Origin of the sequence: Mesobacterium pallidum (assembly GCF_019966535.1) — a bacterium.
Taxonomy (GTDB): Bacteria; Pseudomonadota; Alphaproteobacteria; order Rhodobacterales; family Rhodobacteraceae; genus Mesobacterium; species Mesobacterium pallidum.
This window is the reverse complement of sequence record NZ_JAIMID010000006.1, coordinates 1-54581: the sequence shown is the minus strand read 5'-3', so window position 1 is coordinate 54581 and position 54581 is coordinate 1. Positions and strand designations below refer to the sequence as shown.

Below are 54581 nucleotides of genomic sequence, written 5' to 3'. Positions count from 1 at the left end.
CGACGTGGACGCGATGCGCGCCAACGGGCTCGCTTTGGGCGGCACGATGGAGAACGCGGTGGTGGTCGAGGGCGACAAGGTCCTCAGCCCCGGCGGTCTGCGCCACCGGGACGAGGCCGTGCGCCACAAGATGCTCGACGCGCTGGGGGATCTCGCGCTGGCGGGCGGGCCGATCCTGGGCCGCTACACCGGCCATCGCGCCGGCCACGCGATCACCAACAAGCTGCTGCGCAAGCTTTTCGCCACGCCGGGCGCCTTCCGCATCCGCACCTGCGACGCCGAAACCGCGGCGCTGCTGCCGGGCGTGGGCGTGCGGCTTGATGAAATGCCCGCCGTCGCGTGACCCCGCGCGGCGTGTCGCGGCGCGAAATCCTCAGCCGATCAAAAACGCGCCAAGACCATTTTGCCCCCGGATTTTCTATGCTAGACCCAAGCCGACAATCGGGGCCGGGTAAGGCCCCGGGCAGGAACTCAGAGGGTGGTCAGGCATGAGAGGGGGCGTTTCCCGGGCGAAGTGGGTCGGCGCTGTGGCCCTCGTGGCAGTGCTCTCGGCTTGTGGCGGCTCTGGCGGCAGCGAATCCAGGGGCTTCGGTCGCGGCAACATCCCGATCGAGAATTTCACGCCCGAGCAGATCTTCGAGCGCGGCGAATTCGAGATGGAGCGCCGTCGCTACGAGGACGCGGCCTTCTATTTCTCGGAAATCGAGCGGCTTTATCCCTATTCCGACTGGGCCAAGCGGGCGCTGATCATGCAGGCCTATGCCTTCCATTCGGACGAGGATTACGAGAATTCGCGGTCGTCGGCGCAGCGTTACATCGACTTCTACCCGACGGGTGAGGACGCGGCCTATGCGCAGTACCTGCTGGCGCTCAGCTACTACGACCAGATCGACGAGGTCGGGCGCGACCAGGGGCTGACCTTCCAGGCGCTGCAATCGCTGCGCACGGTGATCGAGCTTTATCCCGACAGCGAATATGCCCGTTCGGCGATCTTGAAATTCGACCTCGCCTTCGACCACCTCGCGGCGAAGGAAATGGAGATCGGGCGCTTCTACCTCAAGCGCAAGCAGTACCCGGCCGCGATCAACCGCTTCCGCGTCGTGGTCGAGGATTTCCAGACCACCAGCCACACCGCCGAGGCGCTGCACCGGCTGGTGGAGAGCTACCTGTCGCTGGGCTTCACCGACGAGGCACAGACCGCCGGCGCCATCCTTGGCCACAACTACCGGTCGACCGAGTGGTACGAGGACAGCTACGCGCTGCTGACCGGCCAGGGGCTCGAGATGAAGCCGCAGGGCGAGAACTGGCTGGCCCGGATCTACCGCCAGGTCATCAAGGGGGAATGGCTGTAACCGACGGTGGGGTCAAACCCCACCCTACATCATGTGGTGGGGTTCCCTGGAATTCCGCTGTATATGGTGTAGATCCGTTGCTGCCCTGAGTCGCCCCGATGCTGCGCCATCTCGACATCCGTGACATGCTGATCATCGACCGGCTGGAGCTTGCCTTCCAGCCGGGTCTGAACGTGCTGACCGGCGAGACCGGGGCCGGCAAGTCGATCCTGCTGGATTCGCTCGGGTTTGTCCTTGGTTGGCGCGGCCGGGCCGAGCTGGTGCGCCAAGGCGCCGAGCAGGGCGAGGTGGTGGCCGAGTTCGACCTGCCCGACGGCCATGCCGCCCATGCGATCCTCGAAGAGGCCGGGCTGCCGGGCGGGGAGGAGCTGCTGCTGCGCCGGGTCAACACGACTTCGGGGCGCAAGACCGCCTGGGTCAACGACACCCGCGTCAGCGGCGAGGTGCTGCGCGCGCTCGGCGACACGCTGGTCGAGCTGCATGGCCAGCACGACGACCGGGGCCTTTTGAACCCGCGCGGTCACCGGGCCATGCTGGACGATTACGCCGGGCTCGGGGCCGAGCGGGCCGAGACGGCCAGGGCCTGGGCGCATGTCGCCAGCACTCGCAAACGGCTGGACGAGGTCGAAGCCGCACTGGCCGAGCTGACCAAGGAAGAGGATTTCCTGCGCCATGCGGTGGCCGAGCTGGACAAGCTGGATCCGCAGCAGGGCGAGGAGGAAGTGCTCGACACCCGCCGTCGGATGATGCAGGGGGCCGAGCGCATCCGCGAGGACATCGCCCGCGCCGCGCAGGCGCTGGGGCTCGAAGGGGCCGAGGGCGCGATGGGCGACGCGATGCGCTGGCTCGAAGGCGCCGCCGATGCCGCCGAGGGCGCGCTGGAAGAGCCGCTGGCCGCCTTGAACCGCGCGCTGGTCGAGCTGGGCGAGGCGACGCAGGGCGTCGAGGCCTGCCTCGACAGCCTCCGGTACGACCCGCTCGAGCTGGAAGAGGCCGAGGAGCGGCTGTTTGCGATCCGGGGTCTTGCGCGCAAGCACCAGGTGGCGCCCGATGATCTTGGCGATCTCGCCGGCACGCTGCGCCGCCGGCTCGAGACGCTGGATTCCGGTGATGCAGAGGTGGTCAGCCTGCGCAAGGCACTTGCGGCGGCCGAGGCCGAGTACGATGCCGCCGCTGCCGCGCTGACCGATGCGCGACGGGATGCCGCCGGGCGGCTCGACGCGGCGGTGATGGCGGAACTCGCGCCGCTCAAGATGGAGCGCGCGATCTTCACCACAGAGATCACCGAGGGCCCCGCCGGGCCCGAGGGGCGGGACGCGGTGCAGTTCACCGTGGCGACCAACCCCGGCGCGCCCTCGGGCCCGCTGGCCAAGATCGCCTCGGGCGGGGAGCTCAGCCGTTTCCTGCTGGCGCTCAAGGTCTGCCTGTCGGATCCGCAGGGCGGCGCGACCATGATCTTCGACGAGATCGACCGCGGGGTCGGCGGCGCCACGGCGGATGCCGTGGGGCGGCGCCTTGCCGCGCTGGCCGAGACGGGGCAGGTGCTGGTGGTGACGCATTCGCCGCAGGTGGCGGCGCTGGGGGCGCATCACTGGCGGGTGGAAAAGCGCGTGGCGGACGGGGCGACCCTGTCGACCGTGACCGCGCTTCCGGACGATCATCGCGTGGACGAGATCGCGCGCATGATCTCGGGCGACCGCATCACGCCCGAGGCGCGGGCGGCGGCGCAGGCCCTGCTGGGCGCGGTCGGCTAACGGCCCAGCCGCGCGGCGATGAACCGCCCGGCGGCCTGCAGCGCATGGCGCGCCTCGGGGATCGGGGCGGCGACCCAGACATGGAACATCTGGTCATAGCGGCGCAGGTCGATTTCGGGCAGTCGGGCGGCGAGGCGCAGCGCGTCGGAATAGAGCACGTCGCGCGTGCCGGCAAAGACCTGGATCGGCGGCAGGTCGGTCATGGCGCCGAAGAGGGGGCTGATCCAGGGATGATCCGCCCCGCGCGACCCGGCCCAGGCGCGCCCGGCCTGGCGCAGGCTCTCGATCGACAACATGGCATCGCGCCGCGCCAGTTTCGGCTGGTCTTCGCCGCCGACCGTCGCGTCGAGCCAGGGAGAGAACAGCACCAGCCCCGCCGCCGGCGCGCGCCCGGCGTCGCGCAGGTGCTGCGCCCAGGCCAGGGCCAGCCCGGCCCCGGCGGAATCGCCGGCCAGGATCACGCCATGCGCGCCGACCTCGCCAGTCGCGGCCTCCCAAGCGGTGGCAATGGCGGCCAGGCCCTGTTCCACCGTCGCCTCGGGCGCAAGCGGGTAGAGCGGGACCAACACCTCGACCCCGGTCTGGCGGCACAGCTCGCTCAGGATGATCCATTGCGCGGGGATCAGGTTGAACATGTAGCCGCCGCCGTGAATGTAGATCAGCCGTCCGGTTGACACGTGGTCCCTGGGCCTGAGGCGGAACATGCGAGTCTTGCCAAGGGTCTCTTCGGTCACCGCGAAATCGCGCCGCACCCGCGGCGGCGCCGACGCAGGCCCGCGCGCGCGGTCGCGGCGCAGGCGCAGGCGTGCCGGCAGGCGTATGGCAAAGATCAGCGGGATCAGCACCCGCGACAGGATCATGCCGAGGGCCGAGCAGGGCTCAAGCTCGGGAATCGCGGCCCGCGCGCCCCGGGGCGGGGCACGGTGAGGCGTATCCTGTGGGTGGGCCTTGGTCATGATGCGGGTATCGCATCCAGAAATTGACGGATCATGAAACCGTGATCGCGGCACGCATCTCTCGGGAGGTCAGCCCCCGGTGTGCGACATGTGGCGCGACACCTGGCCCGCGACCGTCTGCCGCGAATAGTCGAAATCGTGCCCCTTGGGCTTGAGCGCGATGGCGGCGCGGATGGCCTGTTCCAACGCCGCGTCATCCTCGGGGTGGTTGCGCAGGGCCGCGCGCAGGTCGGCGCGGTCTTCCTGGCCGAGGCACATGTAGATCTCGCCGGTGCAGGTGATCCGCACCCGGTTGCAGCTTTCGCAGAAATTGTGGCTGAGCGGGGTGATGAAGCCGATCTTCTGCCCCGTCTCCTCAAGCTTCACGTAGCGCGCGGGCCCGCCTGTGCGCTCGGGGATGTCGGTGACGGTGTAATGTTGCGCCAGCTGGGCGCGCACGTCCTCGACCGACCAGAACTGTCCGATGCGGTCGGTCTCGCCCATGTCGCCCATGGGCATCACCTCGATCCAGGTCATGTCCATGTCGCGTTCCGCGCACCATTCGGTCAGGCGCTGCAACTCGTCCTCGTTGAAGCCCTTGAGTGCCACGGCGTTGATCTTGACCCGCAGGCCCGCCGCCTGCGCCGCGTCGATGCCCTTGAGCACCTGCGGCAGGCGCCCCCAGCGGGTGACGCGGGCGAACTTGTCCTCGTCCAGCGTGTCGAGCGAGATGTTGACCCGTCGCACGCCCGCATCCGCGAGGTCGCCGGCAAAGCGCGCCAGCTGGCTGCCGTTGGTGGTGAGCGTCAGCTCTTCCAGCGCGCCACTGTCGAGATGCCGCGACATCGACCGGAAAAAGGTCATGATGTCCCGCCGCACCAGCGGCTCGCCGCCCGTGATGCGCAGCTTGCGCACGCCCAGGCCGACAAAGGTGGAACACATGCGGTCCAGCTCCTCGAGCGTCAGCAGCTCCTTTTTCGGCAGGAACGACATGTTCTCGGCCATGCAATAAGTGCAGCGGAAATCACAGCGGTCCGTGACGGAGACACGGAGGTAGGTGATCGCTCGGGCGAAGGGGTCGATGAGAGGCGCGTTCATGGAGAAGAAACTAGGTCCGCGGACCCTTGCCCGCAAGGGAGACTTTCGGTGGACGCAGGCACGGGCGCGCCCTAGCTTGTGCGCAGATGCACGGCGGGCCGGGCCCGCGCAGCGATTTGGGGTCGCAGAAGGGACTGAAGAATGACCGGATTTGCATGGACGCGGGGCATGGTGCCACTGGCCGCGCTGGCGCTGCTGGCGGCCTGTACCGAGGCGGCGATGGACGCGCCCCCGGTGGACGAACCCGAAGCCGAGGCATCCGCGCAGGTTGCCGAGCCCGTCGCCGTGGCCCCGCCGCCGCCGCGCACCGCCCGCACCGAGGAACAATACGACACCACCACCGCCGAGCAGCGCGCCGCCGCCGCCAGCGCCGCGCCCGAGGCGGGCGAGCGCAAGCTGGGCGAGACCATCGCCTCGCTCGGGGATCCGACTCAGCCCGGGTTCTGGATCAAGACGCCGCTGGTCAGCGTGGCCGGCAAGGGCCGGGTGGTCTTTCCCGCCACCGGCAAAAGCGCCGAGGTCGACCTGATCCCGATCGACGGCGAACCCGGCGCCGGCAGCCGGCTGTCGCTGGCCGCCATGCGCCTGATCGAGGCGCCGCTGACCGATCTGCCGACGATCGAGGTCTACGGGTCCTGATCAAGGCAAGGGTAGGCGGGTGCCACGGGGCCATTGCCGCCGGGGTTCCCCTTGTGTCCGCCATGGATTTGGTGCATCCCGGAGCCCGGTGGCCCGGCATGCCACCTGAGGAAGGAATGAGAGAGATGGCTGACGGGATGAGCGACATGACCGCCAAACCCACCGAGGAGATTTCGGTTCGCGAGATGTTCGGGATCGACACGGACATGGTGGTCAAGGGCTTTGCCGAGGCCACGGACCGGGTTCCGGACATCGATTCGACCTACAAGTTCGACCCGGACACGACGCTGGCGATCCTTGCGGGCTTTCGCAACAACCGCCGCGTGATGATCCAGGGCTACCACGGCACCGGCAAGTCGACCCATATCGAACAGGTCGCCGCGCGGCTGAACTGGCCTGCGGTACGCGTCAACCTCGACAGCCACATCAGCCGGATCGACCTGATCGGCAAGGACGCGATCAAGCTGCGCGACGGCAAGCAGGTGACCGAGTTCCACGAGGGCATCCTGCCCTGGGCGCTGCGCAACCCGGTCGCCATCGTCTTCGACGAATACGACGCCGGCCGCGCGGACGTGATGTTCGTGATCCAGCGCGTGCTGGAACATGACGGCAAGCTGACCCTGCTTGACCAGAACGAGATCATCACCCCGCACCCGTTCTTCCGCCTCTTCGCCACGGCCAACACCGTCGGCCTTGGCGACACCACGGGCCTTTACCACGGCACCCAGCAGATCAACCAGGCCCAGATGGACCGCTGGTCGCTGGTCGCGACGCTGAACTACCTCAGCCATGATGCCGAGGTGGCGATCGTTCTGTCGAAGAACCCGCATTACAACACCGAAAAGGGCCGCAAGCAGGTCAGCCAGATGGTGCACCTGGCCGACCTGACCCGGACCGCCTTCATGAACGGCGACCTGTCGACCGTCATGTCGCCGCGGACCGTGATCACCTGGGCCCAGAACGCCGAGATCTTCCGCAACCTGGGCTACGCCTTCCGCGTGACCTTCCTCAACAAGTGCGACGAGCTCGAGCGCCAGACAGTGGCAGAGTTCTACCAGCGCTGCTTTGACGAGGAACTGCCCGAAAGCGCGGCAAGCCTGAGCCTCGGGTAGAGATGCTGGCCGCGCTGATCCTTCTGGGGGCAAGCGCGGCACAGGACTCATTGATGCAAGAAAACGCAAAGCCCGGGCTCTCCGGGCTTTCGCTTTGCTGGGGGCGTTACGAGGCCGCCGCCGCGCGGGGCGATGCCGCCTGGGCCGAGGCGGCGGCGATGCTTGCGACCGAGATCGACCGCCGGCTTGACGCGACCCCCGAGGCCATGCGCCTGGTCGAGGTCAACCGCGCCGCCGGTCGCGCGCGGATCGACACGCTCACCTACCGCGCCCTGGCCGAGGCCGGGACGATGTCCGGGCTGCGCGCGCTCACGTCCTTTACCGACGCGATGGACGATTGCGCCCGGCTGCTCGCGGCCGAGGGGCTGGCACCGCCGCGCTAGCGCAAAGGAAAAGGGGCCCCGCACCACGCGAGGCCCCTGACCAGGTCACCGGGGAGGAGAACCCGGGGAAATGGCTTACTTGGCGTCCTTGGTCAGGCTGACCCAGAAGAACAGCTCGTCCAGCATCGCCTTGACCGACGGGTCCAGCGCCGCGTCGAAGTCACTCAGCGGCTTTTGCTGGCCGCCCAGGGGGTGGGTTTCCATGAAGATGTTGCCGCCGATGTGCACGGCGTCACCGACGTTGACCATGCGAAGCTCGGTGGTGATGCCGCGCAGATGCTCGATCGCGCGGGCCGCGCCGACGCCGCCATAACCGACGGCCGCTGCGGGCTTATGCACCCATTCCTTGAACGCCTGGTCCAGGGCGTTCTTCAGCGCGCCCGAGATCGAGTGGTTGTATTCCGCCGTCACGAAGACATAGCCGTCATACTTGGCCAGCTCTTCCTGCCAGGCGACGGCCTTGGGGTCAGACGAGGGCATCCAGCGGTTCGACGCCATCTCGTCGAACAGCGGCAGGTCGAATTCGGCGAGGTCGAGGATGGTGGCGTTCATGCGGCCGTCGGCGGCAATCTTGGCGGTGATCCAGTCGGCCGGGACCTTGCCCCAGCGGCTGGCGCGAGTGGTGCTGATGATGACGGCGATATTGGGGGTGGTCATTGGGGCCTCCGATGGGCGATTGTTTGCGTCTGCAGCATATCTCGGCCCTCGGAGGCGATTACACAAGATTGCACGGATGTGAGAAATCGCATCCATGATGTGCGCTCTTGCGCAGATAAAGGCGGACCCTCCCCGGGCCGATGGCGTTTGGGGACGCGACTCGGGGAGGGCCTGGCACCGCGGGTCGAGGCCGCGCTGCCCGGGACATCAGGCGAAGATGAAATCGCCTGAATTCAGTTGGCCAAGGGCCACGTCCTCGATCAGGACGCTGTCGCCATTGCCAAGGTCCAGCACCACGTCCTGCCCCTGCTGGGACAGGGCACCCTGCACGGCTGCAAAGTCGGTGAGCCCGGTGCTGGCCGCCAGCTCGATCCAGTCGCGGGCCTCGAGGTCGGCGATCACCTCGGCGCCGCAGCCGGCGGCAAAGACAAAGGTGTCGCGGCCGCCACCGCCCGCCATCCAGTCATCGCCCGCGCCGGCGTCGATCCGGTCATTGCCGCGCCCGCCCCAGATGGTGTCCGCGCCCGCGCCGCCCTCGACCGTGTCATGGCCGTTGCCCGCGTCGATGATGTCGGCGCCCTCGCGCGTGCCGATCCAGTCGTTGCCGGCCCCGCCCAGCACCACGTCGTCGCCGGTGCCGAGCATCACGATATCGTCGCCGCTGCCCGCATCGACCGCGTTGTTGCCGCCGAAGCTGACGACCAGGTCGGCGCCGCCCCGGGTGACGAAGATGTCGTCGCCGCCGGTGTCGAAGATCACCTCGCTGCCCTTGCCGCCGCGAATGCCGTGCTGGTCGTAGATCGTGGTGGTGCCGTTCGCGCTGACGCCGATCGAGATGGTCGAATAATAGGTCGCCCCGGGGAACTGCGCCGAGACGTCGTGGACCAGATCGCCATAGCCGATCGAGGCAAAACCCTGTTCGAGATAGAGATCCGTCGCGCTGGCGGTGTAGCCGAGGGCGGCCGCATTGGCGATCGGGCCTTCGTCGATCATGCCGTTTGCGTCGTAGATGACGGATTGGACAGGAGAGGTGGCCGGGTTGAAGTTGGTGGCCAGGAACACGCCGGGATCGGGCATCTTTGGTAATCCATTATAAAACAATGCGTTGACCCAAGATGGTACTTGGTGGCCGGACCCTAGCATCGGTCCTGCGACGGCCCAATTGCGGGAACCCGCGTGCGGATTTCCGCATGTGGCGGAGTCAGCGCAGCGAAAAAAGTTTTCAAAACGAGTAATTGATTGGCAAATTTTGGACGGTAAAGTCCATATCATGTGCGGTTTGAAAACTTTTGCGGTGACAATGATCCTGGCCGTTTCGGGCCTAGGCTCCGCGCTGCGGGCCGAGGATCTGACGATCTCTTTCGCGACTTGCACCGGGCGGTTCTCGGCCGCGATGGAGCATGGTTGGCTGATGGGGGCCGCGTCGGACCGGCTCGAGGCGGAACGCGCCGCCATGATCCACCTGCTCGAGGCGGTGACGCCCGCGGGCCTGGCGCCCGAGGCCGGCCATGCCCTGCTGCACCGCCGGATCGAGGCCAAGTTCGCCCATGCGCGCCTGCTGCAAAGGGGCACGTTCAGCACAGACCCGGCCGAGGCGCGCCGCGCCCTGCGGCTGGCCGAAATCCACCTGTCGTCCTGCCGGTCGCTGCTGCTGGGCTAGGCACGATTCCCGTTGGTCATTGCCGGGCCGATGGCCTAGATTGCGCCCAAGACCAGAAGACGGCGAGAGACATGGCGCAATCCGACAACCCCGCAGATCCGTTCAAGAAGGCCCTGGCCGAGGCGACCAAGGTCATGGCCCATGACCCGGATCTCAACATCTCGTATACCGTGGACCCGTCGGGCCTGTCGGGCGACAACATGCGCCTGCCGCAGGTCAGCCGCCGGATGACCCGCGACGAGGTGCTGGTGGCGCGCGGCACGGCCGATGCGCTGGCGCTGCACCGGCGCTACCATGACGAGGGCACACATGCCCGTTACGCCCCCTCGGGCGACATGGCGCGCGAGCTTTACGAGGCGATGGAGGTCGCGCGCTGCGAGGCGATGGGCGCCCGCGACATGCCTGGCACCGCGCAGAACATCGACGCAAAGATCGGCGCCGAGGCGACCCGCCGCGGCTACGAGCAGGTGACCAGTTCCGACGCGGCGCCGCTGTCGGTGGCCGCCGGCTACCTGATCCGCCACCTCGCCACGGGGCGCGACATGCCCAAGGGCGCGCAGAACGTGATGGAGCTGTGGCGCGGCTTCATCGAGGACCAGGCCGGTGGCACGCTCGAGGGGCTGCAGGACCGGCTGGCCAACCAGTCGGATTTTGCCAAGTTCGCCCGGCAGATCATCACCGACCTTGGCTACGGCGACCAGCTGGGCGACGACCCGGACGAGCTGGACGACCAATCCGACGAAGAGGCGGCGGACGAGCAGCAGGACGACGAAGAGCCGGATTCCACCGGCGAGGACGACAGCCAGGAGGAAGATTCCGAGGCCTCGCCCGAGCAGAGCCAGGACGAGACCGACGATTCCTCGCAGGCCCAGGTCAGCATGGACGACCTCGCCGACCAGGAGATGGGTGACGAGGCCGAGCTGCCCGAGGGCGAGGCCCCGCTCGAACCGCCCGCGCCGCAGCCGATCAGCGATGCCGACCCGAATTACACCGTGTTCGACACCCAGTTCGACGAGGAAATCGGCGCCGAAGAACTCGCCGACCCGGTCGAGCTTGAACGCCTGCGCGCCTATCTCGACCAGCAGCTTGAACCGCTCAAGGGCGCCGTGTCGCGGCTGGCCAACAAGCTGCAACGTCGGCTTCAGGCGCAACAGAACCGCTCTTGGGAGTTCGACCGCGAGGAGGGCATCCTCGACGCCGGGCGCCTGGCCCGTGTCGTGGCCAACCCCACCACGCCGCTGTCGTTCAAGGTCGAGAAGGACACCGAGTTCCGCGACACCGTGGTGACGCTGCTGCTGGACAACTCCGGCTCGATGCGCGGCCGCCCGATCTCGATCGCGGCGATCTGCGCGGATGTGCTGGCGCGGACGCTGGAACGCTGCTCGGTCAAGGTCGAGATCCTCGGCTTCACCACCCGCGCCTGGAAGGGCGGCCAGAGCCGCGAGAAATGGCTGAACGAGGGCCGGCCGCAGCAGCCCGGCCGCCTCAATGACCTGCGCCACATCATCTACAAGGGCGCCGACAGCCCGATGCGCCGGGCCCGGCCGAACCTCGGCCTGATGATGAAAGAAGGCCTGTTGAAAGAGAACATCGACGGCGAGGCCCTTGAATGGGCGCACCGCCGGATGGTGAACCGCCCCGAGGCGCGCAAGATCCTGATGGTGATCTCGGATGGCGCGCCGGTGGACGATTCGACGCTTTCGGTGAACCCGGCCAACTACCTTGAAAAGCACCTGCGCGACGTGATCGCCATGGTCGAAAAGAAGAAGCTGGTCGAGCTGATCGCCATCGGCATCGGCCACGACGTGACGCGCTACTACCAGCACGCGGTGACCATCACCGACGTCGAACAGCTGGCCGGCGCGATCACCGAACAGCTTGCCGCGCTCTTCGACAGCGACCCGCGCGCCCGCGCCCGCGTCATGGGGATCAGGCGCGCCAGCTGACCGCGCGGGATCCAATAAAGCGCGCCCGCGCGCTCTATTTCGCCAGGCGGCCAGGCGACGCTCCTCGCGGGCGGCGGCGCGGGCTGAACGCGGCGGAGGCCTCCGGCGGGAGTATTTGCGGAATAATGAAAGAAGGGGCACCGATCCGCTCTTCATTGTGCCTATAAACTCCGGGGGGGCTGGCCCCCCATCCGCCCGGTTGCATCTTGGCCCCAACCCGTATCTTCTGCGCCGCAAGAGCACAGAGGAGCCGGGCATGTTCCAGACTTTCGAGGAAACCGCAGATCCCACCAAGGGGCCGGAACGGCTGGCGGCGCTGCGGGCCGAGATGGCGACCGAGGGGCTGCAGGGCTACCTCGTGCCGCGCGCCGATGCGCACCAGGGCGAATACGTGGCCGACTGCGATGCGCGGCTGGCCTGGCTGACCGGCTTCACCGGATCGGCCGGGTTCTGCGCCGTGCTGCCGGGGATCGCCGGGGTTTTCGTCGACGGGCGGTACCGGGTGCAGGTCAAGGCGCAGACCGCGGATGTCTACACGCCCGTGGACTGGCCCGAGGTGCGGCTGGCCGGTTGGCTCAAGGATCACGCCAAGGCGGGTGACCGGATCGGTTTTGATCCCTGGCTGCACACAGTGGCCGAGATAGCGGGCTTGGAGAAGGCCCTCGCGAACGGCCCGCAGATGGTCACGCTCGACGAGAACCTCGTCGACCGGATCTGGGAGGGTCGCCCCGCACGCCCCGCGGAGCCGGTCGAGGATTACCCGGCCGAGTTGGCGGGTCTGACCTCGGGTGAGAAACGCGCGCTTTGTGCCGGGATGCTGGCCGAGGCGGGGGAGGGCGCGGCCGTGCTGACCCTGCCTGACAGCATCAACTGGCTGCTCAACATCCGCGGCGCGGACATCCCGCGCAACCCGATCGCCCAGTGTTTCGCGATCCTGCATGCGGATGGGCGGGTCGACCTGTTCCTCGATCCGGCCCGCGTGGCGCATCTTGGCCCGGACCCGGCGATCACCTCCCATCCCCGCGACGCCTTCGCCGAGGCGCTGGCCGCGCTGACGGGCAAGGTGCGGATCGACCCGGCCTCCTGCCCGCAGGCGGTCAAGCTGGCGCTGACCGGCGCCGAGGTGACCGAGGGGCAGGACCCCTGCCTCATGCCCAAGGCAAAGAAGACCCCGGCCGAGATCGCCGCCACCACCGAGGCGCATCTGCGCGACGGTGCGGCCATGTGCGAATTCCTGAGCTGGCTCGATGCGCAGGACCCGGGCACCCTGACCGAGATCGACGTGGTCACCGCGCTGGAAGGCTGCCGCCGCGCCACCAATGCGCTGCGCGACATCTCCTTCGACACGATCTGCGGATCGGGCCCGAACGGCGCGATCATGCATTACCGAGTGACGGAGAAGACCAACCGGCAGCTCAACAGCGGCGAGATCATGGTGGTCGATTCCGGCGGGCAGTATATCGACGGCACCACCGACATCACCCGCACCGTGGCGCTCGGCGCCCCGGGCGAGGAGGAGCGGGTGAACTTCACCCGCGTGTTGCAGGGCATGATCGGCATCTCGCGCCTGCGCTGGCCCAAGGGTCTGTCCGGGCGCGAGCTCGAGATGATCGCGCGGCTGCCGCTGTGGCAGGCCGGGCTGGATTTCGCCCATGGCACCGGCCATGGGGTCGGCGTGTACCTCTCGGTGCACGAGGGGCCCGTGCGCCTGAGCCGCGCCAGCGAGGTGCCGTTCGAGCCGGGGATGATCCTGTCGAACGAGCCGGGCTTCTACAAGGAAGGCGCCTATGGCATCCGGATCGAGAACCTGGTCGTCGTGCAGCCCGCGCCCGAGCTGCCGGGGCAGATGATCGAGGGCATGATGGTCTTTGACACGCTGACCTGGGTGCCCATCGACCGCCGCCTCATCGTGGCCGAGATGCTCACCCCGGCCGAACGCGACTGGCTGAATGCTTATCATGCGAAGGTCTGCGACAAGATTGAGCCGCGACTTTCGGAAACCGCCCGTCTATGGTTGCGCGAAGTTTGCGCCCCGCTGTAATCGCGGGAGAGACGTGGGCAAAATACGCGTGGCCCCGAGGGCCCGCGTCAGAGGGAGACGCAACGAATGAACCAGAGAATCCATATCCACGCGGCGAAAGGCACCTGGACGGTTCGGGCCGGTGGCGCCGTGTTGGTGGAATCCTCGAAGGCGCTGGAATTGCACGAGGCGGACATGCCCTTCGTGGTCTATTTCCCGCGCGAGGACATTGCCATGGCCTTCCTGGAAAAGACCGGTACCGCCTCGCATTGCCCGTTCAAGGGCGACGCGAGCTATTATTCGATCGTGACAAAAAGCACGACCATTCCCGATGCGGCCTGGAGCTATGAAAGCCCGAAAGCGGGGCTCGAGCAAATTGCCGGGCACCTGGCTTTCTACGCCACGGACCAGGTCACGGTAGAGCGGATCTGACGCTACAGAAACCCGAATGGACCGATTGGAAAAGGCCGGCGTTTCGCCGGCCTTTCTGCGTCATGTCCCGTTCCGGATCGGTCCCGAATGCACTGTGGTCATGCGCCGGCGTCGCTGGCAGGCGCCGGACCGCGCAAGGAAAGGTTTGCGCGGGGCGGCTAGTCGAGGCCCGCACCCGACCCAGTTCAGCCGATTTCCATGCTCTCGGGGGCGACGCCGCGCTTGACGGCGGCCTTGAACCATTCCGGCTGGCGGCCACGCCCGGTCCAGGTGTTGCTGGCATCCTGGGGGTCGCGGTACTTGGGCAGCGACTGGCTGCGGCTCTTGGCCTTGCCTTTGCCTTCGACGAGCTCGGTGAGCGAAAAGCCCATCGCTTTCGCCTCGGCCTCGAGCTTTGCGCGGGCTTCCTGGCGCTTGCGCTCCACAAAGCCGGCAATGGCGGCATCGACGTCCTTGCGCAATTGCTTGAGCGCGTCGAGGTCCATTTTTTCAAGTTCGATAGTCGACATTTTTTTTTGACCTTTTTTTTTCTGCGGGGCGAACTCTTGTTCACGCGTTAACAAAATACCTGGAAAGCAGAGCGAGCCTTGAAGATTTTCCGGATTCTAAACGCTTGTCTTATTTCCTTCGCATAACGATTCCGCAAGATCAAAAAGAAATTGTTAAAGCAACTCATTAGGCAGGTGTTCGCCGTCTCGATATATATCCAAACGCGAATATTGCCAGTTAACGTAGTGGACCGCCGCCAATTCCGAGTATTCCCCAAGCAGGGAATTCTTTATCCTGGAACATCAGGAATGCTCTTCCTCGGCAATTGCTGCAAGTGCACGGTTGTAGGCTTTCAGGGCATCGACCTGGAACAGGACGCCCTTGAGGACGGGCTCGCGCGCCTCGCCTTCGAGTGTCACGACCGGAATGAACGGCGCGCCCGACCTGTCAAAGATGGGCATGGCGGCCTCGAGCGTGGAATTCAGGTCGATATAGACGCCGTTCTCAAGCAGGTCGCGGCAGCGCGCCTCGTCCGGCATCCTGTCGTCGCCCATGCGGCACATCACGCCCGAGCAGCGGAACATGCCGAGCAAATAGGCCTGCGGGCCGGCGGCCAGGTGGATGTTGCGCCGTTCCAATTGCGTGAGAAAGAAACTCCGGTCCACGAGGCGCGAGGAAATGGCCGTGGACAGTGACACCGACACCATCACGGCAAGGCCCGTCTGCCAGTCGCCGGTCAGCTCGAAGACGATCATCGTGGTCGAGATCGGTGCGCCCAGCACGGCGGCCGCCACAGCACCCATCCCCGCCAGGGCATAAAGCGTGTGCGAGCCCGAGACCTCGGGGAAGATCCCCGTGGCGATCAGCCCGAAGGTCAGCCCGGTGAGCGCGCCGACCATGAGCGAAGGCGAGAAGATGCCGCCGCCCATCCGCCCGCCAAAGGTGATGGCGACCGCGATCACCTTGAGCACGGCAAAGACCAGCGCCTCGTGCAGCACCAGCTTGCCGGTCAGCGCGGCCGAGGTCGTCTCGTATCCGACGCCGATGATATGCGGGAAGAAGATCGCCAGCGCGCCCAGCATCAGCCCGGTCACGGCGGGGCGCAGGAAACGCGGCAGGGACAGGTGCGCCTGCACCCGGTTGCCCAGATCCTCGGACCAGAAGATCGCGCGCATCATGATCACGGCGACCAGCCCCGAGACCATGCCGAGGATCAGGTAGGCGGGCAGCTCGACGTAGAATTCCAGCGCCGAGGTGCCGGGCAGGGTGAACTCGGTCACGTCTCCGAACGCCAGCCGGTTGATCACCGTCCCGGCGGCGCTGGCCACCACGATGGGGGCAAAGGCGTGCAGGGCGAAATGGCGCAGGATCACCTCGAGCGCGAAAAGCGACCCGGCGATCGGCGCGTTGAAACTGGCCGAGACGGCAGCGGCCACGGCGCAGCCCAAGAGGTCGCGGCCGGTCATGCCATTGGCGCGGATCAGGGTGCTGACCCAGCTCGAGATCATGCCGGCGATATGCACCACCGGCCCCTCGCGCCCCGAAGAGCCGCCCGTCGCCAGCGTGATCATCGACGCGGCAGCCGAGGCGAGACCGGCGCGTTTTTCCACCCGCCCGTCGTTCAGTGCCGCGCCCTCGATCACGTCGGCCACGCTGCGCACCCGCCCATCAGGGGTAAAGCGATGCAGGATCAGCCCGGTCACCAGCCCGCCCAGCATCGGCACCACCAGCAGCCAGTACCAGGGGATCTGCAGCGCAAAGGAATGCAGCCGGTTCACGTCATCGGTGCCATAGGCAAAGGCCTGCAGCGCCTCGAGGCCCTTGCGGAACCCCAGCGCGGCGAACCCGGCCGCCGTGCCCACAGCGAGGGCGATGAACCAGAATTGGACCTGCCCGGGCCCCTTTTGCCGCAGCAATTGCCAGCCCCGCGTGGTCATGCCGGCCATCTCGGCCAGCTGCTGGCGGATCAGCGAAGGGTGGCTCTTGGGCGCCAATTCTGCGACTCCCCGGAAATTGCGACTTTCCCGATGCCGGACCGGGCGTTAAGACGGGCCGGATTTTCAGCCGAGGCCGTGATGAGCATTGAAACCGCGCTGGGCGCGCTCCAGTCCCTCTTAGGCGATGGCCTGACCCTGTCCAAGTCCGAACGCGACCTGCATGGCGGGTCCGAGAGCTACTTTCCCGACACGCCGCCCGATGCGGTGGCCTTTCCGCGCAACACGGACGAGGTGGCAGCGCTGCTGCGCATCTGCAACGAACAGGATTGCCCGGTGATCGGCTGGGGCGCCGGCAGCTCGCTGGAAGGCCACGCGCTGGCGCTGCGCGGCGGGGTGGTGGTGGATTTCCGGCACATGAACAAGGTGCTCGAGATCCGCCCAGAGGACATGAGCGTCACGGTCCAGCCGGGCCTCACGCGCGAAGAGCTGAATATCGCCCTGCGCGACACCGGCCTCTTTTTCCCGGTCGATCCGGGCGCCAATGCCTCGCTCGGCGGGATGGCGGCGACCCGGGCCAGCGGCACCACGACCGTGCGCTACGGCACCATGCGCGACAATGTCATGGCGCTCGAGGCGGTGCTGGCCGACGGCCGCGTGATCCGCACCGGCAGCCGCGCGCGCAAGTCGGCGGCGGGCTATGACCTGACGGGGCTCATGGTCGGCTCCGAGGGCACGCTGGGCCTGATCACCGAGCTGACGCTGCGCCTGCAGGGCCAGCCCGAGGCGATCAGCGCGGCCGTCTGCGCTTTTGACGACATCGCCGGCGCGGTGGCGGCGGTGATCGACACGATCCAGATGGGCCTGCCCATGGCGCGGATCGAGTTCCTCGACGCCGCCAGCGTGCGCGCCGTCAACGCCTATGCCGGGATGACGCTGCCCGAGACTCCGCACCTGCTGCTCGAATTCCACGGCAGCCCGGAAGGGGTCAAGGAACAGGCCGCGCTCTTTGGCGAGGTGATCGCGGATCACGGCGGCAAGGGGTTCGAATGGGCGACAAGGACCGAGGACCGCACCGCGCTCTGGACCATGCGCCACAACGCCTATTACGCGGTGCTCGCCTCGCGCCCCGGCGCGCGCGGCGTGGTGACTGACATCTGCGTGCCAATCTCGCGCCTCGCCGAAGCGGTCGAGGCGGTGTCGGCCGACATCGCCGAAAGCGGCCTGCCGGGCCCGATCCTCGGCCATGTGGGTGACGGCAATTTCCACGCCATCCTGCTGATCGACCCCGACAGCCCTGCGGATCTCGAGACCGCCAAGGCGTTGTCGCACCGCATGGTCGAACGCGCGCTTGACCTTGGCGGCACGGCCACGGGCGAGCATGGCGTGGGCATGGGCAAGCTCGACTACATGGCGCGTGAGCATGGCGCGGGCTGGGATGTCATGGGCCAGCTCAAGGCCGCGCTCGACCCGAACAACATCCTCAACCCGGGCAAGGTGGTTCCGCAGGGCTGACACGCTCCGCCCTGCCTTTCATCTTTCTCCAAATATGCCTCCCCGGCCCGCCACGTGTGCAAGGCCGGGCTACCGTTGCGCCCCCCTGCTTTCACTTTTCCGAAAATACTCTCGCCAACGGCGTCTTTAACGCCGCCCCAAGGCATGCGCGCCAAAGGCGCGCATACATCTTGCCCGGAATGAGAGGCGCTGCCCCTCAAACTCCCCGGAGTTTATCGGCACAATGAAGGGCGGATCGGTCCGCGTCTGCCCGGTGCGCGGGCGCTCCATCCCCTTGCGCCGTGCTGCACAGGGGTTTCCCCTTCCGCCGCCGCCGCCCGGGTCCTATATTGACCGACAACGCAAGGCTTTCGGAGACAGCGCAGGCATGGCACGGCCCGTCGTCGGCATCATCGGCAACCATCACCTCATCAACGACACCTACGCCACCCATGCCGGCGGCGTGATGAATTCCGAGGCGGTCGCGGGGGTGTCGAACTGCCTGCCGCTGCTGATTCCGGCCGATCCCCGCTACGTGTCGGTCGCCGAGTTGATGGAGACCTGCGATGGCTTCCTGCTGACCGGCGGGCGGCCCAACGTTCACCCCACCGAGTACGGCGAAGAGGAAACGCCGGCCCATGGCGCCTTTGACCGCGCCCGCGACGCGATCACCCTGCCGCTGGTGCGGGCCTGCGTCGACAGCGGCCAGCCCTTCCTGGCCATCTGCCGTGGCTTCCAGGAGGTCGCGGTGGCCATGGGCTCGACCCTGCACCCGGAGATCCGCGACCTGCCGGGCCGGATGAACCACCGCATGCCGCCCGATGGCACGATCGAGGAAAAGTTCGCCCTGCGCCACGTTGTGACGCTGACCGAGGGCGGGCCGTTCCATCGGCTGATGGGATCGACCGAGGTGATGACCAACACGCTGCACGGCCAGGGCGTGACCCGGGCCGGCACGCGGTTTGTCATCGACGGTCACGCGCCCGACGGCACGCCCGAGGCGGCCTATGTCAAGGACGCGCCCGGCTTTACGCTGTCGGTCCAGTGGCACCCCGAGTTCAACGCCGCCAACGACCCGGTCTCGCGGCCGCTCTTCGAGGCCTTTGGCGATGCCTGCCGCGCCTGGGCCGAGGGGCGCCAGCCCGCGCGGCTGATGCGCGCCTGACCGCGCCGCTGCGCCGCATGGCGGCCTGCCGGTCTGGACAACCTCGCCGCGCCGCCGCACAACATGGCCGAACCAGATAGGGAGAGCGCCATGGACATCGCCGCACTGGCCGAGGGGATCGCCGCGGGCAACCGCCGGGCGCTGGCGCGGGGGATCACCCTGATCGAAAGCGGCCGGGCCGATCACCGGGTCCAGGCGACCGAGCTGCTGGAACACCTCAAGGACGGCCCCGAGGCGATCCGCATTGGCCTCTCGGGCACGCCCGGCGTCGGCAAGTCCACCCTGATCGAGGCCTTCGGCGGCATGCTGACGGGGCAGGGGCTGCGCGTGGCCGTGCTGGCGGTCGACCCGTCCTCGGCCCGCTCGGGCGGGTCGATCCTGGGCGACAAGACCCGGATGGAGACCCTCAGCCGCGATCCCAACGCCTTCATCCGCCCCTCGCCCAGCCAGGCGCAGATGGGCGGCGTCGCGCGGCGGTCGCGCGAGGCGGTCGCGCTCTGCGAGGCGGCGGGGTTCGACGTGGTGCTGATCGAGACCGTGGGCGTCGGACAGTCCGAGACCGTCGTGGCCGAGATGTCGGACCTTTTCGTGCTGCTGTTGGCCCCGGCCGGCGGGGACGAGCTGCAGGGGGTCAAGCGCGGGATCATGGAGATCGCGGACATCATCCTTGTCAACAAGGCCGATGGCGAGCTGAAGTCCGCCGCCACCCGCACCTGCGCCGATTACGCCGGCGCGCTGCGCCTGCTGCGCAAGCGCAAGCAGGATCCCGAGGGCTTTCCCAAGGCGATGACTGTCTCGGCGGTGGAACAACGCGGGCTCGACACCGCCTGGGCCGAGATGCAGGCGCTGGTCGCCTGGCGCCGCGAGCACGGCCATTACGACGCCCGCCGGGCCGAGCAGGCGCGCTACTGGTTCGAGGAGGAGGTGCGCCAGGCGCTGCTGTCGCGCCTGACCCGCGAGCCGGTCAAGGGCGTCATGGCCCGCCTCGGGGCGCAGGTCGCGCAGGGCGAGACCACGCCCGCCGCCGCCGCGGCCGAGCTGGTGAACGACGTGCTGGGCGGGACAGGGCAGGGGTAAACGGGGATCGATTCGACCGGGCAACCGGACGCCCCGCCCTGTTCGGCGCAGATTCCCGCAATAACCCTGCACGGCAAGGGGACGAGGCCCTTGACGCCTGCGGGCGTTCCGCCTAAGAGCACCCAACGAGATTCCGGGCGCTGCTGCCGGCGGCGCCTTTATCACTTTGGCGAAAGCACCCTTTCGCCGGAACCAGACGAGGATGGACCCATGTCGCGCGTTTGCGAACTGACCGGAAAAGGGCCGATGACTGGCAATAACGTCAGCCACGCCAACAACAAGACTCGGCGTCGTTTTCTGCCGAACCTGAACGACACGACGCTGCAATCCGAAACCCTGGGCCGCGGCATCAAGCTGCGCATTTCGGCCCATGCCCTGCGGTCGGTCGACCACCGCGGCGGCCTGGACAAGTTCCTGGCCAAGGCAAAGGACTCGGAGCTGTCGGCCAACGCGCTGAAGGTCAAGAAAGAAATCATGAAGGCGCAGGCCGCGTCGGCCTGATCGCTTTTCGATCCGACGGATAGACGGCCCCGCAAGGTTTCGCCCTTGCGGGGCCGCTTCCGTTTGTCACGCTTGGCAATCGCGACGGCGCATGCCACATGACCGGCGATGCTTCGCATGATGCGCATAAGCCTGGGCCTCGTGATGGCCGCGATCGTCGCGCTGACCGCGCAGACGGCGGCCATGGCGCGCGGCCAGGCGCCGGCGACGGATCGCATCGTGCTATGCATCGGGCTGGGGACCGCCACCGTCTACCTCGATGAAGACGGAGCGCCCACGGGCGCGCCGCATATCTGCCCCGACGCCCTGCTGGGCTTTGCCGACGCGCTGCTGCCGCAGCCCCTGCCGCCCGTGCGGCTGGAGCGCTGGGTCGCGCTGGCCCCCGGGGCCCGCACCGCGCTGCTGGCCGCCGTGCCGGTCGCGACGCTGCGCGCAAGGGGGCCGCCCGTCGCCTGATATTCCACGCAAATTCAATGGACTATCAGATGAAAGGTTGGACCCATGTCCTTCAGACCCCTCATGGCCGGCGCGCTGCTGGCTGTTCTTTCGACCCCGCTTTTCGCCGCTGACATCACGGTCGAGGATGCCTATGCCCGCGCCGCCAATACCCGTGCCGGGGCCGCGTTCCTGGTCATCCACAATGCCGGCGACGACGCCGATCGGCTGGTGGATGTGCGCGCCGACGTCGCGATGCGCGTCGAACTGCACACCCACAAGGACAACGGCCAGGGCGTGATGCAGATGCTGCACGTGCCCGAAGGCTTCGAGATCCCGGCGGGGGGCGACCATGTTCTGCAGCGCGGCGGCGACCACGTCATGTTCATGGGCCTGCAAGCGCCCTGGGAGCAAGGGCAGCTGATCCCGCTGACGCTGGTCTTCGAGAAGGCCGGCGAGATCACGGTGGACGTACCCGTCGACCTCACGCGCTAGGCGCAACGGCCCCGGTGCACGGTCAGCGCCCGGGGTCTTCGCCGATCAGGCTGGCGACCCAGGCCGGCACCATCTGCGAGGCCGGCCCCACGAGGTGATCGTCGAAATCCCAGGCGACATCGGTCTGCTCGAGGTTGATCTCGACCGTTTCCGCCCCGTATTGCCGCGCGATCTGCACGAAACCCGCTGCCGGGTAGACCTGCCCCGAGGTGCCGATGGCGGCGAAGAGCTCGGTCTGCGACAGGCGCTGGTGGATCGCGTCCATGTGGTAGGGGATCTCTCCGAACCAGACGATGTCGGGCCGCGTGGCCGGGGCGCCGCAGGCGGGGCAGGGCATCTCGGGCGACATGACGGCCGGCGCGTCCCAGCGGTGCTCGCAGGCGCCGCAATAAGCGCGCGACAGCTCGCCATGCATGTGCACGGCGGTGGCGCCCGCCGCCTCGTGCAGACCGTCGACGTTCTGGGTGACGATCACCAGGTCGATGCCCTCGGCCCGCTGCAACCGCGCCAGCGCCAGGTGCGCCGCGTTGGGCTGTGCCCCCGCCGCGTTGGCCCGGCGCGCGTTGTAGAACGCGTGTACCCGGGCGGGGTCGCGGGCGAACCCTTCGGGCGTGGCGACCTCTTCCAGCGGGTATTTCGTCCAGAGACCGTCCTTGTCGCGGAAGGTGCCCAGCCCGCTCTCGGCCGAGATGCCGGCCCCGGTCAGCACGGTGATACGCCGCGCGGCCATGGCTCAGAGGTCCTCCTCGACGGTGCCGTCCTCTTCGCGCTGCTCCTCTTCGATGGGCTCCTTGGTGGGCTCCTCGACGGGCTCGGGCGGGACGATCTCGCTTTCGCTGCGGGTGCCGGTGACGTTCAGGTCGATCGCCGCCTGCTCACGCGACCAGGCATAGGCTTCGATCTGGGGGATCGTGGGGTAGCAGGCCTCGCCCGTGCCGCCGCAGCTGTCGATCCAGCGGATGACGGTGCGCAGTTCCTCGCGCAGCACCGCGTCGGAGACCTGTCCGGCGGCCCGGCCGCGGGTGCCGCGCGTGGCCGGCGGCATCCATCTGCCCTGGGTCGAAACGATGCCCGCCCCGGGCGCGGGGGGCCGGATGGCATTCCAGCGCGGCCCTCCAAGATAGACGGCGGCGAACATGACCTTGGCGCGCCGCTCGTCCGTGCCGCCGACGCGCAGCGCCTCGTAGAACATGCGGTGCGCGTCTTCCCAGGTCGAAGAGTGGAAGCCCGGCAGCGCCTCGTTGCCCACGCCGCAGATCGCATCGTGCAGCGCGGCGGCGGCCCGGAATTCGGGGCTGGTTGGCTGGCCGACCACCGACACGAAGGCCGGCGGGATCGAGGCGCCATCGGTCAGCGTGCCCTCGGGCGCGACCCAGCGGTAATTGCGCGCATCGACAAAGGTCAGCGGCCGGCTGACCGGGAAGAACGGGTAGGCGCGCCCCGCCAGCTCGATCCGTTCGGGCGCCAGTTGCACCGGCGCGTTGAAGAAGCGACAGACCGGGTCGAAGACACCCTGGCAAAAGGCGCGGGTGGCATCGGCAAGGGGGGAGGTGGCAGGCAGCCCTGCATCGGTGCAGGCGGCAAGGGACAGAATGGGCAGGGCCAGCAGAAGGCGAGTCATCAGGCTATTCCGAAATGGTCAGATACAATTGACGAGAGGGTGACCAAAGGGCGGAACGATTTCAAGGGTTCTGCCGGGTTTCACCGGCCGCTTCGGGTTTCGCGTTGCCCCCTGCGGTCGAATCCGTCACGCTTGGGCCATGAGCACCCGCATCCTCTTTGTCTGCCTCGGCAATATCTGCCGCTCTCCCGCGGCCGAGGGCGTGTTCCGCGCCATGTCGGGCAGCCTTGACGTCGAGATCGACAGTGCCGCCACCTCGACCTTTCACATCGGCGATCCGCCCTACGGCCCGATGATCGCCGCCGCCGGACGGCGCGGCTACGACCTGTCGGACCTGAGGGGGCGGCATTTCAACTCCGGCGATTTCAGCCGCTTCGACCTGATCATCGGGATGGATGCCGACAACCTCGCAGACATCGAATCGCAGCGGCCCGAGGGCGACGCGACCCCGGTGCGGGTGTTCACCGACTACGCGCCGGACCTTGGCCGCGATCACGTGCCCGACCCCTATTACACCCGCGATTTCGACGGTGCGCTCGACCTGGTCGAGGCCTGTTCGCGCGGGCTGGTCGACGCGCTGGGCGCGGGCCGGATCTGATCATTTCGCAGGCATCGGGCCGGCACTGCGCTGGCCCATGGCCCGGGCGGCTTGACGCGCGGCGCAACCGGGGGATGTCCTTGGTGCAAAGGAGTGTCCCCATGTCCAGCGTCTTTCCCTTCGGCCCGTTTTCCACCCTGTTCGAGGCGCCCTGGTCCGGCGACGTGATCCAGCACATCGAGCCGCGCATCAACTCGGACGACATCTCGGGCGTGCCCGAGATCGAGCGGCGCGTGGTGACCGAGGTGGCCAGCTACGGCCGCCAGCTGGGCTGGCTGACCGAGGCGGTGCTGGCGCTGGCCGCGGGGGCTGGCGTGGACGATCCGCGCATTGCCAAGGTTGCGCAGCTGAAGACCGACGTGGAGGCCGCGAAGGCGGCCGAGGCCGCCGCCCTGCTGGCCGATGCGGAAAAGGCGCTCGAGCGGCTCAGGCGCGTGGATTCGGGTGCTTTCGCCAAGCTGATGGCGGCGCAGGGGGACTGACCGGCGCCCAAGGCTTGCGCGGGTCCCGGCAGGTGGTAGGTGTTGCCCCGAGACATTATTCCAAGGGCGCAGTTCATGGCAGAGCTCATCATCCACATCGGGTCGCACAAGACCGGCTCGACCTCGATCCAGAAGGCCTGCGAACTGGCCGATGCGCGCGGCCGCAAGGACGGGTCCTTTGCCTACCTGAACGAGGTGGTGGACAACAAGAACATCGTGCTGCTCAAGGGCGAGGGCGAGGCGTTCCGTGCCCGCGTGAACAAGCGCTACCTGCGGCCGCTGCTGGACCCCGTGGCGGCGGTCAACGTGATCTCGACCGAGCTGTTCTTTTTCCTCGACGACCGCGTCCAGGTCGAGGCGCTGGCCGCGCTGGCGCGCGCGCGGTTCGATCGTGTGCGCGTGGTCGCCTACCTGCGCCGCCAGGACCTGCTGGCCAGCTCGCACCGCAACCAGGTCGCCAATGGCGCCGGCCCCGCGCAGCGTTTCTACGGCGCCGAGGTCGCGTCGCTGCCCGCCCTGACCGCGCCCGTGCGCGCCTATCTCGACTATCACCGCAAACTGACCGCGCTCTGGCTGCCGGTCTTCGGCGCCGAGAACGTCATCGTCGCGCCCTTCGAGCGGCCCCGGTTGCGGGACGGCGACGTGGTGGCCGATTTCGCGCAGCGGACGGGCGTGGATTTCTCGGGGCTGGAGGTGGAGGTGATGAATGTCTCGCAATCGGCCGAGCGGGCGATCGTCGGCATGGCCATGGTCAAGGCCGGCCTGCCAGACCGCGCCCGCAAGCTGATGAAAAAGGCGCTGCCGGCGGACACGCCCAAGCTGACGCCGCCCCGCGCCGAGGCCGAGGCGTTCCTTGCGGAATTTGCGCAGAGCAACGCGGCGCTCGCGGCAACCTTCGCGCCCGATGGGCCAAAGAGGTTCTTCGACATGTCGATGGACATGTACCCGGACGCGAGCGAGCCCGATTGGACCTCCGCCCGCGTGATGCGGCTGGTCGAGACGCTGGTGGCGGAGATGGCGAAGGGGCGGTGAGAGGGGGCCAAGCGGGCGGTGGGGTGAAACCCCACCCTACCCGTTGACGAGATGTTAACCATGGGCCGCCAGCCTTGCGCCCATGTCACGTTATCTTCGGCCCCGGGTGACCGGGGCGACGATCTTTTTCACGGTTGCCCTGCAGGATCGGCGCAGCGCGCTGCTGGTCGATGAGATCGACGCGTTGCGCAACGCGGTGCGGCAGACGCGAGAGGAACGGCCCTTCGAGATCGACGCCTGGGTCGTGCTGCCCGACCACCTGCATTGCATCTGGCGGCTGCCTGTGGGGGATCGGGACTATGGCCGGCGCTGGGGCGCGATCAAGGCGCGATTCACCCGGACGGTCCGGGGTAGGGTGGGGTTTGACCCCACCTGTGGCGAGGACGGGACGGTGGGGTGGAACCCCACCCTACGGAGTCGGTCGAAGGTCCGGAAGGGTGAGGTCGGGCTGTGGCAGCGGCGGTTCTGGGAGCACCACATCCGTGACGAGGCCGACCACGCGGCGCATCTGCGGTATTGCTGGCTGAACCCTGTGAAACATGGGCTGGTCGCGCGGGCGGAGGAGTGGCCGTTTTCGTCGATTCACCGCGATCCGCGTTTCCGCGCCGACATGGATATGACGATGTAGGGTGGGGTATGCGGTTGGTCGTTGTTGCGTGATCAGCCACACATGATCATTTCATTGGATCAAGTCTTCTTTTCGTGAAATCAGCTTCGCTTTCGAGTATGTCCAAAGGTTGCGATATCTCAGAGAGCCGACTTTCTGTGCTCGAAGAGAGGCGATCAAAGATAATCGCGATTACAAAAAATATTAGCAGACCAGCGACTAAGTCCACACTGGAAAATGGGGCGCGTACTGCATGTAGCACACAAATTGATAATATCAGGATCGCACACCACGTCAAAGCGGCGACAGAAGAGGAAGCCAAATTGAGACCGGTCAAACTGACCTCAAAGTCTTTTTCCCTCCTGTACACAGTCTTATACAAGTCACCTGAAAATTCATGCTCCAAGAAGTCAATGTGCTTCTCCCAGTTGTATTGCCATTGCTTCGAGGATTTAATGCTTTTCGATAGAATTACCGAGGATGCCAACCCAAAAAGAGAAGTTATTAGTAGTAGAAATGCGCCAAAAGTCGACTTCGACTGCAGCACCTCTGCGCCTCTGGTGATTGGTGGTTCGGCAAAATCGACAGAACGAAATATGGTTGCATAGGCAACGAAAGCTGCGATCTGAAGACCCCAGAAGTAAGTCGATCTCTTCCAGGTTAATTCAATTTCAAACTGTCGCAATTGATGAGCTAGGTCGAAAGCACGTTCGCGGCGGTCCTTGTCAGAGGCTTCCGGAAACCCCAACTTCTTTCGATATAGTTCGATCTTTTCGAGGTCATCCATTATTTGGCCTCAATGCAAAGAGTTTGAGTTCTGCTGGCGCGCTACTACCATGCGGAGTATAGCACCAAAAACTCATGCAAAACTAGACTGTAGCCGCCTCACCCATCCATCTTCAGCGCAGAAATAAACGCTTCCTGCGGGATCTCGACCTTGCCGAACTGGCGCATCTTCTTCTTGCCGGCCTTCTGCTTTTCCAGAAGCTTCTTCTTGCGCGTGGCGTCGCCGCCGTAGCACTTGGCCGTCACGTCCTTGCGCATGGCCGACAGGGTCTCGCGTGCGATGACCTTGCCGCCGATGGCCGCCTGGATCGGGATCTTGAACATGTGGCGGGGGATCAGCTCTTTCAGCTTCTCGCACATGGCCCGGCCGCGCATCTCGGCGCGGTCGCGGTGCACCATCATCGCCAGCGCATCCACCGGCTCGTCGTTCACGAGGATGGACATCTTGACCAGGTTGTCCTCGCGGTAGCCGATCATCTCGTAATCGAAGGACGCATAGCCGCGGCTCACCGATTTCAGCCGATCGTAGAAGTCAAAGACCACCTCGTTCAGCGGCAGGTCGTAGACCGTCATCGCGCGGCCGCCCACGTAGGTCAGGTCCATCTGGATGCCGCGCCGCTCCTGGCAGAGTTTCAGCACGTCGCCGAGGAATTCGTCCGGCACCATGATCGTGGCCTTGATGCGCGGCTCTTCGATATGGTCCACGGTCGACATGTCGGGCATGTCCGCGGGGTTGTGCAGGTCGCGCTGCTCGCCGTCCTTGGTGAAGAGGTGGTAGATCACCGAGGGCGCCGTGGTGATCAGCTCGATGTTGTACTCACGCTCGAGCCGGTCGCGGATCACCTCGAGGTGCAGCAGGCCGAGGAAGCCGCAGCGGAAGCCGAAGCCGAGCGCGGCCGAGGTCTCCATCTCGAAGGTGAAGGACGCGTCGTTCAGCGCCAACTTCTCGATGGCGTCGCGCATGTCCTCGAAATCGTTGGCATCGACCGGAAAGAGGCCGCAGAACACCACCGGGACCGAGGGTTTGAAGCCCGGCAGGGCCTTTTCGCAGGGCTTTTTCTCATGGGTGATCGTGTCGCCGACACGGGTGTCGCGCACTTGCTTGATCGAGGCGTTGAGATAGCCGATCTCGCCCGGGCCAAGTTCCTTCACATGGGTCATGGCGGGGCGGTAGACGCCCACGTCGTCCACGTCGTAGATGCCGCCGGTCTTCATCATGCGGATGCGGTCGCCCTTTTTCAGGACGCCGTCGATGATGCGCACGATACAGATCACGCCAAGGTACTGATCGTATTTCGAATCCACCAGCATGGCTTTCAGCGGCGCGTTGCGGTCGCCCTCCTTGGGGGCGGGCAGGCGCTTGACGATGGCTTCCAGCACGTCCGGGATGCCGACGCCGGTCTTGGCCGAGATCAGGCAGGCATCCTGGCTGTCGATGCCGATGACGTCCTCGATCTGCTCCTTCACCCGGTCGGGTTCGGCCGCGGGCAGGTCGACCTTGTTGAGCACGGGCACGATCTCGTGGTCGGCGGCGATGGCGGTGTAGACATTGGCCAGCGTCTGCGCCTCGACGCCCTGCGTGGCGTCCACCACCAGCAGCGAGCCTTCGACCGCGTGCATGGACCGCGCGACCTCGTAGGCAAAGTCGACATGGCCGGGGGTGTCGATCAGGTTCAGCACGTAGGTCTCGCCGTCCTGCGCCGGGTATTCGATGCGGACGGTGTTCGCCTTGATGGTGATCCCGCGCTCGCGCTCGATATCCATGGAATCGAGCATCTGCTCCTGCATGTCGCGTTCTGCGACGGTGCCAGTGAGCTGGATCAGCCGGTCGGCCAGGGTGGATTTCCCGTGGTCGATATGGGCGACGATGGAGAAGTTGCGGATATGTGCGAGGTCGGTCATGGCACGGCATATGAGGCTGAAACTGGTGCCGGTCAAGGTGGCTTGTGCGGGGGGCGGGGGGTGGTAGGGTCGCGGTGCGGGCGCGTGTGGGGGACGTGGTGGAATTTGAGAGTGAAGAGGCATTCGAGGCCTGGCTGAAAGAGCAAAGCCAGGAGGTCTGCGTGGCGATTGCGACGCGAGCGGCGTCGCGGGCCTGGCCGAACGTGACCGGGATTCGATTCTGGAAGACCGGCGAAGATGCGCGCAAGGCGCACAGAATACTTGCGCTCTTGACAGGATGGGCGCTGCTGACTGCGGCGGTTGCGGCGGTCCGACCAACCCCCGAAGTCAAATCCGCCGCCTCCGCCGCCCGCTTCGCCGCCTCCGCCGCTTCCGCCGCCTCGGCCGCCTTCGCCTCTGCCTCCGCCGCCCGCTTCGCCTCCGCCTCCGCCGCCTCCGCCTCCGCCGCCTCCGCCGCCTCCGCCGCCCGCTTCGCCGCGGCTGCCGCCTCCGCCGCCTCCGCCTCCGCCGCCCGCTTCGCCGCCGCCGCCGCCTCCGCCGCTTCCGCCGCCTTCTTCGCCCGCTTCGCCGCCTCCGCCGCCTCCGCCATCTATTCAGATGCCGGCTTGGATCCCGAGACCCTTTTCGCATTGCCGGTGTGGCATGAGGCCGGAACGCCGGAGGGCCTCAGGCTCAAGCATGTGGGCGACACTTTGCTCGACACCGACCCCGCCTTCGCCTTCTTCGCCCGCTGGTATCGCGGCATGGTGGAGGGCAAACCCCTCCCCTGGGACCTGCAAGAGCGCGTGGCCCTGATCGACCCCAAGATCTGGGAGCAGGGGCCTGAGGCGGTGGCCGCCGAGATCGAGAAGATCGTGCCTGAATGGCGCAAGGAACAAGCGGCGAACGCAAACCGTGCGCCTGAATTTGAACCTCCGTCCGTGCAGCATCTGTTTGAGGCGCCAAGAGCGGTATCGGCCGGTGCGATCTCGGTAGCATATTCGATCACTCAAGGGTTCGAGGCGTTCCGCGCGGAGACCGGTCTCAACGAAACGCCCGAAACGCTGGTCCCACTCGAAGCTGTTCCGCTGCATTTGCGGCGGATCGCAGACATCTTGCGAGAAGGCGACCGAAGCCCCGAGATCGAGCAGCAGTTGCGTGAGGAGATCGGGCGACTGAACAAGCGGATCGAGGAATTGACTGCTGCGTTGGATGCCGCCAACAAGCAGGTCACTGACTTGAGCGGTCAGAAATGGAAGAAGGTCGCGGCGGGAACCGCCATCGCGTGGGGAGTAGTCGGAACACTCGCGACGGCTGTTTGGACTGTCTCAGGCGACGAAGTCGGGGCCAGACAGAGAGTAGAGACCCTTCAAGAATACAGGAATGTGTTCCAAGAGCTGTATGGCGAAACGATGGGACCGGATTATTGCATTGATCCCGGACCGTAGAAAAAAACTTCCGAATTTTGCCGGACGCAGCTTGGCACTTGCCCCCAGCCCGGAATCAAGCCCGAAGGGCGCCGGGCCAGCGGCTGCCCGGCCCCACGGGCTGCCGCTTTGTCGAGGCTTGCGCTTCCTTCGTAGGTCACGCGGATTTGACCGGGATAAAGTGCCCCGCTCGACCGGAGCAGCGGCATCCCCCGGGCAGCCGCCGGCCCGGCTTGCGCGGGGGGAGGGCTGGACATTGTAACGGCACATCACAGATGTTTCGCCCGGCGGAACGCCGGGCAGCCCCCGACCGCCCCGTCGCGCCAAAGGCGCGCTTCGAAATACTGACGGCGCGTCTTTGGCGCGACGGCGGGGGCTTCTCCCACGCCCGCCGCCGGGGACTGCCCTTATTGCCAGGGCTGAACTGTTTCGATGGCCATAATTTCTTTTTCAAACAATAAAGGCAGGGCCCAGCCCCGCCTCGTACACCCATCCACGATCCGTAGGGTGGGGTTTCACCCCACCACGCTCAACAGGCCACCGGCCCCTTTGAGCAGAAGAGCTCGTAGAGCAGCCCGATCACCCGCTGGGTGTTCTGGTCGGCCAGCGAGTAGTAGATCGCCTTGCCGTCGCGGCGGGTCTGCACCAGGCCCTCTTCGCGCAGGCGGGCCAGCATCTGGCTGACGGCGGCCTGGCGGATGCCCAGCGCTTCTTCCAACTCGCCCACCGATTTCTCGCCTTGGCCCAGGTGGCACAGGATCATCAGCCGCCCCTCATGCGCCAGCGTCTTGAGGTAGGCGGCGGCCATGGCGGCGCTGCCGGCCATCTCGGACGGGGGCGGGGACGGGAAGTCGTCGGTGTCGATCTGGGGTTCGATGGTCACGGGGATCACATGCTTTTTCGCTGGATTGCCCTTAAAATGGGGCCTTGGGCGCGCGGGGTCAAGTCCGCTCGGGCGGGGCGCCGCCGCCGAAGAGATTGGGCGCCGTGTAGTCGCAGGGCGCCTCCTGCATCTCGAGGTGCAGCCGGTCGCCGGTATAGGGATGCGCGCGGGCGAGGCCTTCGTCCACCTCGATGCCAAGGCCCGGCGCATCCGACAGCGTGATGAACCCGCGTTCCACCCGGATCGTGCCGTGGATGAGCGCGTCGTGAAAGGGCGTCTGGATCGTCTCGGCCATCAGGATGTTGGGGATCGCGGTGGCGAGGTGCAGGTTGGCCGCCCATTCCACCGGCCCGGCATAAAGGTGCGGGGCGAGTTGCGCGTTGTAGACCTCGGCCATGGCGGCGATCTTGCGCGCCTCGTTCAGCCCGCCGACGCGGCCAAGCGCCGGTTGCAGGATCGCGGCGGCCCCGGTGCGCAGGATCGGGGCGAACTCGGCCTTGGTGGTCAGCCGCTCGCCGGTGGCAATGGGGATCGAGGTGCTGCCGGCCACCCGCGCCATGGCGGCGACGTTGTCCGGCGGCACGGGTTCCTCGTACCAGAGCGGGTCGTAGGGCTCGATCGCCTTGGCGAGACGCAACGCGCCGGCCGTGCTGAACTGGCCGTGGGTGCCGAAGAGGATGTCGGCCCGCGTGCCCACCGCCTCGCGGATCTTTGCACAGAATTTCACCGATGTGGCGATATCGTCGAGCGAGGGCATGTGCCCGCCCCGGATCGTGTAGGGCCCGGCCGGGTCGACCTTGACGGCGGTCCAGCCGGCATCCGCGAGGTCCGCGGCCACCTGCGCGCCGGCATCGGCATCGCCCCAGAATGCGGGCAAGTCATGCCGCGCGTCGGGGTAGAGGTAGGTATAGGCGCGGATGCGGTCGTTCGTCCGCCCGCCCAGCAACGCATGGACCGGCCGGTCCAGCGCCTTGCCCAGTATGTCCCAGCAGGCGATTTCCAGCCCGGAAAAGGCGCCCATGACGGTGAGATCAGGGCGCTGGGTGAAGCCCGCGGAATAGGCGCGACGGAACATCAGCTCGATGTTCGCCGGGTCCTCTCCCGCCATGTGGCGGGCAAAGACATCCCCGATCACGGCGCGCATCGCCTCTGGCCCGACGCTTGCGGCATAGCATTCGCCCCAGCCGGTCACGCCGCAGGCGGTCGTCAGCTTGACGAGGATCCAGTAGCGCCCGCCCCATCCCGGGGCCGGCGGTGCTGTGACTAGGATGTCAAGGTCTTGCAGTTTCATGAATGACGCAGGGTTGTTCTGTGTGCCGGGTTGTGGAAGATGGATTTCAAGGTTTCGGGCAGGGTTGCCCAAGTGGGCCGTCGTGGCAAGCGGGGAGTCGGGAATGGACGAGGCTGAGGTGCTGTTGATCGGGCCCGACAAGGCCCTGATGCTGGCGCGGGTGCGCCCGGGCACCTTCGACTACGACATCCTGGCCGAAGAGCTGGCCGCCTACCTCGCCAACCCCGACAACCTGCTGGCCGTCGCCCGGGTCGACGAGGAAATCGTCGCCTTTGCCAGTGGCACGATCATCCGCCACCCGGACAAGCTGCCGTCGCTGTTCATCAACGAGGTCGGCTGCCACGAGGATTTCCGCGGCAAGAAGCTGGGCCAGGCGGTGAGCCGCCTTCTCATGGAGGAAGGCGCGGATCTGGGCGCTGCCGGCACCTGGGTCGCGACCGAGGAAGACAACGCCTCGGCCCGGGCGCTTTATGCCGGGCTGGGCGCGCGGATCACGCGGGGCATCGTCATCTATTCATGGGAATAGGGGACGCGCCCCGGACCGGGTCATTCCCCCATCGCGATCCCCTCACGGCGCGGATCGGCGCCGCCTTGCAGGACGTCTCCGACCGCGATGGCATGAAGGCCCGAGTTCAGCTCGCGGATGCTCACCTCGAAGCCCATGGCCTCGAGCGGGGCTTGCAGCGCCTCGGCCGGGGTGCCGGCCTCTAGGTCGAAGGTGCCGAAGCGGTTGACGCCATGGGGCAGGGCTACGGCCTGCTGCACGTCCATCCCCCAGTCGGCCCAGGCGATGATGGCCTGCGCCACGTAGCCGATGATCCGGCTGCCGCCCGGGCTGCCGATCACCAGCGACGGCGCGCCATCGGTCAGCACGATGCTCGGCGCCATGGAGGAGCGCGGCCGCTTGCCCGGCTCGACCCGGTTGGCGATGGGCACCCCGTCCGAATGGGACCGGAAAGAGAAATCCGTCAGCTCGTTGTTCAAGAGGAACCCGCGCGCCATGAGGCGCGAGCCGAAGGCGTTCTCGATCGTCGTGGTCATCGACAGGGCATTGCCGGCGCTGTCCACGATCGAGATATGCGAGGTCGAGGGCAGCTCGAGTGCCTGGTCGTCGGCCCAGAGCAGCGCGTGATCCCATTCCGGCGTGCCGGGGGCGACCTCGGGCAGGGCGTCGTCGCCAGACAGCAGCTGCGCGCGGTCCGAAAGGTAGGCGGGGGCCACCAGCCCTTCGGTCGGGACGGGCACGAAATCGCTGTCGGCCATGTAGCGGCCCCGGTCGGCGAAGGCGATCCGCGAGGCATCGCCGATCAGACGCCAGGCCTCGGGCGCCTCGGCACCCAGCGCTGCAAGGTCGTAGCTGCCCAGCATTCCGAGGATCTGTCCGACCGTCAGCGCGCCCGAAGAGGGTGGGCCCATGCCGCAAACCTCGTGCACGCGGTACCCCACGCAGACGGCCGGGCGTTCCTTGACCTCGTAAAGGGCAAGGTCGGTCGTCGAAAGCACGCCGGGGTTGCCTGCGGCAGTGCGGACGGCGGTGACGATGTCCTCGGCAATCGGCCCCTCGTAGAAGGCCCGCGCGCCGCCCGCCGCGATCTGGCGCAGCGTGTCGGCATAGGCGATGTTGGTCAGGATGTCGCCGGCCGCGATGGCCGTGCCGCCGGGGTAGAAGTAGTCGGTCGTGGCCGGGAAGCGGCCCAGCCGGTCGGCATCGCCCGCGACCAGCTCGGCCAGGCGGGGCGAGACAGTGAACCCGTCCTCGGCCAGGGCAATCGCCTCGGTGAAGAGACCCGGCCAGTTGGCTGTGCCCCAGCGGCGGTGCGCTTCCTCCATCAGCGCGGGGGTGCCGGGTGTGCCGACCGAACGGCCGCCCACCACGGCGTCGAAAAAGCCCAGCGGCTCGCCGGTCTCGTCCTGGAAGAGGCGCGGCGTGGCGGCCAGCGGCGCGGTCTCGCGGCCGTCGAGCGTGGTGACCTCTCCGCTTGCGGCATCGTACCAAACAAGGAAGGCGCCGCCGCCAAGGCCGGAACTTTGCGGCTCCACCAGCCCCAGAACGGCCTGCACGGCGACCATGGCATCGGCGGCGGTCCCGCCTTCGCGCAGCACGCGGGCGCCGGTTTCGACCGCCAGCGGGTTCGCGGCGGCGACCATCCAGTCCTGCGCTTGGGTTGGCTGGCCGGCGGCCTTGGTGTCCCAGGCGGCCTGCGCGGCGGGCGACAGGCCGGCAAGTGTGGCGGGGGCGGTGGCCTCTTCGGGGGCTACGGCATCGGCGGTCTGCTGGGCCAGTGCGGGGCTGGCGAGACCGATGGCCAGAACCAGCGGGCGGAGGTCGAGCGGCATGGCGTGTCCTTTCGCGTCAGGGTCGTGCGCGAGTGTAGGGGGACAGGTGGCCGCGTGGCAAATGAATGGTCGCGCAAGGGGGTGTGCGGGGGACGGGGGCGACCCGGAGGGCCGGTCCAAGAGCCGAACATCTTGGATGGGCGTGTCTGGCGGTGGGGGGTTGGGTGTGCCGTGAGCCCTCTCATCGCTTTTGCAAAGCAAAAGCGACTGCCGGGCCGGCGCCCGCTTGCAAGCAAACGGGCTTGGGCAAGCCTCTAGACAAAGGCCGCCCCACGGGGCGGCCTTTGTCTAGAGGTGAGAGGCTGGACAACGACCCAAGCGGGGCTCGTTACGGCTGCTTCCTTCCGGACCTGACCGGGTTGGCGAGGCGCTCGCCCGCGCCAACCTCTCGAGGGGCTATCTAGAGAAGTCGCTCCCGTCTTTCAAGGGGGCTGCGACCCGGTCGGTCCGGTAGTCGGCAGCGCTGCGATGCAGCGCGCGCGGCGCCCTGTTGCAATCGGCCACCGGGCTGCATAAATCCGGCTTCTGGCGACACGCCGCGCCTGCGCCCGCCCCCTTGCCGGCGCGGCGAAGACGTCCACGGATCGGTCCGCTCCCGCCGGCCAAACCGGAAAAATTTTCCCCACACGACCTGTTGACTCGGCTTGATCCGCTGCCTAACTACGGCTGCGTTAGCACTCGACTACGGTGAGTGCTAGCGCCCCTCACGGATGCCCCGGAGGGTCTGGAGGAACTGTATAAGCCAGGGAGCTTCTACCAATGGCATTCAAACCGCTGCATGACCGTGTTCTGGTCCGTCGCGTCGAGAGCGAGGAAAAGACCAAGGGCGGGCTGATCATCCCCGAGAGCGCCAAGGAAAAGCCGGCTGAGGGCGAAATCGTCGCCTGCGGCGAAGGCGCGCGCAAGGATTCGGGCGAACTGATCGAGATGGCCGTGAAGGCTGGTGATCGCGTTCTCTTCGGCAAGTGGTCGGGCACCGAAGTGTCGATCGAAGGCGAAGAGCTGCTGATCATGAAGGAAAGCGACATCCTGGGCGTCATCGCCTGAGCCCACGTCGTCTGACCTGATCAACGAAACGCAAAAGGAGAATTCCCAATGTCTGCCAAGGACGTGAAATTCAATACCGACGCCCGCAACCGCATGCTGAAGGGTGTCAACATCCTCGCCGACGCGGTGAAGGTGACCCTCGGCCCGAAAGGCCGGAACGTGGTTCTGGACAAGTCGTTCGGCGCCCCCCGCATCACCAAGGACGGTGTGTCGGTCGCCAAGGAAATCGAACTGGAAGACAAGTTCGAGAACATGGGCGCCCAGATGGTGAAGGAAGTCGCTTCCCGCACCAACGACGAAGCGGGTGACGGCACCACCACCGCCACCGTGCTGGCCCAGGCCATCGTGAAAGAAGGCATGAAGTCGGTCGCAGCGGGCATGAACCCGATGGACCTCAAGCGCGGCATAGACCTCGCGACCTCAAAGGTCGTCGCGGCGATCAAGGCAGCTGCCCGCCCGGTGAACGACAGCAACGAAGTTGCCCAGGTCGGCACCATCTCGGCCAACGGCGAAGCCGAAATCGGCCGCCAGATCGCTGATGCGATGCAGAAGGTCGGCAACGAGGGTGTCATCACCGTCGAAGAGAACAAGGGCCTCGAGACCGAGACCGATGTCGTCGAAGGCATGCAGTTCGACCGCGGCTACCTGTCGCCCTACTTCGTCACCAACTCGGACAAGATGATCGCAGACCTCGAAGACTGCATGATCCTGCTGCACGAAAAGAAGCTGTCGTCCCTCCAGCCGATGGTTCCGCTGCTCGAGCAGGTGATCCAGTCGCAGAAGCCGCTGCTGATCATCGCCGAAGACGTCGAAGGCGAAGCGCTGGCGACCCTCGTGGTCAACAAGCTGCGCGGCGGCCTCAAGATCGCAGCCGTCAAGGCACCGGGCTTCGGCGACCGCCGCAAGGCCATGCTGCAGGACATCGCGATCCTGACCGGCGGCCAGGTGATCTCGGAAGACCTCGGCATGAAGCTCGAGTCGGTGACCGTGGACATGCTGGGTTCGGCCAAGAAGGTGACCATCTCGAAGGACGAGACCACCATCGTGGACGGTGCCGGCGAGAAGGCCGAGATCGAGGCCCGCGTGTCGCAGATCCGCACCCAGATCGAAGAGACCACCTCGGACTACGACCGTGAAAAGCTGCAGGAACGCGTGGCCAAGCTGGCCGGCGGTGTGGCCGTCATCCGCGTCGGCGGCATGACCGAAGTCGAAGTGAAAGAGCGCAAGGACCGCGTCGATGACGCCCTGAACGCGACCCGCGCGGCCGTCCAGGAAGGCATCGTGGTCGGTGGCGGCGTTGCCCTGATCCAGGGCGCCAAGACGCTGGCCGGCCTCGAAGGTGCGAACGCAGACCAGAACGCCGGTATCGCCATCGTGCGCCGCGCGCTGGAAGCGCCGCTGCGCCAGATCGCCGAGAACGCCGGTGTCGACGGCTCGGTCGTCGCAGGCAAGATCCGCGAAAGCGAAGACCTGAAGTTCGGCTACAACGCGCAGACCGACGAATATGGCGACATGTTCAAGTTCGGCGTGATTGACCCGGCCAAGGTTGTCCGCACCGCGCTGGAAGACGCAGCCTCGGTTGCCGGTCTGCTGATCACGACCGAAGCCATGGTCGCCGACAAGCCGCAGAAAGAAGGCGCAGCCGGTGGCGGCATGCCCGACATGGGCGGCATGGGCGGCATGATGTAATCTGCCCCTGCAGACATACGGAAAAGGGCGTCCCTCGGGGCGCCCTTTTTCTTTTGTGCCCTGCACTTCGGACGGGGCGTGGTCCAATTGGGCGCGACCGCGCGCCTTTGCTCCGACAGCACAGAGGTGACGCTGATGCTACGGCCGGGCGCTTGACCCGGGCCGTGGCGCAGGGTCTGGTGCGCGGGCTGGACCGTCGGAGGCATGCCATGCGTAAACTCGGGATCGCGGCCCTTGTCATGGTCGCCTTTGCCGCCAATTCCCTGCTGAACCGGGCCGGCGTCCACGAGGCCGGGATGGACCCGGTGGTCTTTGGCGTGGTGCGGCTGGTCTCGGGCGCGGCGGCGCTATGGCTGCTGCTGCGGTTGACCCGGCGGCCCGTTCTCTGGCAGCCGAACCGGGGGCGGATGATCGGCGTCGGCGCGCTGCTTGTCTATATCTTTGGCTTTTCGCTGGGCTATCGCGCCATCGGGGCAGGGGTCGGGGCGTTGCTGCTGTTCGGCACCGTGCAGGCGACCATGTTCGCCGGTGCCCTGATCGGCGGTGATCATGTGCCCGCCCGGCGCTGGGCCGGGATGGCACTGGCGCTGGCGGGCCTCGCTTGGATGCTGCTGCCGGGCGGCGGGGTGCAACTGCCGCCGCTGGCGAGCGGTTTCATGGTTGCGGCGGGCATCGGCTGGGGCGTCTATTCGCTGGCCGGGCGCGGCGCGCGCGACTCGCTGGCGGAAACGGCCGCGAATTTCATCTGGGCCGCGCCGCTGTCGCTGCTGGCGCTGCTGGGCGGGACGGCGGGGGTGCTGAGCCCGGCGGGCCTGGGCCTCGCCGTGGCTTCGGGGGCCGTCGCCTCGGGCATGGGCTATGCGTTGTGGTACGCGATCCTGCCGGGGCTTGGCGCCACGCGGGCGGCGGTGGCGCAATCCTCGGTCCCGGTCATCGCGCTGGCCGGCGGGATCCTGCTGCTGGGCGAGGCGCCGGGGCTGCAGACGCTGGGCGCGGCCGTGGTGGTGATGGCGGGGATCGTGATTGCCCTGTGGCCCGGGCGTCAGCGGCAGGGCTGAACGGCACCGCGATGGGTCAGCTTGGCCCGCGCGGCCTCGGCGCCGGAAGAGACCGACAGGCCCGCGGCGCGCAACACTTCTTCCAACTGCGCCTGCATGGCCGGCGTCAATCCGGGCGGCAGGTCCACGACCTGGCGGCACAGCCGCGTCACCCGGTCCGGTTCCAGCGCCGGATGCTCGGGCGCGGCGGCCGGACCCAGCGCGGCGAATGCCGGGGCGGTCAAGGCCATCAGGCACAGCGGGACAAGCAGGGCAGGGCGTCGGATCATGGGGCCTCGGGTCGACTTGGCGGGACGCCGGGCCTTTCGGCCACGACGCCCCCGGGTCTTTCGCGTGACCCCGTGATGACGGGGCGGTCGGGCCATGGCGGGCCGCAATCCGGGCGGTCGCGTGGCGATCCGCGACAGTTCGACTCAAACTGTCACAGCATCAAGGGTTCAAGCGGATCATAGCCCGGCCCCTCGCCCCAGGCGACCTCCGAGAGGCTCGAGGGCTTGTGCGGCACCTGCGCCAGCTCTTCGCGCGAAAAGAACCGGCGGCGCGAGACGACACCTTCGGGGTCGCGCCAGTCCTCGGGCAGGGCGTTGCCCGCCCAGTGACAACGAAAGAATACCTCGACCTGGTGAAACCCCCGCTCGGGCGCGTGGTACTCGTTGACGAGGCAGGGCGCGCCCACGGTCACGTCGATCCCGCATTCCTCGCGCACCTCGCGCGCCAGGTTGTCGGGCAGGGAGGCATGCGGTTCCACCCCGCCCCCCGGTGCGCACCAGAGCGGGTTGGCCGGGTCGGACCAGGCATTGACCATCAACAGTCGATCCTGGCTCAGGATGATCGCGCGGACGGCAAGACGCAGCGGCATTTGGGCCCTCTCCTTCGACAGGGCTTTTGTAGCGCCGCGTCTGGCCCTATCTCAATCCCCATGCGCCTGATCCTTGCCCTCTGCCTTTCGCTTCTGCCCCTTGCGGCCCGCGCCGATTGCGTCGTGCTGCTGCATGGCCTTGCCCGGACCGAGGCGTCCTTTGCCGTCACCGAACGTGTCCTGCGCGAGGAAGGCTACACCGTCGTCGCGCCCGGCTATCCGTCAACAGAGGCGCCGGTGCAGGAGCTGATCGATGCGCTGCCACGGGCGGTGGCCGACTGCGGCGCGGCCGCGCCGGTGCATTTCGTGACCCATTCCATGGGCGGCATCCTGCTGCGGCTCTGGCTGTCGCAGACCCGGCCCGAGAACCTTGGCCGCGTGGTCATGCTTGCCCCGCCCAATGGCGGCAGCGAGCTGGTGGATGTGTTCGGAGAGCTCGACCTCTTCCGCCTGCTGAACGGCCCGGCCGGTCTGCAGCTGGGCACCTCCGAGGATGACCTGCCCGCCCTGCTGCCGCCGGTCGATTTCGAACTGGGCGTGATCGCCGGCAACCAGACGCTGAACCCGGTCTATTCCGCGCTGATCACCGGGCCGGATGACGGCAAGGTCTCGGTCACCTCGACCCGGGTCGAGGGGATGGAGGCGCATATCGTGCTGCCCGTGACCCATACCTTCATGATGAACAATCCCCTGGTGATCGCCGAGGTGGTGGAGTTCCTGCGCCATGGCCGGTTCGATCCGGACCTGACCTGGCCCGAGGCCGTCCAGGGCCTCGACTGGCCCTGCGCCTTCTGCCCCGAGAGCGGCGAATGAGACCGCTGCGGCTGGTCGGCGCGCAGGTCTGGCGGGACGGGCGGCTGGAGGTTGGCGAGGTCTCGGTGGCCGAGGGGCTGATCGTCGAGGGTGGCGGCGCGACGATCGACCTGACCGGGTTCGCGGTGCTGCCGGGGATCGTCGACGTGCACGGCGATGCCTTCGAGCGGCATGTCGCGCCCCGACGCGGCGCGGTGACCGACATGGGCGCGGGGCTCATGGGGGTCGAGGCGGAGCTGGCCGCCAACGGGATCACGACGGCGGTTCTGGCCCAGTTCTGGAGCTGGGAGGGCGGGATGCGCAGCCCCGATTTTGCGCGCCGGCTGCTGCGGGCGCTGCAGGACTACCGTAGCCTCGGCACCGACCTGCGGGTGCAGCTGCGGATCGAGACCCACATGATGGACGATTTCGCCGAGATCGAGGCGGAGATCGCGCGCTTCGGCATCGGCTACGCGGTGTTCAACGACCACCTGCCGCATGACCGGCTGGCCGCGGGCCGCAAGCCGCCGCGCCTGACCGGCCAGGCGCTGAAATCCGGCCGCTCGCCCGAGGCGCACCTGGCCCTGATGCAGGCGCTGCACACGCGGTCGGCGGAGGTGCCCGAGGCGGTTTCGGCCTTGGCGGCCCGGCTTGCGGCGCAGGGCGTCCGACTGGGCAGCCACGACGACGACACGGCCGCGATGCGGGCCGACTGGGCGGCGCGGGGCTGTGCCATATCGGAATTCCCAGAGACGATGGAGGCGGCGCAGGCTGCCAGGGACGGCGAGGCCATGACGATCATGGGCGCCCCCAACGTGATGCGCGGCGCCAGCCACGCCGGCAAGGTCTCGGCCCGCGAGGTGATCGCGGCGGGGCTCTGCGATGCGCTGGCCTCGGACTACCATTACCCCGCACCGCTGCGCGCGGTGATGGTCTTGCCGGGCGGATTGGCCGCGAACTGGCACCTGGTCTCGACCGGCCCGGCCCGCCTGCTGGGCCTTGCGGATCGTGGCCGGATCGCGCCCGGCCTGCGCGCCGACCTCGTGGTGCTCGACCCCGGCACGGGCCGCGTCGGCGCCACCCTGGCCGATGGCCGGATCACCTGCCTCTCTGGCATCGCAGCCGACCGATTCCTCTCCGCCGCGGCCTGACCTATGCGGCCTGCGCCTGCGCGCAGTCACAGGTTCGTTTGCGGCCTTGCGCGGGGCGCAAGCCACGACTGCGGGCCCCTCCTCCTGTCCTCCTCCCCGCGCGGGGAGGAGGGAGCGCGTGGCAGGCCGACCCCGATACTGAGACGTCGGGCCGTGGGGAGAGGTCGGAGCCTCCGGCGGGAGTATTTGGTGAAAAGTGAAAGCAGGGGCGCCCCGATCCCCTGTTCATCTTGCCCCTAAACTCCGGGGAGTGTGAGGGGCTGGCCCCTCACGCCGACACCGGCCAAGCGCGCTTTGCCTGCGTATTTTGTGAAGGAGGAAAGCCAAGGGGTCGCTTCGCCTTTCATCTTTCCAAGAACTCCGGAGAGCGCGAGGGGCGGCCCCCTCGCTTCCGGGCCGGATCACCCTTGCCGGATGATCCGGTTGGCGTGGCCCATCTTGCGCCCGGCGCGGGTTTCGGCCTTGCCATAGAGGTGCAGGGCGGTGTCACGGGCGGCCGAGAGCGCGGGCACGCGGTCCATGTCGTCGCCGATCAGGTTCTCCATCTCGACATCGGCATGGCGCGTGCCATCGCCCAGTGGCCAGCCGGCCACCGCGCGGATGTGCTGTTCGAACTGGTCCACCGTGCAGCCGTTCTGCGTCCAATGGCCGGAATTGTGCACGCGGGGGGCGATTTCATTCACCACGAGGCCCTTGGGCGTCACGAAAAGCTCGACCCCCATGACCCCGACGTAATCGAGGGCGCCGAGGATTCGGGCGGCCAGCAGGACGGCATCGGTGCGCAGCTTGGTCGAGATGCGGGCGGGCACGGTGGTGGTGCGCAGGATGCCGCCCTCGTGGACATTCTCGCCGGGGTCGTAGCAGGACACCTGGCCGTCGAGGCCGCGCGCGGCGATGACCGAGATCTCGGCGCTGAAATCGACGAACCCCTCGAGGATCGCCGGGGCGCCGGCCATGTCGGCCAGGGCCTGGCCTGCGTCCGCGGGGTCCGTGATCCGCGCCTGTCCCTTGCCGTCATAGCCGAAGCGGCGGGTCTTGAGTATCGCAGGGGTGCCGATGGTCCCGAGCGCGCGCGCCAGGTCCTCGGCCGTGTCGACGGCGGCGAAGGGGGCGACCGAGAGGCCGAGATCCGACAGGAAGGTCTTTTCGGTCAGCCGGTCCTGGCTCACCCGCAGCGCCTCGCGGCCGGGGCGGACCGGGCGCAGCGCCTCGAGCGTGTCCAGCGCGGCGGTGGGGATGTTCTCGAACTCGTAGGTGATGACGTCGCAGGGCTCGGCAAAGGCGCGCAGGGCGTCGAGGTCCTCGTAATCGGCCGTCACGATGCGTTCGCAGACCTGCGCGGCGGGGGCGCTTTGCCCGGGCTCGAAGACATGACAGCGCAGGCCGAGGCGGCTGGCCGCCACGGACAGCATTCGGCCTAGCTGGCCGCCGCCAAGGATGCCGATGGTGCTGCCGGGGGCGAGAGGCTCAGTCATCCGAGGGCTCCTCGGGGATCGAGGCGGCGAGCGCCGCGCGCCAGGCGTCGAGGCGTTCGGCCAGCGCGGGATCGGCGGTGGCGAGGATGCCCGCCGCCATCAGCCCGGCATTGGCCGCGCCGGCGGCACCGATGGCCATGGTCGCGACGGGAAAGCCCTTGGGCATCTGCACGATGGAATAGAGGCTGTCGACACCCGACAGCGCCCGCGTCTGCACCGGCACGCCGATCACCGGCACGCGGGTCTTGGAGGCCATCATGCCCGGCAGGTGGGCCGCGCCGCCGGCCCCGGCGATGATCACCTTGAGGCCCCGGCCCGCGGCCTCTTTCCCGTAGGACCAGAGCCGGTCGGGCGTGCGGTGGGCCGAGACGATGCGGGTCTCGTAGGGCACGCCCAGCTCGTCCAGGATGGTGGCTGCTTCCTTCATGGTGGGCCAGTCCGACTGACTGCCCATGATGATGCCGACTTCCACGTCGCTCATGCCTGTCCCCTGCGTTGTCAGAGCCTTGCGTTATAAGGCGATCGGGCGATTCCGCAATCTCATTCCGTTGCGGTGTCGGCGTCCAGACGGGGCACCGCGACCAGCCCCAGCTCGCGCGCGGTGTCGAGGCCGAGCGCCGCGCTGTCGCGCCCCTCTGCCGCCTGCCAGGCGCGCAGGGCCTCGCGGGTGGGGGCGTCGAGCCGGCCGGTGACCGCGCCGCCATAGGCGCGGCGCGCGGCAAGGGCCCGTTGCAGCGAGGCGACGAGCTCGGGGGTGAGGTCGCCCGGGCAGACCGTTTCGAACCAGCTTTCCTGCCGGTCCGCGACGATGCGCTGCGCGGTCTCGGTGCGATATTCGGCCGGGCTTGTGGCCGTGGCGGGGGAGACGAGCACGTGCTCGGTCACCGTTTCGATCACGGCTGGCTGGATCGTCTTGTCCCAGCAGGTGCCGGGCGGGGCGCCGGGGGGCGCCACGGCGCCGAAGTCGCGCCGGATCACCGGACCATCGGCGCCGCAGCCGGCCAGCAGGGCCAGCAGCGCGCCCGCAAGGGCGGCCGTGCGGGCAGGGCCGGTCGGGAAACGGGCGGGGCGGATCATCTGCTCGGGCGGCCTCTCTGGGCGGGTTCGGCGGCAGGATAACCCATTGCGCGGGGCCTGGAAACCGGCTTGGGCGCAGGGCCGCGAAGGCCTGCCGATCAGGCGCCGGTAGCGTCGACGGCATCGACGGCGACGAGGCGGTCGAGCAGGGGCGACAGGTCCTCGATCAGCTCGGCGACGACATGCACCACGCCGTTCTCGCGCTGCAGCGGGCCGGTGACGCGCAAGAGGCGCCCGGCGATCACCGCGCGGCGGAAGCGTTCGTACATCTTGCGCCAGACGATCACGTTGACGACGCCGGTCTCGTCCTCGAGCGTGACGAAGACGACGCCCTTGGCGGTGCCCGGCCGCTGGCGCAGGATCACGAGCCCCGCGACGGTGACCCGTGCGCCCTGCGGCGGCTCGTCCAGCCGCGTGGCGACGAGGGCCGCGGGCGGGCGGGGCCAGTCCTCGGCCGGGGGGCGTTCGAAGGGAGAGCGGTCGGCGGCGATCTGCATGAGAACATATATGGAACATTTCCGGCGCGCTGTCCAGCGGGCGGGCATCGGGTGCGACACCGGGCGAAACGGCGCGGGAAAGGGGTGGCGGGCGGTCCCAGCCTTGGGTAAGAGCGCAGGGACGACCGAGACGGGAGCAGGAGAGCCGGAGATGGCGAAGATCACCTATATCGAGCACAACGGGACCGAGCACGTCGTCGACGTGGCCAACGGGCTGACGGTCATGGAAGGCGCGCGCGACAACGGCATTCCGGGGATCGAGGCCGATTGCGGCGGCGCCTGCGCCTGTTCGACCTGCCATGTCTACGTGCATCCCGACTGGGTGGCCAAGCTGCCCGAGAAGGACGACATGGAAGTCGACATGCTCGATTTCGCCTATGAGCCCGATGCGGCGCGGTCGCGCCTGACCTGCCAGCTGCGGGTCACGGACGAATTGGACGGGCTGGTCGTCCAGATGCCGGAAAAGCAGATCTGATGCAGGGCGGCGCGGGGCAGGCGGGTCAGACCCCCGGCGCCCGCGTTCTGCGATCCGACGGGGCGCCGCGTCTGCCGCTGCGCCCGTGGCCACGTCTTGCCCGCGGCGCGCTGACAGGTCTTGGCCTGTGGCTGGCGCTGCTGGCGCCCGTGGCGGCCGCCGCGCAGATCGTCGAGGCCCGCTATGCCGAGCCGACGGGGCGCTATGCCCATGGCGTGCTGGGCGATGCGGTGGAATGGGGCGCGCTCGAGCTGCGCCTGGCGGACGGGACGGGGCGCGTGCTGCGCCTGCCCGAGACGCGTGTTTTCGAAGACATTGCCCCCCGGCTGGCCGATCTGGACGGCGACGGCGCGCCCGAGGTGATCGTGGTGGAAAGCGATGCCACGCGCGGCGCGCGGCTGGCGGTTTATGGCGCCGAGGGGCTGCTGGACGCCACGCCCTACATCGGGCAGCCCTTCCGCTGGCTGGCGCCGGTGGGGGCGGCGGATCTCGATGACGATGGCGCGGTCGAGATCGCCTATGTCGACCGGCCGCACCTGGCCAAGACCCTGCGGATCTGGCGCTGGCAGCAGGGCCAGCTGGAGCCTGTGGCGGACCTGCCGGACCTGACGAACCACCGCATCGGCTGGGAATTCATCGCGGGCGGTCTGCGGGACTGCGGCGCGGGGCCCGAAATGGTGCTGGCCGATGGCGCGTGGTCGCGGCGGATGGCGGTGCGCTGGGACGGGACGGGCTGGACACGCCACGACCTGGGGCCGTGGCGCGACATCGATGCCGGGTCCGGCGCTGATTGTCGGTGACTGACCCCTAAAATCGTTCTGACGAACGATTTTAGGAGCGGCGGGGCGGCCGAAAATTCTTCGTCAGAAGAATTTTCTGGGTCCGGGTTACACCAGCAGGTCGAACTCCGTGTTGAGAGGCAGGCTCCGCGCCCGCCGTCCGGTGAGATCGAAAAGCGCATTCGCCAGCGCCGGCGCGGCGGGCGGCGTGCCCGGCTCGCCCACGCCCGAGATGTGGCCGAGGTTTTCCAGCACCTGCACCTCGAAGGCCGGCGTGTTGTGCATCCTGAGCCCGTCGTAATCGTAGAACTGCTGCTGTTCGACCGCGCCGCCGGCAAAGGTGATCTGGCCCTGCACCGCCGCCGACAGGCCGTAGATCATGCCGCCGACCAGCTGCGCCTCGAGGTTGCCGGGGTCGAGCGCCACGCCCACATCCGCCGCGATCCAGGCGCGGGCGATGCGGATGCCCGCGTCTTCCTGAACCACCTCGATCACCTCGGCCACCGGGGTGCCGAAGCTCATGGAAAACGCCATGCCGCGCCCCACGCCGTCGGGCGTCCGGCCGGTCCAGCCGGACATGTCGCGCACCGCCTCGACCACCGCGGCCGAGGGCGCGTGTTCGCCGCGCATCAGCGCCAGGCGGAAGTCGATGGGATCGGTGCCCGCCGCATGGGCCATCTCGTCCATGAAGCATTCCAGACCGAAGGCATTGCCGCTGGCCCCGACCGAGCGCCAGAAGCCGATCGGCACCGCGAGGTCGGCGATATGGCCGCGGACCCGGTAGGCCGGCACGCCGTAGGGCTGGTCCGAGGCGCCTTCGACATGGGTCTTGTCAGGCCCGCCGGGGGCAAAGCCCATCCAGCGGGTAATCGCCTGCTGCGAGCAGGATTGCCCGGCGATCTGGCCGTCGAGCATCACAGCGCCGCCATCGGCCACGGCCCCGCGCCAGCGGGTCAGCGCCGCGGGGCGGTAGAAGTCGTGGCTCATGTCTTCCTCGCGGCTCCAGCTCAGCTGGATCGGCACGTTCGGCACCGCCTTGGCGACATGCGTGGCTTGCAGCACGTAGTCGAACTCGCCCCGCCGGCCAAAGCCGCCGCCCATCAGCGTGGTGTGGAAGGTGACCGCCTCGGGGTCCAGCCCCACTGCCTCGGCCGCGCGGTCGCGGGCGATGACGGGCCCCTGGTTGCCGGCCCAGATCTCGAGCGCGTCGCCGGTGAAAAGCACGGTGGCGTTCATCGGCTCCATCGTCGCATGGGCGAGGTAGGGCGTGCGGTAGCTGGCCTCGATCACCTGCGCGCCGGCGGGCAGGGCGGTCACGTCGCCGTCATCGCGCATGGTGGAGTTGGGGTCGGTGTCGAAGGCCGCCTCGATCGCCTCGAAGATGGCCTCGGTGGTCTCGGGGTAGGGCGCAGGCTCCCAGTCCACCTCGATGGCGTTCACCGCCTGCTGGGCAAGCCAGGTGTTGGTCGCCACGACGGCCACGCCATCGGGCAGTTCCACGACATGCTCGACCCCGGCCATGCCCTTGGCCGCGCTGGCGTCAAAGCCGCGCATCCCGGCGCCAAGGTTCGGATTTCGGCGCAGCGCGGCAAAGCGCAGCCCCTCGGGGCGCACGTCGATGCCGAAGGTGGCCGTGCCGGTGCATTTCGCGGGCATGTCGAGGCGGGGTAGCGTCTTGCCGAGCAGCGTCCACTCGGACCGGGGCCGCAGCGGCACCTCGCCCAGCTCGACGCCCGCCGCGGCCTCGGCCAGTTCGGCGTAAGCCAGCGTGGTGCCGTCGGGCGCGATGACCTGCCCGCCTTCGGTGCGCAGCTGCGACCGGCGCAGGCCGAGGCGGTCCGCCGCGACCTCCTTCATCGCCTCACGCGCGGTGGCGCCGGCCAGGCGCAGCTTGTCGAACCCGTCGCGGGTCGAGGTCGATCCGCCGGTGATCTGCATCGAGAACACTTTGGGGATCACCTCGAGCCAGTCGCCGATCCTGTGCTGGAAGGCGCTTTGCTGGTATTCGGGCGTCGGGATGGCCGCCCCACCCATGGCGCCGTTGAAATAGGCCTGCGCCGGCGGGCCGTGGATCACGCGGACCTGGTCCCACGCGACGTCCAGCTCTTCGGCGGCCATGGCGGCGAGGGTCGAATAGACGCCCTGGCCCATCTCGGCCCGGGCGGCGACGACCGTCACCCCGGTTTCGTCGATGATGATCCAGGGGTTCAGCGCGGTGCGCCCGGGGGCCGAGGTCAGCGGCATCGGCGCGGGGCGGCTGACGTACCAGGCGCCAAAGGCGGCGCCCCCGGCGATGGCGGCGGTGCCGAAAAGGAAGGTGCGGCGGGCGATCTTTCCGATGGAAGCCATGGTCAGCCCTCCTGGCTCATGCCGGCGGCCGCGCGGATGGCGGCGCGGATCCGGGGGTAGGTGCCGCAGCGGCAAAGGTTGCCCTGCATGGCTTCGTCGATCTCGGCATCCGTGGGCTGCGGCGTTTCGGCCAGCAGGGCGGCGGCCTGCATAATCTGGCCCGACTGGCAATAGCCGCATTGCGCCACCTGGTGTTCGATCCAGGCGGCCTGCAACCGGCCGAGGCGCTCGGGCGTGCCCAGCCCCTCGATCGTCGTGACCTCGCCCCAGACATCCTCGAGCGCGACCTGGCACGACCGCACCGCCTCTCCGTCGATATGAACGGTGCAGGCGCCGCAGGCCGCGACACCGCAGCCGAATTTCGTTCCGGTCATGTTCAGCCCGTCGCGCAGGACCCACAGCAGCGGGACCTCGCCCGGCAGGTCCACGTCATGCGACGTGCCGTTGATGGTGAGCGTGGTGGCCATTGGGGTGTTCTCCCTGTTCGCGTCCTGGCTGTGCTTTGGCTTCTGACAAAATGAGCAAAAAATGTCAGGCCGTCAACTGCTGAATTGACAGGTTTCGACCAATCTGTCAGCAGATCGTTTCATGGAGATTACGTTCCCGGATAACTTTCAGATCGAACCGCGGCAGGCGACCATCCTGCTCGCGGCCTTCGAGGCGTTCCGCCTCTACGGCTACAAGCGCGTGTCGATGGAGGATATCGCCCGCGGCGCGGGGATGAGCCGGGCGGCGCTGTACCAGTATTACCGCAACAAGCAGGACATCTTCCGGTCGATCCTCACGGTCTATTTCGAGATGGCGGTGGCGGGGCTGCGGGCGGCGCTCGAGGGCGCGCCGGATCTCGAGACGGCCTTTACCCGCGCCTTCGAGGCGCAGGGCGGGGAGATCATGGAGGCGCTGCTGTCCTCCCCGCATGGCGACGAGTTCATCGACGAAAAGGCGTCCTCGGCCGCCGACGTGGTCGAGGACGGCAAGGCCGCCATGGCCGTCATGATGGGCGACTGGCTGGCACGCATGGTGGCGGACGGCAAGGCGGATGCCGAGGCGGTCGGCGACCCGCTGGCCTGTGCCCGCACCATGCTGGATGCGCTGCATGCGCAGAAGCGGCCGGGCGTTGCTTACGCGGATGCGCTGGCGGCGATGCGCCGCCTCGCGCTGCTGTTCGCCCGGGGGCTGGCGCCGAAGGGCTAGATGTGCCCGCCCGAAATCATCATGGTCTGGCCATTGTAGCTTTGCGCCCCGTCCGAACAGAGCCAAAGCGCGGCTGACCCGATTTCCTCGGCCGCGATCAGGCGCTTGTGGCGGTTCGACTTGACCATGACGGCCAGCGCCTCGTCTTCGCTGATCCCGGCGCGCTGGGCGATCAGGTCGGTGTTGTGGGTGACGATGGGCGTGTCGACATAGCCGGGACAGATCGCGTTGAAGGTGATCGGTCCGCCGATGAAATCCTCGCTGAGCGACCGCATCAACCCGATGACGGCGTGTTTGCTGGCCGAATAGGCGCCCGCGCCCTTGAGCCCGCGCACCCCGGCGATGGACGATATCACGATGACCCGGCCCCAGTCGGTCGTCGCCATCGACTTCATCGATTCCCGCAGCGTCAGGAAGACCCCGTCGAGGTTGGTGGCCATGACCTTGCGCCAGAACTCCATCTCGGTCTTGTGCAGGGCCCGGCCCTCGGCGATGCCCGCATTGGCGACGCAGATCTGGATCGGGCCACGGGCCGCGACCGCCTCGGCGGTGACGCGCACGACCTCGTCCTCGTTGGTCACGTCCATGACCATCGGGTGCATGTTTTCCTCGGCCACCTCTTCCAGCACCTCGAGCCGCCGCCCCGTGATCGTCACCTGCGCCCCTGCCCGCGCCAGCTCGCGCGCGATGGCCAGGCCGATCCCGGTGCCGCCGCCCGTGACGATCGCGTGTTTCCCTGTCAGCATCATTGATCCTCCCTCTATCCCGGCCAGCCTAGCCACGGCAGAGGTCCGCGCAAGAGTGACGCAGGGGCTTGCCCGACTTGTTCCGAGAGGCGAAATTCCTGCCACTTGCCAAGGAGCCCGTCCGTGCTGAAATGGATCGACATCCCACCCGTCTGGCTGATCGCCTTCCTCGCGATCGCCTGGTTGCAGGCGCAGGCCCTGCCGCTGGGGCTGAGCCTGGGCGAGGTGTTGCCGGACCTCGTCGGCGGGCTGCTGGTGGGCGCGGGGCTGCTGCTGATGGCTCTGGCGGTCTATGAGATGCGGCGCCAACGGACCACGGTGATCCCGCATCTCGAGGCCGACCGCCTTGTCACCACGGGCATCTTCAGCCGCACGCGCAACCCGATCTACGCCGGCGACGTGCTGATCCTGCTGGGGTTCATCCTGACCTGGGACGCGATTCTCTCGCTGCCTCTGGTGCCGATCCTGCTCTGGACGCTCGAACGCCGCTTCGTCATTCCCGAAGAGGACCGGCTGCGCCGCAAGTTCCGCGCCGATTTTGCCCGCTACGCGCAAAAAACCCGCCGCTGGGTGTGATTCGCCCGGCTGGATGCTTTGTTGTGCCGCTGTGCCACGGTCGCGAAATATTATTGCGTGACTATATGGCGGCTATTCTTGCGTCTTTGACCGGGGCAGGTATTAAGGCTTAGTGAATTTCCCCCTCCGTTGCGCGGAGGGTGAGCGAACCATGTCATGAAGGGGGACTTTGGACGTGAAGATCGGAACACCCAAGGAGGTGATGGAGGGCGAGAACCGGGTCGCGATGACGCCGGACTCCGCGCTCCAGCTGCAGAAACTGGGCTACGAGTGCCTGATCGAAACCGGGGCCGGCGCCAAGGCCGGTTTCGACGATGCCGCCTATGAAAAGGCCGGCGTGACCGTGATCAAGACGGCGGCCGCGCTTTGGAAAGAGGCCGACATCATCGCCAAGGTGCGGATCCCGACCGACACCGAGCTGAAGCGCATGACCAGGGACAAGACCTTGATCACGTTCTTCAATCCGGGCGGCAACGCCGAGGGGCTCGAGCTGGCCAAGTCCAAGGGCGGCAACGTGATCGCCATGGAAATGGTGCCGCGCATCAGCCGCGCGCAGAAGATGGACGCGCTGAGCTCGATGGCCAATATCGCCGGCTACCGCGCGGTGATCGAGGCGGGCAACAACTTTGGCCGCTTCTTCACCGGGCAGATCACGGCGGCGGGCAAGGTGCCCCCGGCCAAGGTGCTGGTCGTCGGCGCGGGCGTCGCGGGCCTTGCCGCCATCGGCACCTCGACCTCGCTGGGCGCGATCACATACGCCTTCGACGTGCGGCCCGAAGTGGCCGAGCAGGTCGAATCGATGGGCGCGGAATTCGTCTACCTCGATTTCGAGGAAGAACAGCAGGACGGCGCGGCCACGGGCGGTTACGCCTCGGTCTCGAGCCCTGAGTTCCGCGAGGCGCAGCTGGCCAAGTTCCGCGAACTGGCCCCCGAGGTCGACATCGTCATCACCACCGCACTGATCCCGAACCGCGAGGCGCCCAAACTGTGGCTGGCCGACATGGTCGCGGCGATGAAGCCCGGTTCGGTTATCGTCGACCTTGCCGCCGAAAAGGGTGGCAACGTCGAAGGCACCAAGATGGACGAGAAGGTCGTGACCGACAACGGCGTCACGATCATCGGCTACACCGACTTCCCCAGCCGGATGGCGGCGCAATCCTCGACGCTTTACGCCACCAACATCCGGCACATGATGACCGACCTGACCCCCGAGAAGGACGGTCAGATCAACCACAACATGGAAGACGACGTGATCCGCGGGGCCACGGTCGCCTACCAGGGCGAGATCACCTTCCCGCCGCCGCCGCCGAAAGTGGCCGCCATCGCGGCGCAGAAGAAGGCGCCGCCGCCCAAGGAGCTGACGCCGGAAGAAAAGCGCGCGAACGAAATCGCCGCGTTCAAGGCGCAGACCAAGAGCCAGGTGACCCTGCTCGCGGTCGGCGGTGCGCTGCTGCTGGCGGTGGGCCTCGTGGCGCCGGCCAGCTTCATGCAGCACTTCATCGTCTTCGTTCTGTCGGTGTTTGTCGGCTTCCAGGTGATCTGGAACGTCAGCCACTCGCTGCACACGCCGCTGATGGCCGTCACCAACGCCATCTCGTCGATCATCATCCTCGGGGCTCTGATGCAGATCGGGTCGGGGTCGTTCCTGGTGATCCTGCTGGCCGCGCTGTCGGTCTTCATGGCCGGGATCAACATTTTCGGCGGCTTCCTCGTGACACGGCGCATGCTCGCCATGTTCCAGAAATCGTAAGGGGGTAGGGGATTATGGAATTCGGATTCACGACGGCGGCCTATGTGGTCGCGGCGGTCCTCTTCATCCTGTCGCTGGGCGGGCTTTCGGGCCAGGAAAGCGCCAAGCGCGCCGTGTGGTACGGCATCGTCGGCATGGGCCTTGCGGTCTTTGCCACGCTGATCGGCCCCGGTTCGGGCCTGTGGCTGCTGTCGGTGCTGCTGATCGCGGCCGGCGGGGCCATCGGCTTTGTCGTCGCCAAGCGCGTTCAGATGACGGAAATGCCACAGCTGGTCGCGGCGATGCACAGCCTCGTCGGCCTCGCCGCCGTCTTCGTCGGCTTCAACGCGCATTTCGAGCTGAACAACGTGCTGGCCATGACGGCTGAGCAACGTGAGAACCTGCACGGCTTTGCCGAACTGCTGGCCCACAAGTCGGGGGTCGAGCAGAACATCCTGCGGGTCGAGCTGTTCCTCGGCATCTTCATCGGGGCCGTGACGTTCACGGGCTCGGTCATCGCCTATGGCAAGCTGGCGGGCAAGGTCAGCTCGGCCGCGAAGAAACTGCCGGGCGGGCACATGCTGAACATCGCCGCGGCGGTGATCTCGGTCGTCTGCCTGGTCTGGTACTTCGCCTCGGGCGGGTTCTTCCCGCTGTTCCTGATGACGCTGGCGGCGCTCTTCATCGGCTACCACCTGATCATGGGCATCGGCGGCGCCGACATGCCCGTGGTGGTGTCGATGCTGAACAGCTACTCGGGCTGGGCGGCGGCGGCCATCGGCTTCAGCCTCGGCAACGACCTGCTGATCGTGGTCGGCGCGCTGGTCGGCTCTTCGGGTGCGATCCTCAGCTACATCATGTGCAAGGCCATGAACCGCAGCTTCGTGTCGGTGATCCTGGGCGGCTTCGGCGGCACCTCGGGCCCGGCGATGGAGGTCGAGGGCGAGCAGGTTGCGATCGACGCCGACGGCGTGGCAAGCGCCCTGGACGAGGCCGACAGCATCATCATCATCCCCGGCTACGGCATGGCCGTGGCGCAGGCGCAGCAGAACGTGGCCGAACTGACCCGCCGCCTGCGCGCCAAGGGGAAAGAGGTGCGGTTCGCCATCCACCCGGTCGCCGGCCGCCTGCCCGGGCACATGAACGTGCTGCTGGCCGAGGCCAAGGTGCCCTACGACATCGTGCTCGAGATGGACGAGATCAACGACGACTTCCCCGAGACGGATGTCGCCATCGTCATCGGCTCGAACGACATCGTGAACCCGGCCGCGCAGGAAGACCCGAACAGCCCCATCGCCGGCATGCCGGTGCTGGAATGCTGGAAGGCCAAGCAGGTCTTCGTGTCGAAGCGCGGCCAGGGCACAGGCTATTCGGGCATCGAGAACCCGCTGTTCTACAAGGAGAACACGCGGATGTTCTACGGCGACGCCAAGAAGAGCCTCGAAGAGCTGCTGGGCAAGATCAGCTGATCTGTCGGGTTGCGCGAAACAGGAAAGGGCGGTCCCTCGGGGCCGCCCTTTTTCATGGGGGAGCGATGTGCTCGGAAGATTGCTTTGCAATGGTACAGCATGTGTCCACTTCGAACTGCCTCCGTCCTTGGGGTAACCTACTTCTCCCTGCTAGCTTTAGCGTGTTTAAATGAAAGAGTTATGTCGGGGAGACCGTTGGATGTTCTTTAGTAAGGGCCGAAAAAGGGAAGTTGAGCCAGAGCTAGCGCCCTATGCAAACTTTGTTGTCAAGAAAGCTGCCCCTTTTCTAACTACTCAGCGTGATGCCATCTTGGATACGGCAAAAAAGTCTTTTCCGAAGGGCATGTTCGAACGCGGAGCTATGCGCGCGCTGTCCAAATATGGTCATGCTACCGGTCAGACGGTTGCACTTACATTGGCTGGTGCCGCAAGAAATGAATTCGGCAGAGAGTTATCCGACATCGAGTACGGTGATTGTGCGCTGGCGGCACACTTCATGATGCGAATTCCACTTCGAAGACATCATGAGGCTAGCGACGATATCATAGGAGATTGGATCACGGCGTTCGAAGCCGACTTGAACTACCTTGTTTTCGTTGACAACAGCGACTCCGTCATCGACCTGATTGAGCAGGGCAATGACCGTTACTTGTACTATGAAAAGAACGACGACGCGAAACTGCCAGACGCATACTTTTTCCTCCTCGCCAAAGTTCTGTTGCAAAGAGAAAATGGTGAATGGCAGCCATACCGATTTTTGGATCCGATGCTTGGGCCAAGTCCGACCCTGTTGGCGTCCTTCGCGACAGCTTGGGATGATATCGGCACTTTGATTCAAGAGTGGATGGATACAGTGAGGAGAGTGCAAAAGGAGGCTAATAAGAACGGTCTTGAAGTTTGGACTTGGTGGTAGAAGCAGTCTTAATGAACTCGGCAGGAATGGTGTATCGGAACAAATGCAGACATCCAAGATCGCGTTCTGCTCATTGCATTTGTCTGCACCACGACCTGCCTAGGGTCAGGACTCATAGCCAGTAGATGACGATTGCGGCGAGGGCGATGGCTGAGAGGAAGACCTTCGGGCATCTGTCGTATC

Annotated in this window: 56 protein-coding genes and 1 other RNA gene (1 of these 57 running past the window's edge); 34 read left to right on the top strand and 23 right to left on the bottom strand. The window is 67.2% G+C overall.

The features are described from left to right. The 3 genes from lpxC to recN all read left to right on the top strand — a co-directional run. Window positions 1-343, top strand: the 3' portion of a protein-coding gene (lpxC, locus tag MF270_RS10510) for a UDP-3-O-acyl-N-acetylglucosamine deacetylase (RefSeq protein ID WP_238365839.1). 578 nt of this gene lie to the left of the window's left edge; the window shows 343 of its 921 coding nt (coding positions 579-921); the start codon falls outside the window, past its left edge; its stop codon occupies window positions 341-343. A 145-nt stretch (window positions 344-488) separates the two neighbouring features. Further along, window positions 489-1352 (top strand): outer membrane protein assembly factor BamD, encoded by an 864-nt coding sequence (locus MF270_RS10505; protein ID WP_238365838.1) that lies wholly within the window; start codon window positions 489-491, stop codon window positions 1350-1352. 98 nt (window positions 1353-1450) lie between these two features. Beyond that, a complete protein-coding gene (gene recN, locus MF270_RS10500) occupies window positions 1451-3106 on the top strand; it encodes a DNA repair protein RecN (protein WP_238365837.1) in 1656 nt (551 codons plus the stop codon). On the opposite strand, the gene MF270_RS10495 is transcribed toward recN, so the two are convergent. Both MF270_RS10495 and moaA read right to left on the bottom strand, forming a co-directional pair. After that, on the bottom strand, window positions 3103-4062 hold the full coding sequence (locus MF270_RS10495) for an alpha/beta hydrolase fold domain-containing protein (protein ID WP_238365836.1): 960 nt from the start codon (window positions 4060-4062) through the stop codon (window positions 3103-3105). The genes recN and MF270_RS10495 overlap by 4 nt on opposite strands. Before the next feature lie 69 nt (window positions 4063-4131). Then, window positions 4132-5139, bottom strand: coding sequence for a GTP 3',8-cyclase MoaA (gene moaA, locus MF270_RS10490; RefSeq protein WP_238365835.1), 1008 nt, complete (start codon window positions 5137-5139; stop codon window positions 4132-4134). 141 nt (window positions 5140-5280) lie between these two features. Here moaA and MF270_RS10485 point away from each other — a divergent pair, with 141 nt between their 5' ends. The 3 genes from MF270_RS10485 to MF270_RS10475 all read left to right on the top strand — a co-directional run bounded on the left by MF270_RS10485 (window position 5281) and on the right by MF270_RS10475 (window position 7273). Beyond that, entirely contained in the window at window positions 5281-5778 is a 498-nt protein-coding gene (locus MF270_RS10485) for a hypothetical protein (protein WP_238365834.1), read from the top strand. A gap of 125 nt (window positions 5779-5903) precedes the next feature. Continuing rightward, on the top strand, window positions 5904-6890 hold the full coding sequence (gene cobS, locus MF270_RS10480; protein WP_238366038.1) for a cobaltochelatase subunit CobS: 987 nt from the start codon (window positions 5904-5906) through the stop codon (window positions 6888-6890). 53 nt (window positions 6891-6943) lie between these two features. Further along, complete coding sequence (locus MF270_RS10475; RefSeq protein WP_238365833.1) at window positions 6944-7273, top strand: hypothetical protein; 330 nt, start codon at window positions 6944-6946, stop codon at window positions 7271-7273. A gap of 75 nt (window positions 7274-7348) precedes the next feature. Here MF270_RS10475 and MF270_RS10470 read toward each other — a convergent pair whose 3' ends face one another. Together MF270_RS10470 and MF270_RS10465 are read right to left on the bottom strand one after the other, a co-directional pair. Continuing rightward, on the bottom strand, window positions 7349-7930 hold the full coding sequence (locus MF270_RS10470; protein ID WP_238365832.1) for an NADPH-dependent FMN reductase: 582 nt from the start codon (window positions 7928-7930) through the stop codon (window positions 7349-7351). Between the two features lie 207 nt (window positions 7931-8137). Continuing rightward, on the bottom strand, window positions 8138-9007 hold the full coding sequence (locus MF270_RS10465) for a calcium-binding protein (RefSeq protein WP_238365831.1): 870 nt from the start codon (window positions 9005-9007) through the stop codon (window positions 8138-8140). 223 nt (window positions 9008-9230) lie between these two features. On the opposite strand from MF270_RS10465, the gene MF270_RS10460 reads away from it, so the two are divergent. The 4 genes from MF270_RS10460 (at window position 9231) to MF270_RS10445 (ending at window position 13988) form a co-directional block, all read left to right on the top strand. Continuing rightward, entirely contained in the window at window positions 9231-9590 is a 360-nt protein-coding gene (locus tag MF270_RS10460) for a hypothetical protein (protein WP_238365830.1), read from the top strand. Window positions 9591-9661: 71 nt separating this feature from the next. Next, window positions 9662-11536: a cobaltochelatase subunit CobT gene (cobT, locus tag MF270_RS10455; RefSeq protein ID WP_238365829.1), complete on the top strand. Its 1875-nt coding sequence runs from the start codon at window positions 9662-9664 to the stop codon at window positions 11534-11536. Window positions 11537-11792: 256 nt separating this feature from the next. Further along, the gene (locus MF270_RS10450; protein WP_238365828.1) at window positions 11793-13577 is read left to right on the top strand and encodes an aminopeptidase P family protein; all 1785 of its coding nucleotides are present in this window, start codon (window positions 11793-11795) and stop codon (window positions 13575-13577) included. Between the two features lie 66 nt (window positions 13578-13643). Beyond that, complete coding sequence (locus MF270_RS10445; protein ID WP_238365827.1) at window positions 13644-13988, top strand: DUF427 domain-containing protein; 345 nt, start codon at window positions 13644-13646, stop codon at window positions 13986-13988. A 185-nt stretch (window positions 13989-14173) separates the two neighbouring features. Here MF270_RS10445 and MF270_RS10440 read toward each other — a convergent pair whose 3' ends face one another. Beyond that, the gene (locus MF270_RS10440) at window positions 14174-14473 is read right to left on the bottom strand and encodes an H-NS histone family protein (RefSeq protein WP_238365826.1); all 300 of its coding nucleotides are present in this window, start codon (window positions 14471-14473) and stop codon (window positions 14174-14176) included. 306 nt (window positions 14474-14779) lie between these two features. Beyond that, window positions 14780-16423, bottom strand: a complete 1644-nt coding sequence (locus MF270_RS10435) for a chloride channel protein (protein ID WP_238366037.1) — start codon at window positions 16421-16423, stop codon at window positions 14780-14782. A 129-nt stretch (window positions 16424-16552) separates the two neighbouring features. On the opposite strand from MF270_RS10435, the gene MF270_RS10430 reads away from it, so the two are divergent. From MF270_RS10430 to MF270_RS10405, 6 genes are all read left to right on the top strand, one after another. Then, window positions 16553-17926, top strand: coding sequence for an FAD-binding oxidoreductase (locus MF270_RS10430; protein WP_238365825.1), 1374 nt, complete (start codon window positions 16553-16555; stop codon window positions 17924-17926). A gap of 367 nt (window positions 17927-18293) precedes the next feature. Further along, a complete protein-coding gene (locus tag MF270_RS10425; RefSeq protein WP_238365824.1) occupies window positions 18294-19070 on the top strand; it encodes a gamma-glutamyl-gamma-aminobutyrate hydrolase family protein in 777 nt (258 codons plus the stop codon). Between the two features lie 90 nt (window positions 19071-19160). Beyond that, window positions 19161-20147 (top strand): methylmalonyl Co-A mutase-associated GTPase MeaB, encoded by a 987-nt coding sequence (meaB, locus tag MF270_RS10420; protein WP_238365823.1) that lies wholly within the window; start codon window positions 19161-19163, stop codon window positions 20145-20147. 210 nt (window positions 20148-20357) lie between these two features. Then, a complete protein-coding gene (rpmB, locus tag MF270_RS10415) occupies window positions 20358-20648 on the top strand; it encodes a 50S ribosomal protein L28 (protein WP_238365822.1) in 291 nt (96 codons plus the stop codon). A gap of 117 nt (window positions 20649-20765) precedes the next feature. Beyond that, window positions 20766-21104 (top strand): hypothetical protein, encoded by a 339-nt coding sequence (locus tag MF270_RS10410; RefSeq protein ID WP_238365821.1) that lies wholly within the window; start codon window positions 20766-20768, stop codon window positions 21102-21104. Window positions 21105-21149: 45 nt separating this feature from the next. Continuing rightward, the gene (locus MF270_RS10405; RefSeq protein ID WP_238365820.1) at window positions 21150-21578 is read left to right on the top strand and encodes a copper chaperone PCu(A)C; all 429 of its coding nucleotides are present in this window, start codon (window positions 21150-21152) and stop codon (window positions 21576-21578) included. A 22-nt stretch (window positions 21579-21600) separates the two neighbouring features. Here the strand turns inward: MF270_RS10405 and MF270_RS10400 are convergent, their stop codons facing one another. Together MF270_RS10400 and MF270_RS10395 are read right to left on the bottom strand one after the other, a co-directional pair. Further along, window positions 21601-22308 (bottom strand): NAD-dependent deacylase, encoded by a 708-nt coding sequence (locus MF270_RS10400; RefSeq protein WP_238365819.1) that lies wholly within the window; start codon window positions 22306-22308, stop codon window positions 21601-21603. Window positions 22309-22311: 3 nt separating this feature from the next. Then, the gene (locus tag MF270_RS10395; RefSeq protein WP_238365818.1) at window positions 22312-23199 is read right to left on the bottom strand and encodes a DUF1353 domain-containing protein; all 888 of its coding nucleotides are present in this window, start codon (window positions 23197-23199) and stop codon (window positions 22312-22314) included. 139 nt (window positions 23200-23338) lie between these two features. On the opposite strand from MF270_RS10395, the gene MF270_RS10390 reads away from it, so the two are divergent. The 4 genes from MF270_RS10390 to MF270_RS10375 all read left to right on the top strand — a co-directional run bounded on the left by MF270_RS10390 (window position 23339) and on the right by MF270_RS10375 (window position 25939). Continuing rightward, complete coding sequence (locus MF270_RS10390; protein WP_238365817.1) at window positions 23339-23797, top strand: low molecular weight protein-tyrosine-phosphatase; 459 nt, start codon at window positions 23339-23341, stop codon at window positions 23795-23797. A gap of 101 nt (window positions 23798-23898) precedes the next feature. Continuing rightward, a complete protein-coding gene (locus tag MF270_RS10385; protein WP_238365816.1) occupies window positions 23899-24279 on the top strand; it encodes a hypothetical protein in 381 nt (126 codons plus the stop codon). Window positions 24280-24354: 75 nt separating this feature from the next. Then, the gene (locus MF270_RS10380; RefSeq protein ID WP_238365815.1) at window positions 24355-25311 is read left to right on the top strand and encodes a hypothetical protein; all 957 of its coding nucleotides are present in this window, start codon (window positions 24355-24357) and stop codon (window positions 25309-25311) included. 82 nt (window positions 25312-25393) lie between these two features. Beyond that, the gene (locus MF270_RS10375) at window positions 25394-25939 is read left to right on the top strand and encodes an REP-associated tyrosine transposase (RefSeq protein ID WP_238365814.1); all 546 of its coding nucleotides are present in this window, start codon (window positions 25394-25396) and stop codon (window positions 25937-25939) included. Window positions 25940-25985: 46 nt separating this feature from the next. Here MF270_RS10375 and MF270_RS10370 read toward each other — a convergent pair whose 3' ends face one another. Together MF270_RS10370 and lepA are read right to left on the bottom strand one after the other, a co-directional pair. Continuing rightward, window positions 25986-26705, bottom strand: coding sequence for a RipA family octameric membrane protein (locus MF270_RS10370; protein ID WP_238365813.1), 720 nt, complete (start codon window positions 26703-26705; stop codon window positions 25986-25988). Between the two features lie 98 nt (window positions 26706-26803). Then, window positions 26804-28606 carry a translation elongation factor 4 gene (gene lepA, locus MF270_RS10365; RefSeq protein WP_238365812.1) on the bottom strand — a complete coding sequence of 601 codons (1803 nt, stop codon included), beginning with the start codon at window positions 28604-28606 and terminating at the stop codon, window positions 26804-26806. A 98-nt stretch (window positions 28607-28704) separates the two neighbouring features. Here lepA and MF270_RS10360 point away from each other — a divergent pair, with 98 nt between their 5' ends. Next, on the top strand, window positions 28705-30033 hold the full coding sequence (locus tag MF270_RS10360) for a hypothetical protein (protein WP_238365811.1): 1329 nt from the start codon (window positions 28705-28707) through the stop codon (window positions 30031-30033). A 508-nt stretch (window positions 30034-30541) separates the two neighbouring features. On the opposite strand, the gene MF270_RS10355 is transcribed toward MF270_RS10360, so the two are convergent. Together MF270_RS10355 and MF270_RS10350 are read right to left on the bottom strand one after the other, a co-directional pair. Beyond that, a complete protein-coding gene (locus MF270_RS10355; RefSeq protein ID WP_238366036.1) occupies window positions 30542-30838 on the bottom strand; it encodes an ArsR/SmtB family transcription factor in 297 nt (98 codons plus the stop codon). A gap of 115 nt (window positions 30839-30953) precedes the next feature. Next, entirely contained in the window at window positions 30954-32186 is a 1233-nt protein-coding gene (locus MF270_RS10350; RefSeq protein ID WP_238365810.1) for a mandelate racemase/muconate lactonizing enzyme family protein, read from the bottom strand. Between the two features lie 103 nt (window positions 32187-32289). On the opposite strand from MF270_RS10350, the gene MF270_RS10345 reads away from it, so the two are divergent. Beyond that, window positions 32290-32712, top strand: a complete 423-nt coding sequence (locus tag MF270_RS10345) for a GNAT family N-acetyltransferase (protein ID WP_238365809.1) — start codon at window positions 32290-32292, stop codon at window positions 32710-32712. A 20-nt stretch (window positions 32713-32732) separates the two neighbouring features. On the opposite strand, the gene ggt is transcribed toward MF270_RS10345, so the two are convergent. Together ggt and ffs are read right to left on the bottom strand one after the other, a co-directional pair. Next, a complete protein-coding gene (gene ggt / locus MF270_RS10340) occupies window positions 32733-34523 on the bottom strand; it encodes a gamma-glutamyltransferase (RefSeq protein ID WP_238365808.1) in 1791 nt (596 codons plus the stop codon). Window positions 34524-34816: 293 nt separating this feature from the next. Next, window positions 34817-34913, bottom strand: an RNA gene (gene ffs, locus MF270_RS10335) — signal recognition particle sRNA small type. A gap of 369 nt (window positions 34914-35282) precedes the next feature. Here ffs and groES point away from each other — a divergent pair. From groES to MF270_RS10320, 3 genes are all read left to right on the top strand, one after another. Then, window positions 35283-35570, top strand: a complete 288-nt coding sequence (gene groES / locus MF270_RS10330; RefSeq protein ID WP_238365807.1) for a co-chaperone GroES — start codon at window positions 35283-35285, stop codon at window positions 35568-35570. 48 nt (window positions 35571-35618) lie between these two features. After that, entirely contained in the window at window positions 35619-37259 is a 1641-nt protein-coding gene (gene groL / locus MF270_RS10325; RefSeq protein WP_238365806.1) for a chaperonin GroEL, read from the top strand. A gap of 209 nt (window positions 37260-37468) precedes the next feature. Next, window positions 37469-38317 (top strand): DMT family transporter, encoded by an 849-nt coding sequence (locus tag MF270_RS10320; RefSeq protein ID WP_238365805.1) that lies wholly within the window; start codon window positions 37469-37471, stop codon window positions 38315-38317. Here MF270_RS10320 and MF270_RS10315 read toward each other — a convergent pair. After that, the gene (locus MF270_RS10315; RefSeq protein ID WP_238365804.1) at window positions 38302-38586 is read right to left on the bottom strand and encodes a hypothetical protein; all 285 of its coding nucleotides are present in this window, start codon (window positions 38584-38586) and stop codon (window positions 38302-38304) included. The two genes, MF270_RS10320 and MF270_RS10315, sit on opposite strands and share 16 nt — an antisense overlap. A gap of 152 nt (window positions 38587-38738) precedes the next feature. Next, a complete protein-coding gene (locus tag MF270_RS10310; protein WP_238365803.1) occupies window positions 38739-39176 on the bottom strand; it encodes an NUDIX domain-containing protein in 438 nt (145 codons plus the stop codon). Window positions 39177-39236: 60 nt separating this feature from the next. Here MF270_RS10310 and MF270_RS10305 point away from each other — a divergent pair, with 60 nt between their 5' ends. Both MF270_RS10305 and MF270_RS10300 read left to right on the top strand, forming a co-directional pair. Further along, window positions 39237-39989: an alpha/beta fold hydrolase gene (locus tag MF270_RS10305; RefSeq protein WP_238365802.1), complete on the top strand. Its 753-nt coding sequence runs from the start codon at window positions 39237-39239 to the stop codon at window positions 39987-39989. Beyond that, window positions 39986-41119, top strand: a complete 1134-nt coding sequence (locus tag MF270_RS10300) for an alpha-D-ribose 1-methylphosphonate 5-triphosphate diphosphatase (RefSeq protein ID WP_238365801.1) — start codon at window positions 39986-39988, stop codon at window positions 41117-41119. Before MF270_RS10305 ends, MF270_RS10300 begins: the two co-directional genes overlap by 4 nt. A gap of 401 nt (window positions 41120-41520) precedes the next feature. Here the strand turns inward: MF270_RS10300 and MF270_RS10295 are convergent, their stop codons facing one another. The 4 genes from MF270_RS10295 to MF270_RS10280 form a co-directional block, all read right to left on the bottom strand. Next, window positions 41521-42594 (bottom strand): 5-(carboxyamino)imidazole ribonucleotide synthase, encoded by a 1074-nt coding sequence (locus MF270_RS10295; protein WP_238365800.1) that lies wholly within the window; start codon window positions 42592-42594, stop codon window positions 41521-41523. Next, window positions 42587-43075 carry a 5-(carboxyamino)imidazole ribonucleotide mutase gene (gene purE / locus MF270_RS10290; protein WP_238365799.1) on the bottom strand — a complete coding sequence of 163 codons (489 nt, stop codon included), beginning with the start codon at window positions 43073-43075 and terminating at the stop codon, window positions 42587-42589. The genes MF270_RS10295 and purE overlap by 8 nt, the downstream gene beginning before the upstream one ends. Before the next feature lie 59 nt (window positions 43076-43134). Continuing rightward, window positions 43135-43671, bottom strand: a complete 537-nt coding sequence (locus MF270_RS10285) for a peptidoglycan-binding domain-containing protein (RefSeq protein WP_238365798.1) — start codon at window positions 43669-43671, stop codon at window positions 43135-43137. 98 nt (window positions 43672-43769) lie between these two features. Beyond that, window positions 43770-44168: an OB-fold nucleic acid binding domain-containing protein gene (locus tag MF270_RS10280; protein ID WP_238365797.1), complete on the bottom strand. Its 399-nt coding sequence runs from the start codon at window positions 44166-44168 to the stop codon at window positions 43770-43772. A 151-nt stretch (window positions 44169-44319) separates the two neighbouring features. Here MF270_RS10280 and MF270_RS10275 point away from each other — a divergent pair, with 151 nt between their 5' ends. Both MF270_RS10275 and MF270_RS10270 read left to right on the top strand, forming a co-directional pair. Then, window positions 44320-44643 (top strand): 2Fe-2S iron-sulfur cluster-binding protein, encoded by a 324-nt coding sequence (locus tag MF270_RS10275; protein WP_238365796.1) that lies wholly within the window; start codon window positions 44320-44322, stop codon window positions 44641-44643. Continuing rightward, the gene (locus MF270_RS10270) at window positions 44643-45443 is read left to right on the top strand and encodes an FG-GAP repeat domain-containing protein (protein WP_238365795.1); all 801 of its coding nucleotides are present in this window, start codon (window positions 44643-44645) and stop codon (window positions 45441-45443) included. The genes MF270_RS10275 and MF270_RS10270 overlap by 1 nt, the downstream gene beginning before the upstream one ends. Window positions 45444-45530: 87 nt before the next feature. On the opposite strand, the gene MF270_RS10265 is transcribed toward MF270_RS10270, so the two are convergent. After that, window positions 45531-47771 carry a xanthine dehydrogenase family protein molybdopterin-binding subunit gene (locus MF270_RS10265; protein ID WP_238365794.1) on the bottom strand — a complete coding sequence of 747 codons (2241 nt, stop codon included), beginning with the start codon at window positions 47769-47771 and terminating at the stop codon, window positions 45531-45533. A 2-nt stretch (window positions 47772-47773) separates the two neighbouring features. Next, on the bottom strand, window positions 47774-48238 hold the full coding sequence (locus tag MF270_RS10260) for a (2Fe-2S)-binding protein (protein WP_238365793.1): 465 nt from the start codon (window positions 48236-48238) through the stop codon (window positions 47774-47776). A gap of 121 nt (window positions 48239-48359) precedes the next feature. On the opposite strand from MF270_RS10260, the gene MF270_RS10255 reads away from it, so the two are divergent. Further along, window positions 48360-48965, top strand: coding sequence for a TetR/AcrR family transcriptional regulator (locus tag MF270_RS10255; protein ID WP_238365792.1), 606 nt, complete (start codon window positions 48360-48362; stop codon window positions 48963-48965). Here MF270_RS10255 and MF270_RS10250 read toward each other — a convergent pair. Continuing rightward, window positions 48962-49714 carry an SDR family NAD(P)-dependent oxidoreductase gene (locus tag MF270_RS10250; protein ID WP_238365791.1) on the bottom strand — a complete coding sequence of 251 codons (753 nt, stop codon included), beginning with the start codon at window positions 49712-49714 and terminating at the stop codon, window positions 48962-48964. The genes MF270_RS10255 and MF270_RS10250 overlap by 4 nt on opposite strands. A 123-nt stretch (window positions 49715-49837) precedes the next feature. On the opposite strand from MF270_RS10250, the gene MF270_RS10245 reads away from it, so the two are divergent. The 4 genes from MF270_RS10245 (at window position 49838) to MF270_RS10230 (ending at window position 54398) form a co-directional block, all read left to right on the top strand. Beyond that, a complete protein-coding gene (locus MF270_RS10245; protein WP_238366035.1) occupies window positions 49838-50287 on the top strand; it encodes a methyltransferase family protein in 450 nt (149 codons plus the stop codon). A 175-nt stretch (window positions 50288-50462) separates the two neighbouring features. Further along, complete coding sequence (locus MF270_RS10240) at window positions 50463-52037, top strand: Re/Si-specific NAD(P)(+) transhydrogenase subunit alpha (protein WP_238365790.1); 1575 nt, start codon at window positions 50463-50465, stop codon at window positions 52035-52037. 14 nt (window positions 52038-52051) lie between these two features. Continuing rightward, on the top strand, window positions 52052-53485 hold the full coding sequence (locus MF270_RS10235; RefSeq protein ID WP_238365789.1) for an NAD(P)(+) transhydrogenase (Re/Si-specific) subunit beta: 1434 nt from the start codon (window positions 52052-52054) through the stop codon (window positions 53483-53485). Window positions 53486-53684: 199 nt separating this feature from the next. Continuing rightward, a complete protein-coding gene (locus MF270_RS10230) occupies window positions 53685-54398 on the top strand; it encodes a hypothetical protein (protein WP_238365788.1) in 714 nt (237 codons plus the stop codon). Window positions 54399-54581 lie beyond the last annotated feature (183 nt).

Bases quoted from the DNA above. Each gene is read 5' to 3' on its own strand.
- MF270_RS10505 (WP_238365838.1), top strand. From the start codon at position 489: ATGAGAGGGGGCGTTTCCCGGGCGAAGTGGGTCGGCGCTGTGGCCCTC.
- recN (WP_238365837.1), top strand. From the start codon at position 1,451: ATGCTGCGCCATCTCGACATCCGTGACATGCTGATCATCGACCGGCTG.
- MF270_RS10495 (WP_238365836.1), bottom strand. From the start codon at position 4,062: ATGACCAAGGCCCACCCACAGGATACGCCTCACCGTGCCCCGCCCCGG.
- moaA (WP_238365835.1), bottom strand. From the start codon at position 5,139: ATGAACGCGCCTCTCATCGACCCCTTCGCCCGAGCGATCACCTACCTC.
- MF270_RS10485 (WP_238365834.1), top strand. From the start codon at position 5,281: ATGACCGGATTTGCATGGACGCGGGGCATGGTGCCACTGGCCGCGCTG.
- cobS (WP_238366038.1), top strand. From the start codon at position 5,904: ATGGCTGACGGGATGAGCGACATGACCGCCAAACCCACCGAGGAGATT.
- MF270_RS10475 (WP_238365833.1), top strand. From the start codon at position 6,944: ATGCAAGAAAACGCAAAGCCCGGGCTCTCCGGGCTTTCGCTTTGCTGG.
- MF270_RS10470 (WP_238365832.1), bottom strand. From the start codon at position 7,930: ATGACCACCCCCAATATCGCCGTCATCATCAGCACCACTCGCGCCAGC.
- MF270_RS10465 (WP_238365831.1), bottom strand. From the start codon at position 9,007: ATGCCCGATCCCGGCGTGTTCCTGGCCACCAACTTCAACCCGGCCACC.
- MF270_RS10460 (WP_238365830.1), top strand. From the start codon at position 9,231: ATGATCCTGGCCGTTTCGGGCCTAGGCTCCGCGCTGCGGGCCGAGGAT.
- cobT (WP_238365829.1), top strand. From the start codon at position 9,662: ATGGCGCAATCCGACAACCCCGCAGATCCGTTCAAGAAGGCCCTGGCC.
- MF270_RS10450 (WP_238365828.1), top strand. From the start codon at position 11,793: ATGTTCCAGACTTTCGAGGAAACCGCAGATCCCACCAAGGGGCCGGAA.
- MF270_RS10445 (WP_238365827.1), top strand. From the start codon at position 13,644: ATGAACCAGAGAATCCATATCCACGCGGCGAAAGGCACCTGGACGGTT.
- MF270_RS10440 (WP_238365826.1), bottom strand. From the start codon at position 14,473: ATGGACCTCGACGCGCTCAAGCAATTGCGCAAGGACGTCGATGCCGCC.
- MF270_RS10435 (WP_238366037.1), bottom strand. From the start codon at position 16,423: ATGGCCGGCATGACCACGCGGGGCTGGCAATTGCTGCGGCAAAAGGGG.
- MF270_RS10430 (WP_238365825.1), top strand. From the start codon at position 16,553: ATGAGCATTGAAACCGCGCTGGGCGCGCTCCAGTCCCTCTTAGGCGAT.
- MF270_RS10425 (WP_238365824.1), top strand. From the start codon at position 18,294: ATGGCACGGCCCGTCGTCGGCATCATCGGCAACCATCACCTCATCAAC.
- meaB (WP_238365823.1), top strand. From the start codon at position 19,161: ATGGACATCGCCGCACTGGCCGAGGGGATCGCCGCGGGCAACCGCCGG.
- rpmB (WP_238365822.1), top strand. From the start codon at position 20,358: ATGTCGCGCGTTTGCGAACTGACCGGAAAAGGGCCGATGACTGGCAAT.
- MF270_RS10410 (WP_238365821.1), top strand. From the start codon at position 20,766: ATGATGCGCATAAGCCTGGGCCTCGTGATGGCCGCGATCGTCGCGCTG.
- MF270_RS10405 (WP_238365820.1), top strand. From the start codon at position 21,150: ATGTCCTTCAGACCCCTCATGGCCGGCGCGCTGCTGGCTGTTCTTTCG.
- MF270_RS10400 (WP_238365819.1), bottom strand. From the start codon at position 22,308: ATGGCCGCGCGGCGTATCACCGTGCTGACCGGGGCCGGCATCTCGGCC.
- MF270_RS10395 (WP_238365818.1), bottom strand. From the start codon at position 23,199: ATGACTCGCCTTCTGCTGGCCCTGCCCATTCTGTCCCTTGCCGCCTGC.
- MF270_RS10390 (WP_238365817.1), top strand. From the start codon at position 23,339: ATGAGCACCCGCATCCTCTTTGTCTGCCTCGGCAATATCTGCCGCTCT.
- MF270_RS10385 (WP_238365816.1), top strand. From the start codon at position 23,899: ATGTCCAGCGTCTTTCCCTTCGGCCCGTTTTCCACCCTGTTCGAGGCG.
- MF270_RS10380 (WP_238365815.1), top strand. From the start codon at position 24,355: ATGGCAGAGCTCATCATCCACATCGGGTCGCACAAGACCGGCTCGACC.
- MF270_RS10375 (WP_238365814.1), top strand. From the start codon at position 25,394: ATGTCACGTTATCTTCGGCCCCGGGTGACCGGGGCGACGATCTTTTTC.
- MF270_RS10370 (WP_238365813.1), bottom strand. From the start codon at position 26,705: ATGGATGACCTCGAAAAGATCGAACTATATCGAAAGAAGTTGGGGTTT.
- lepA (WP_238365812.1), bottom strand. From the start codon at position 28,606: ATGACCGACCTCGCACATATCCGCAACTTCTCCATCGTCGCCCATATC.
- MF270_RS10355 (WP_238366036.1), bottom strand. From the start codon at position 30,838: ATGGCCGGCAGCGCCGCCATGGCCGCCGCCTACCTCAAGACGCTGGCG.
- MF270_RS10350 (WP_238365810.1), bottom strand. From the start codon at position 32,186: ATGAAACTGCAAGACCTTGACATCCTAGTCACAGCACCGCCGGCCCCG.
- MF270_RS10345 (WP_238365809.1), top strand. From the start codon at position 32,290: ATGGACGAGGCTGAGGTGCTGTTGATCGGGCCCGACAAGGCCCTGATG.
- ggt (WP_238365808.1), bottom strand. From the start codon at position 34,523: ATGCCGCTCGACCTCCGCCCGCTGGTTCTGGCCATCGGTCTCGCCAGC.
- groES (WP_238365807.1), top strand. From the start codon at position 35,283: ATGGCATTCAAACCGCTGCATGACCGTGTTCTGGTCCGTCGCGTCGAG.
- groL (WP_238365806.1), top strand. From the start codon at position 35,619: ATGTCTGCCAAGGACGTGAAATTCAATACCGACGCCCGCAACCGCATG.
- MF270_RS10320 (WP_238365805.1), top strand. From the start codon at position 37,469: ATGCGTAAACTCGGGATCGCGGCCCTTGTCATGGTCGCCTTTGCCGCC.
- MF270_RS10315 (WP_238365804.1), bottom strand. From the start codon at position 38,586: ATGATCCGACGCCCTGCCCTGCTTGTCCCGCTGTGCCTGATGGCCTTG.
- MF270_RS10310 (WP_238365803.1), bottom strand. From the start codon at position 39,176: ATGCCGCTGCGTCTTGCCGTCCGCGCGATCATCCTGAGCCAGGATCGA.
- MF270_RS10305 (WP_238365802.1), top strand. From the start codon at position 39,237: ATGCGCCTGATCCTTGCCCTCTGCCTTTCGCTTCTGCCCCTTGCGGCC.
- MF270_RS10300 (WP_238365801.1), top strand. From the start codon at position 39,986: ATGAGACCGCTGCGGCTGGTCGGCGCGCAGGTCTGGCGGGACGGGCGG.
- MF270_RS10295 (WP_238365800.1), bottom strand. From the start codon at position 42,594: ATGACTGAGCCTCTCGCCCCCGGCAGCACCATCGGCATCCTTGGCGGC.
- purE (WP_238365799.1), bottom strand. From the start codon at position 43,075: ATGAGCGACGTGGAAGTCGGCATCATCATGGGCAGTCAGTCGGACTGG.
- MF270_RS10285 (WP_238365798.1), bottom strand. From the start codon at position 43,671: ATGATCCGCCCCGCCCGTTTCCCGACCGGCCCTGCCCGCACGGCCGCC.
- MF270_RS10280 (WP_238365797.1), bottom strand. From the start codon at position 44,168: ATGCAGATCGCCGCCGACCGCTCTCCCTTCGAACGCCCCCCGGCCGAG.
- MF270_RS10275 (WP_238365796.1), top strand. From the start codon at position 44,320: ATGGCGAAGATCACCTATATCGAGCACAACGGGACCGAGCACGTCGTC.
- MF270_RS10270 (WP_238365795.1), top strand. From the start codon at position 44,643: ATGCAGGGCGGCGCGGGGCAGGCGGGTCAGACCCCCGGCGCCCGCGTT.
- MF270_RS10265 (WP_238365794.1), bottom strand. From the start codon at position 47,771: ATGGCTTCCATCGGAAAGATCGCCCGCCGCACCTTCCTTTTCGGCACC.
- MF270_RS10260 (WP_238365793.1), bottom strand. From the start codon at position 48,238: ATGGCCACCACGCTCACCATCAACGGCACGTCGCATGACGTGGACCTG.
- MF270_RS10255 (WP_238365792.1), top strand. From the start codon at position 48,360: ATGGAGATTACGTTCCCGGATAACTTTCAGATCGAACCGCGGCAGGCG.
- MF270_RS10250 (WP_238365791.1), bottom strand. From the start codon at position 49,714: ATGATGCTGACAGGGAAACACGCGATCGTCACGGGCGGCGGCACCGGG.
- MF270_RS10235 (WP_238365789.1), top strand. From the start codon at position 52,052: ATGGAATTCGGATTCACGACGGCGGCCTATGTGGTCGCGGCGGTCCTC.
- MF270_RS10230 (WP_238365788.1), top strand. From the start codon at position 53,685: ATGTTCTTTAGTAAGGGCCGAAAAAGGGAAGTTGAGCCAGAGCTAGCG.